General features: G+C 67.6%; 47 protein-coding genes, 1 tRNA gene and 1 pseudogene. 27 read left to right on the top strand and 22 right to left on the bottom strand.

Annotation, left to right across the window (positions count from 1 at the left end):
- Positions 1-1,532: ATP-dependent helicase HrpB (gene hrpB, locus B215_RS19845; protein WP_019369252.1), on the bottom strand; the 1,532-nt coding region annotated here is incomplete at its 3' end.
- Positions 1,533-1,592: 60 nt separating this feature from the next.
- Here hrpB and B215_RS0108655 point away from each other — a divergent pair.
- Positions 1,593-1,814 carry a hypothetical protein gene (locus B215_RS0108655; RefSeq protein WP_019369251.1) on the top strand — a complete coding sequence of 74 codons (222 nt, stop codon included), beginning with the start codon at positions 1,593-1,595 and terminating at the stop codon, positions 1,812-1,814.
- A gap of 22 nt (positions 1,815-1,836) precedes the next feature.
- On the opposite strand, the gene B215_RS0108650 is transcribed toward B215_RS0108655, so the two are convergent.
- Entirely contained in the window at positions 1,837-2,850 is a 1,014-nt protein-coding gene (locus B215_RS0108650) for a polyprenyl synthetase family protein (protein WP_019369250.1), read from the bottom strand.
- Positions 2,851-2,931: 81 nt separating this feature from the next.
- On the opposite strand from B215_RS0108650, the gene B215_RS0108645 reads away from it, so the two are divergent.
- The 4 genes from B215_RS0108645 to B215_RS0108630 all read left to right on the top strand — a co-directional run bounded on the left by B215_RS0108645 (position 2,932) and on the right by B215_RS0108630 (position 7,353).
- Positions 2,932-3,240, top strand: coding sequence for a chorismate mutase (locus tag B215_RS0108645; RefSeq protein WP_026009094.1), 309 nt, complete (start codon positions 2,932-2,934; stop codon positions 3,238-3,240).
- Positions 3,241-3,277: 37 nt separating this feature from the next.
- Entirely contained in the window at positions 3,278-4,393 is a 1,116-nt protein-coding gene (locus tag B215_RS0108640; protein WP_019369248.1) for a glycosidase, read from the top strand.
- Positions 4,394-4,649: 256 nt separating this feature from the next.
- Positions 4,650-6,233 carry an alpha-amylase family glycosyl hydrolase gene (locus B215_RS0108635; protein WP_019369247.1) on the top strand — a complete coding sequence of 528 codons (1,584 nt, stop codon included), beginning with the start codon at positions 4,650-4,652 and terminating at the stop codon, positions 6,231-6,233.
- 112 nt (positions 6,234-6,345) lie between these two features.
- On the top strand, positions 6,346-7,353 hold the full coding sequence (locus B215_RS0108630) for a glycosyltransferase family 4 protein (protein WP_019369246.1): 1,008 nt from the start codon (positions 6,346-6,348) through the stop codon (positions 7,351-7,353).
- Positions 7,354-7,369: 16 nt separating this feature from the next.
- Here B215_RS0108630 and B215_RS0108625 read toward each other — a convergent pair whose 3' ends face one another.
- Positions 7,370-9,079 (bottom strand): histidine kinase famiy protein, encoded by a 1,710-nt coding sequence (locus tag B215_RS0108625; protein ID WP_019369245.1) that lies wholly within the window; start codon positions 9,077-9,079, stop codon positions 7,370-7,372.
- A gap of 90 nt (positions 9,080-9,169) precedes the next feature.
- Positions 9,170-9,844, bottom strand: coding sequence for an HAD family hydrolase (locus B215_RS0108620; protein ID WP_019369244.1), 675 nt, complete (start codon positions 9,842-9,844; stop codon positions 9,170-9,172).
- Between the two features lie 61 nt (positions 9,845-9,905).
- Between B215_RS0108620 and B215_RS0108615 the strand changes: the two genes are divergently transcribed.
- Genes B215_RS0108615 through B215_RS0108600 form a run of 4 tightly spaced genes read left to right on the top strand, consistent with a single transcriptional unit; the run spans position 9,906 to position 13,400 of the window.
- Positions 9,906-11,015 (top strand): MlaE family ABC transporter permease, encoded by a 1,110-nt coding sequence (locus tag B215_RS0108615; protein WP_019369243.1) that lies wholly within the window; start codon positions 9,906-9,908, stop codon positions 11,013-11,015.
- Entirely contained in the window at positions 11,012-11,830 is an 819-nt protein-coding gene (locus B215_RS0108610) for an ABC transporter ATP-binding protein (protein ID WP_019369242.1), read from the top strand. Before B215_RS0108615 ends, B215_RS0108610 begins: the two co-directional genes overlap by 4 nt.
- Positions 11,830-12,795, top strand: coding sequence for an MlaD family protein (locus tag B215_RS0108605; RefSeq protein WP_019369241.1), 966 nt, complete (start codon positions 11,830-11,832; stop codon positions 12,793-12,795). The genes B215_RS0108610 and B215_RS0108605 overlap by 1 nt, the downstream gene beginning before the upstream one ends.
- Positions 12,796-12,803: 8 nt before the next feature.
- On the top strand, positions 12,804-13,400 hold the full coding sequence (locus B215_RS0108600; RefSeq protein ID WP_019369240.1) for an ABC-type transport auxiliary lipoprotein family protein: 597 nt from the start codon (positions 12,804-12,806) through the stop codon (positions 13,398-13,400).
- A gap of 9 nt (positions 13,401-13,409) precedes the next feature.
- Here B215_RS0108600 and B215_RS0108595 read toward each other — a convergent pair whose 3' ends face one another.
- Complete coding sequence (locus tag B215_RS0108595; RefSeq protein ID WP_019369239.1) at positions 13,410-14,297, bottom strand: peptidylprolyl isomerase; 888 nt, start codon at positions 14,295-14,297, stop codon at positions 13,410-13,412.
- A gap of 78 nt (positions 14,298-14,375) precedes the next feature.
- Here B215_RS0108595 and B215_RS0108590 point away from each other — a divergent pair.
- The 3 genes from B215_RS0108590 to B215_RS0108580 all read left to right on the top strand — a co-directional run bounded on the left by B215_RS0108590 (position 14,376) and on the right by B215_RS0108580 (position 16,474).
- Positions 14,376-14,466 (top strand) — tRNA-Ser (locus B215_RS0108590).
- 191 nt (positions 14,467-14,657) lie between these two features.
- Positions 14,658-15,743, top strand: coding sequence for an aromatic ring-hydroxylating oxygenase subunit alpha (locus B215_RS0108585; RefSeq protein ID WP_019369238.1), 1,086 nt, complete (start codon positions 14,658-14,660; stop codon positions 15,741-15,743).
- Positions 15,744-15,784: 41 nt separating this feature from the next.
- Positions 15,785-16,474, top strand: coding sequence for a GntR family transcriptional regulator (locus B215_RS0108580; RefSeq protein WP_019369237.1), 690 nt, complete (start codon positions 15,785-15,787; stop codon positions 16,472-16,474).
- A 39-nt stretch (positions 16,475-16,513) separates the two neighbouring features.
- Here B215_RS0108580 and B215_RS0108575 read toward each other — a convergent pair whose 3' ends face one another.
- Both B215_RS0108575 and pobA read right to left on the bottom strand, forming a co-directional pair.
- Positions 16,514-17,524 (bottom strand): aldo/keto reductase, encoded by a 1,011-nt coding sequence (locus tag B215_RS0108575; RefSeq protein WP_019369236.1) that lies wholly within the window; start codon positions 17,522-17,524, stop codon positions 16,514-16,516.
- 2 nt (positions 17,525-17,526) lie between these two features.
- Positions 17,527-18,696: pseudogene (pobA, locus tag B215_RS19840) on the bottom strand (4-hydroxybenzoate 3-monooxygenase).
- Positions 18,697-18,812: 116 nt separating this feature from the next.
- Here pobA and B215_RS0108565 point away from each other — a divergent pair.
- Positions 18,813-19,712, top strand: coding sequence for a helix-turn-helix domain-containing protein (locus tag B215_RS0108565; RefSeq protein WP_019369233.1), 900 nt, complete (start codon positions 18,813-18,815; stop codon positions 19,710-19,712).
- 4 nt (positions 19,713-19,716) lie between these two features.
- On the opposite strand, the gene B215_RS0108560 is transcribed toward B215_RS0108565, so the two are convergent.
- From B215_RS0108560 to B215_RS0108535, 6 genes are all read right to left on the bottom strand, one after another.
- Complete coding sequence (locus B215_RS0108560) at positions 19,717-20,658, bottom strand: Gfo/Idh/MocA family oxidoreductase (RefSeq protein ID WP_019369232.1); 942 nt, start codon at positions 20,656-20,658, stop codon at positions 19,717-19,719.
- Between the two features lie 23 nt (positions 20,659-20,681).
- Entirely contained in the window at positions 20,682-21,527 is an 846-nt protein-coding gene (locus tag B215_RS0108555) for a class III extradiol dioxygenase subunit beta (RefSeq protein ID WP_019369231.1), read from the bottom strand.
- Complete coding sequence (gene ligA, locus B215_RS0108550; RefSeq protein ID WP_019369230.1) at positions 21,527-21,952, bottom strand: protocatechuate 4,5-dioxygenase subunit alpha; 426 nt, start codon at positions 21,950-21,952, stop codon at positions 21,527-21,529. Before ligA ends, B215_RS0108555 begins: the two co-directional genes overlap by 1 nt.
- Positions 21,949-22,974, bottom strand: a complete 1,026-nt coding sequence (locus B215_RS0108545; protein ID WP_019369229.1) for an amidohydrolase family protein — start codon at positions 22,972-22,974, stop codon at positions 21,949-21,951. Before B215_RS0108545 ends, ligA begins: the two co-directional genes overlap by 4 nt.
- On the bottom strand, positions 22,971-23,843 hold the full coding sequence (locus B215_RS0108540) for a DUF1932 domain-containing protein (RefSeq protein ID WP_019369228.1): 873 nt from the start codon (positions 23,841-23,843) through the stop codon (positions 22,971-22,973). The genes B215_RS0108545 and B215_RS0108540 overlap by 4 nt, the downstream gene beginning before the upstream one ends.
- A gap of 63 nt (positions 23,844-23,906) precedes the next feature.
- The gene (locus B215_RS0108535) at positions 23,907-25,064 is read right to left on the bottom strand and encodes a LysR substrate-binding domain-containing protein (RefSeq protein WP_019369227.1); all 1,158 of its coding nucleotides are present in this window, start codon (positions 25,062-25,064) and stop codon (positions 23,907-23,909) included.
- 102 nt (positions 25,065-25,166) lie between these two features.
- Between B215_RS0108535 and ligK the strand changes: the two genes are divergently transcribed.
- The 8 genes from ligK to B215_RS19835 all read left to right on the top strand — a co-directional run bounded on the left by ligK (position 25,167) and on the right by B215_RS19835 (position 33,529).
- Positions 25,167-25,841, top strand: coding sequence for a 4-carboxy-4-hydroxy-2-oxoadipate aldolase/oxaloacetate decarboxylase (ligK, locus tag B215_RS0108530; RefSeq protein ID WP_019369226.1), 675 nt, complete (start codon positions 25,167-25,169; stop codon positions 25,839-25,841).
- Positions 25,834-26,895 (top strand): 4-oxalomesaconate tautomerase, encoded by a 1,062-nt coding sequence (locus B215_RS0108525; protein WP_026009091.1) that lies wholly within the window; start codon positions 25,834-25,836, stop codon positions 26,893-26,895. The genes ligK and B215_RS0108525 overlap by 8 nt, the downstream gene beginning before the upstream one ends.
- Entirely contained in the window at positions 26,892-27,767 is an 876-nt protein-coding gene (locus tag B215_RS0108520) for an amidohydrolase family protein (protein WP_019369224.1), read from the top strand. The genes B215_RS0108525 and B215_RS0108520 overlap by 4 nt, the downstream gene beginning before the upstream one ends.
- 49 nt (positions 27,768-27,816) lie before the next feature.
- The gene (locus tag B215_RS21525) at positions 27,817-28,215 is read left to right on the top strand and encodes a DUF2946 family protein (RefSeq protein WP_019369223.1); all 399 of its coding nucleotides are present in this window, start codon (positions 27,817-27,819) and stop codon (positions 28,213-28,215) included.
- 109 nt (positions 28,216-28,324) lie between these two features.
- Positions 28,325-30,346 carry a TonB-dependent receptor family protein gene (locus B215_RS0108510; RefSeq protein WP_019369222.1) on the top strand — a complete coding sequence of 674 codons (2,022 nt, stop codon included), beginning with the start codon at positions 28,325-28,327 and terminating at the stop codon, positions 30,344-30,346.
- Positions 30,347-30,365: 19 nt separating this feature from the next.
- Positions 30,366-30,893 carry a YcnI family copper-binding membrane protein gene (locus tag B215_RS0108505; RefSeq protein WP_019369221.1) on the top strand — a complete coding sequence of 176 codons (528 nt, stop codon included), beginning with the start codon at positions 30,366-30,368 and terminating at the stop codon, positions 30,891-30,893.
- A gap of 163 nt (positions 30,894-31,056) precedes the next feature.
- Positions 31,057-32,172, top strand: coding sequence for a polysaccharide pyruvyl transferase family protein (locus B215_RS0108500; protein ID WP_236704452.1), 1,116 nt, complete (start codon positions 31,057-31,059; stop codon positions 32,170-32,172).
- Complete coding sequence (locus B215_RS19835; RefSeq protein WP_037513364.1) at positions 32,165-33,529, top strand: Coenzyme F420 hydrogenase/dehydrogenase, beta subunit C-terminal domain; 1,365 nt, start codon at positions 32,165-32,167, stop codon at positions 33,527-33,529. Before B215_RS0108500 ends, B215_RS19835 begins: the two co-directional genes overlap by 8 nt.
- 3 nt (positions 33,530-33,532) lie before the next feature.
- Here B215_RS19835 and B215_RS0108490 read toward each other — a convergent pair whose 3' ends face one another.
- On the bottom strand, positions 33,533-34,324 hold the full coding sequence (locus B215_RS0108490) for a ZIP family metal transporter (protein ID WP_019369218.1): 792 nt from the start codon (positions 34,322-34,324) through the stop codon (positions 33,533-33,535).
- Between the two features lie 54 nt (positions 34,325-34,378).
- Positions 34,379-35,284: a manganese catalase family protein gene (locus tag B215_RS0108485; RefSeq protein ID WP_019369217.1), complete on the bottom strand. Its 906-nt coding sequence runs from the start codon at positions 35,282-35,284 to the stop codon at positions 34,379-34,381.
- Between the two features lie 256 nt (positions 35,285-35,540).
- On the opposite strand from B215_RS0108485, the gene B215_RS0108480 reads away from it, so the two are divergent.
- The gene (locus tag B215_RS0108480; RefSeq protein ID WP_019369216.1) at positions 35,541-35,786 is read left to right on the top strand and encodes a hypothetical protein; all 246 of its coding nucleotides are present in this window, start codon (positions 35,541-35,543) and stop codon (positions 35,784-35,786) included.
- Between the two features lie 47 nt (positions 35,787-35,833).
- Here the strand turns inward: B215_RS0108480 and B215_RS19830 are convergent, their stop codons facing one another.
- The 6 genes from B215_RS19830 to pdxH form a co-directional block, all read right to left on the bottom strand.
- Positions 35,834-36,328, bottom strand: a complete 495-nt coding sequence (locus B215_RS19830; protein ID WP_019369215.1) for a hypothetical protein — start codon at positions 36,326-36,328, stop codon at positions 35,834-35,836.
- A gap of 185 nt (positions 36,329-36,513) precedes the next feature.
- Positions 36,514-37,134, bottom strand: coding sequence for an isochorismatase family cysteine hydrolase (locus B215_RS0108470; RefSeq protein ID WP_019369214.1), 621 nt, complete (start codon positions 37,132-37,134; stop codon positions 36,514-36,516).
- A gap of 8 nt (positions 37,135-37,142) precedes the next feature.
- The gene (locus B215_RS0108465) at positions 37,143-37,328 is read right to left on the bottom strand and encodes a hypothetical protein (RefSeq protein ID WP_019369213.1); all 186 of its coding nucleotides are present in this window, start codon (positions 37,326-37,328) and stop codon (positions 37,143-37,145) included.
- Between the two features lie 60 nt (positions 37,329-37,388).
- The gene (locus tag B215_RS0108460) at positions 37,389-38,564 is read right to left on the bottom strand and encodes an MFS transporter (RefSeq protein ID WP_019369212.1); all 1,176 of its coding nucleotides are present in this window, start codon (positions 38,562-38,564) and stop codon (positions 37,389-37,391) included.
- Positions 38,565-38,619: 55 nt separating this feature from the next.
- On the bottom strand, positions 38,620-39,552 hold the full coding sequence (locus tag B215_RS0108455; RefSeq protein ID WP_019369211.1) for a cation diffusion facilitator family transporter: 933 nt from the start codon (positions 39,550-39,552) through the stop codon (positions 38,620-38,622).
- Complete coding sequence (gene pdxH / locus B215_RS0108450; protein WP_019369210.1) at positions 39,549-40,127, bottom strand: pyridoxamine 5'-phosphate oxidase; 579 nt, start codon at positions 40,125-40,127, stop codon at positions 39,549-39,551. Before pdxH ends, B215_RS0108455 begins: the two co-directional genes overlap by 4 nt.
- 97 nt (positions 40,128-40,224) lie before the next feature.
- On the opposite strand from pdxH, the gene ku reads away from it, so the two are divergent.
- From ku to B215_RS0108430, 4 genes are all read left to right on the top strand, one after another.
- The gene (gene ku / locus B215_RS0108445; protein ID WP_019369209.1) at positions 40,225-41,094 is read left to right on the top strand and encodes a non-homologous end joining protein Ku; all 870 of its coding nucleotides are present in this window, start codon (positions 40,225-40,227) and stop codon (positions 41,092-41,094) included.
- On the top strand, positions 41,087-43,597 hold the full coding sequence (ligD, locus tag B215_RS0108440; protein ID WP_019369208.1) for a DNA ligase D: 2,511 nt from the start codon (positions 41,087-41,089) through the stop codon (positions 43,595-43,597). Before ku ends, ligD begins: the two co-directional genes overlap by 8 nt.
- A 109-nt stretch (positions 43,598-43,706) precedes the next feature.
- Positions 43,707-46,187 carry a circularly permuted type 2 ATP-grasp protein gene (locus B215_RS0108435; protein WP_019369207.1) on the top strand — a complete coding sequence of 827 codons (2,481 nt, stop codon included), beginning with the start codon at positions 43,707-43,709 and terminating at the stop codon, positions 46,185-46,187.
- Entirely contained in the window at positions 46,187-47,074 is an 888-nt protein-coding gene (locus B215_RS0108430) for a transglutaminase family protein (protein ID WP_026009088.1), read from the top strand. Before B215_RS0108435 ends, B215_RS0108430 begins: the two co-directional genes overlap by 1 nt.
- Positions 47,075-47,083: 9 nt before the next feature.
- On the opposite strand, the gene B215_RS0108425 is transcribed toward B215_RS0108430, so the two are convergent.
- Entirely contained in the window at positions 47,084-48,256 is a 1,173-nt protein-coding gene (locus tag B215_RS0108425) for a phospholipase D-like domain-containing protein (RefSeq protein ID WP_026009087.1), read from the bottom strand.
- 210 nt (positions 48,257-48,466) lie between these two features.
- Here B215_RS0108425 and rpoZ point away from each other — a divergent pair, with 210 nt between their 5' ends.
- Positions 48,467-48,811 (top strand): DNA-directed RNA polymerase subunit omega, encoded by a 345-nt coding sequence (rpoZ, locus tag B215_RS0108420; RefSeq protein WP_019369204.1) that lies wholly within the window; start codon positions 48,467-48,469, stop codon positions 48,809-48,811.
- Positions 48,812-48,944 lie beyond the last annotated feature (133 nt).

The following is a 48,944-nucleotide window of genomic DNA, read 5'->3' as shown; positions in this document are numbered from 1 at the left end:
CCCCCCCCGGCATCCGCACCGGATTCGCACGTGGAGAGCGGGGGCCCACCCCCTAGCCCCCTTCCGCTTGCGGGAGGGGGAACAAGCTTGCTCCATCGCTCGGCCAGCCGCCGCGCATTCTCCGCGCGCTGGCCGCGTTCCCCCTTCCAGCGACGCAGGCGCAGGTCGAGGTCCGCGTCATTGCCCCCCAGCCCGCGCTCACCGAGCAGCACGGCGACCGCCGCCGCGGTTCGCGCCATGCCGCGCTCGCTGGCGCGCACCAGCATATGGCCGAGCCGCGGCGGCAGCGGCAGGCGGGCGATCGCCTTGCCATGCTCGGTCGGGCGGCCATCGGCGTCGATCGCCTCCAGCGCCCCCAGCCGCGCCCGCGCCTCGGCGATCGCTGCCTCGGGCGGCGGATCGAGCCAGGCGAGCTGGCGCGGATCGGTGACGCCCCACAGCGCACAGTCGAGCATCAGCGCCGACAGATCGGCCTCGAGGATTTCGGGGGGATCGAAGCGGGGCAGCCCCGCCGTCGCGGCTTCTTCCCACAGGCGGTAGGCGGTGCCCGGCCCCTGCCGCGCCGCGCGGCCGGCCCGCTGGGTCACCGCCGCCTGGCTGGCCCGCTCGGTCACCAGCCGCGTCATTCCCGCCGCGCGATCGTAGCGCGGGCGCCGCGCCAGTCCGGAATCGACCACCACGCGGATGCCGTCGAGCGTCAGCGAGGTCTCGGCGATCGAGGTGGCCAGCACGATCTTGCGCCGTCCCTCCGGATCGGGCGCGATCGCGGCGCGCTGGGCGGCGGGCTCCAGACTGCCGTGCAGCCGGTGCAGCACCGCGCCGCCGATGTCGCCCAGTCGCTCGGCGGTCCGCTCGATCTCCGCCACGCCGGGCAGGAAGGCTAGGATGCCGCCCTCTTCTTCGCGCAACGCCTGGCGCACCGCGCTGGCAACCGAGTCCTCGATCCGCGCCTCGGCCGCGCGGCCGAGATGGCGCAGCGTCAGCGGATAGCTGCGGCCTTCGCTTTCCACCACCGGCGCGTCGCCCATCAGCCCGGAGAAGCGGCTGCCGTCGAGCGTCGCCGACATCGCGACCAGCCGCAGGTCCGGCCGCAGCGCGCCCTGCGCATCGAGCGCAAGTGCCAGCCCGAAATCGCTGTCGAGGCTGCGTTCATGCACCTCGTCGAACAGCACGGCGGAGACGCCCACCAGCTCCGGATCGGACTGGATGCGATTGACGAAAATGCCCTCGGTGACCACCGTCACCCGCGTCGCCGCCGAGCGCTTCGTATCCATGCGGGTGGCATAGCCGAAGGTCTTGCCGACCCCCTCGCCCGCGAGCGCCGCCATCCGCTCCGCCGCAGCGCGCGCCGCCAGCCTGCGCGGGGAGAGCAGCAGGATTTCCCCGGTGCACCAGCCCTCCCCCAGCAGCGCCGGCGCCACCGCGGTCGTCTTGCCGGCGCCGGGCGGCGCGACCAGCACGGCGTTGCTGCCGCCGCGCAGAACATCGAGCAGCGCCGGCAAAACAGCGTGGATCGGCAGAGTGGACGTCATTCGGCTGCAACCATTCGGGACAAGCGTGGTTAGGCGGACTCACCGCCAAAGGAGCGCGACATGGCACGAATCCTTTCCCAGTTCACCATCACCCCGGACAGCGACGGCGAGTACACGCTGCACCTGGAAGACGAAGAGGGCGAAACCATCGAAATGACGGCGAGCTACGAGCAGCTCGACCTGATCGTCGAGGGCATCGAAGAAGTGCTCGACCTGGACGAGGAAGACGCTCTGGAAGTCGAGGACGAGGACGAGGACGAGGAAAAGCCGGCGGACGATTAAGCCCGCACGGCCGGGGCGCGCGTCAATAGGCGCGCGCCACCGCAAACTCGACGGCCTCGACCATCGCGTCCTTCGCCTCGCAGGCGCGGAAGCTGCCCAGCGCATCAATGGCGCGCTGGCCGTAATGCCGGGCGCGGGCGAGCGTATCGTCCACCGCGCGACAATTGCGGACCAGCCGGATCGCCTCGGCGAAATCCTCGTCCGAGATGCGGCGGCCGGAGATCGCTTCCTTCCAGAAGGCGCGTTCCGCTTCGTTGCCGCGCGCATAAGCGAGGATCACCGGCAGCGTCATCTTGCCTTCGCGGAAATCGTCGCCGGCATCCTTGCCCATGGTCGACGCATCCGACACGTAATCGATCGCATCGTCGACCAGCTGGAAGGCGATGCCGAGGTTGCGGCCATAGGCGTCGAGCGCCAGTTCCTCCGCCTCGGGACGCTCGGCCACCACGCCTGCCACGCGGCAGGCGGCGGCGAACAGCGCGGCGGTCTTCGCGCCGATGATATCGAGATAGCGATCCTCGGACAGATCGATCCGGCGCACCGCGGTGAGCTGGTTCACCTCGCCCTCGGCGATGATCGCGCTGGCGCCCGAAAGGATGCGCAGCGCCTTCAGGCTCTCCGCCTCCACCATCAGTTCGAACGAGCGGCTGAACAGGAAATCGCCGACCAGCACGCTGGCCGGGTTGCCCCAGATGATGTTGGCGGTGCGACGGCCCCGGCGCAGATCCGAACTGTCGACCACATCGTCATGCAGCAGCGTCGCGGTGTGGATGAACTCCACCGCCGCGGCCAGCTTGTGGTGGCGCGTGCCGGCATAGCCGAGGAGCCGCGCGCTTGCGAGCGTCAGCATCGGCCGCATCCGCTTGCCGCCGCCGGCGATCAGATGGCCGGCGAGCTCCGGAATCAGTGGGATTTCCGACTGCATGCGATCGAGGATCACCGCGTTCACCAGGTTCATGTCCTGGGCGACCAGCGCCATGATCGGATCGAGCGAGGGCTGGGTTCGCGACCCCAGGCGGTGGACGGTTGCGCTCATATGCTGGAGCCTCTGGCCTTTGTGCCCTGCAAAGGCAAGAGGCGCTTGCATGGCCGTGCCGCAGCGGCAAAAGAGAATGCCATGACCGACGCGACGCTGATCCGCTTTCGCCAGAGCATCGACAATATCGATGCGGCGCTCGTCTTCATGCTCGCCGAGCGGTTCAAGGTGACCCAGGCAGTGGGGCGCTACAAGGCCGAGGCCGGGCTTCCCCCTGCCGATCCAGGCCGCGAGGAAGCGCAGATCGCCCGGCTGCGCGCGCTGGCGCAGGATGCCGATCTCGACCCCGAATTTTCCGAAAAATTCCTGCGCTTCATCATCGACGAGGTGATCCGCCACCATCGCCAGGCGCAGGAAGCGGGAACCGAAGCCGGAACCGCGGGAGCCTGACTCCGTTGCTGGGCGTGAAACCCAAGGGGGCAAGCGCTTGAGCGACGATTACCTGATCTTCCGGCCCGACGATGTCGATCTGGACCGGTCGCCGCTACGGGCGGGCGTGGACGAGGCGACCTATGTGCTGGGCGCCTTCAACCCCGGCTTCGCGCGGCTGCCGAACGGCAACCTGCTGCTGATGGTGCGCGTGGCGGAGGCGCTGCGCGATCCCGTGGACGGCAGCCACGCCCGCGCGATCCGCTGGACACCTTCGGGCTATGTGCTCGATCGGCACCCGGTGGCGGGGCTGGACATGGGCGATCCGCGCCAGTTCGCGCTGAAGGGCCGCAACCCGAGGCTGCTCGGCCTCACCTCGCTGTCCTGGCTGCTGCCGGTGGAGCTGGATGCCGAGGGCCGCACGGTGGTTGCAGTGCATTACGACAAGGCGATCGCGCCCACGGCCAGCTACCTCGACTATGGCGTCGAGGATGCGCGGATCACGCGGATCGACGGCACCTACTGGATGACGGTGTGCGGCGTATCGGCCGAACGGCATTGCACCGCCATGTACCGCTCGACCGATGGGCTCGACTGGGAATTGCTCGGGGTGGTGCTCGATCACCAGAACAAGGACATGCTGCTGTTCGAAGGCCGGATCGACGGCTTCTTCCACGCGCTCACCCGGCCGCTGGGCGAGGTGTACTTCGCCTATCCGGACGACTCCCCCTGGCTGGGCGGCCCGTCGATCAACCTCGCCCGCTCGCCCGACGGGCTGCACTGGAAGCCGCTCGACCAGCCGGGAATCCGCGCGCGCAAGGGTTCGACCTCGAACCAGCGGATCGGCGGCGGCAGCCAGCCGGTGCTGACCGAGGCGGGCTGGCTGCTGATCTATCACGGCGTGGAGAAGCGCGACGCGGTCGGCATCTATCGCAGCTTCTGGGCGCTGCTCGAGCGCGACAACCCGAGCGTGATCCTGCGGCAGGAAGACACGGTGCCGCTGCTGGAGGCCAATCCCGCGCTGACCGCAGACATCGCGCACCAGCTATACCTGCCGACGCCGGTGGTATTCACCACCGGGCTGGTCGATGCCGGAGATCGCTACATCGTCGCGAGCGGCGAGGCGGACCTGGCGTGCCGGATCACGCATATTCCGAAGGAACGATTCCGGTGATTAGCCCTAAAATTCCTCCCCGGCACGGGGAGGGGGACCGCCGCCGCAGGCGGTGGTGGAGGGGCCGCGCCGCAGGTGCGGTGCGGGTGACGCGCGCCGGACCACCGCCGCGTGCCGCAGCGGCCCCTCCACCATGCTGCGCCCACGGCTCTCTTCGCGGGCCGGTTTCGCTGCCGCGATGTGCCCCCGGCACATCGCTGTCGGCAGCTACACCCCCCTCCCCGTTCCGGGGAGGAAATTTCGCGAGGAGCCCCCGATGACCGAACCGCTCTGGTGGCAGAAGGGCGTGATCTACCAAGTCTATCCGCGCTCGTTCAACGACTCGAACGGCGACGGCATCGGCGATCTTGCCGGCGTGACGGCGCGGCTGGACTATCTGGTCGATCTCGGCGTGGACGCGGTGTGGCTGTCGCCGATCTTCCCCTCGCCGATGGCCGATTTCGGCTATGACGTGGCCGATTATTGCGGGATCGATCCGCGCTTCGGCACGCTCGCCGACTTCGAGCGCTTGCGTGACGCAGCCCATGCCCGCGGCCTGAAGCTGCTGCTCGATTTCGTGCCCAACCACAGCTCGGATCAGCACCCCTGGTTCCGCGAAAGCCGCTCCTCGCGCGACGCCCCCAAGCGCGACTGGTATATCTGGCGCGATCCCGGCCCCGATGGCGGGCCGCCCAACAACTGGCAGAGCTATTTCGGCGGCAGCGCCTGGGAATGGGACGACGCCACCGGCCAATATTATCTCCACCAGTTCCTCAAGGAGCAGCCCGAGCTCAACTGGCGCAACCCGGATCTGCGCGCGGCGATGCTCGACGCGATGCGCTTCTGGTTCAAGCGCGGGGTCGACGGCTTCCGCATCGACGTGCTGTGGCTGGCGATCAAGCACCCCGACTTCCCCGATAACCCAGCCAATCCGGACTGGCGCGACGGGATGCAGGATATCGAGCGGCTGCTGCCGGTCCACTCGGCCGACCAGCCCGAGATGATGGAGATCATCGCCGCGATGCGCGACGTCGCGGAGGACTATCCCGAGCGCGTGCTGATCGGCGAGATCTACCTGCCGATCCCGCGCCTCGTCGCTTATTATGGCGAGGGCGGGAACGGCGTGCATCTGCCCTTCAACTTCCATCTGCTCGATGCGCGCTGGGATGCCGGGGCGCTGGCGCAGCTGATCGCCGACTATGAAGGCGCGCTGCCCGCCGATGGCTGGCCCAACTGGGTGCTCGGCAACCACGACAAGCCGCGGGTCGCCTCGCGGGTGGGGCCCGACCAGGCAGCCGTCGCGATGATGCTCCTCCTCACGCTGCGCGGCACGCCGACCTTGTACCAGGGCGACGAACTCGGCATGCCCAACGTGGCCATCCCGCCCGACCGGGTGCGCGACCCGCAAGCGCTGCGCGAGCCCGACACCGCGTTCAACCGCGACGAGGTCCGCACGCCGATGCCCTGGGATGCGAGCGCGCATGCCGGGTTCAGCTCGGTCGAGCCGTGGCTGCCGCTCAACCCCGACTGGGCGGAGCGCAACGTGATGGCGCAGCGGGACGCGGCGGGTTCAATGCTGGCCTTCACCCGCGCGCTGCTCCGGCTGCGGCGCGCGCATCCGGCGCTGTCGGTGGGAAGCTGGCAGGCGGTGTCGAGCGACGGTGCGGTGCTCGCCTACGAACGGCGGCATGGAAACGCGCGCGTGCTCGTGGCGCTCAACCTGTCGAATGCGCCGCAGACGCTGGCCTTGCCGGAATGGGCCGCCGCGCTGGCGCCTGCGCTCACCACGCCCGGCCACGAACTGCATGTGGAAGGCACCACCCTCCCCCTCGCCCCGAATCAAGGCATCCTGCTCGCATGAACACCCCTCCCGTGCCCCTGCGAAAGCAGCGGCCCAGAGCCCCAAGCGATTCGCTCTCCTACCCTGGGCCCCTGCTTTCGCAGGGGCACGGACGGGCAAGGGGCAGCCGCGCATGAAGATCGCCATGCTCGCGCCGATCGCGTGGCGCACCCCGCCGCGGCACTACGGCCCCTGGGAGCTGGTGACGAGCCTGCTCACCGAGGCGCTGGTCGCCAAGGGTATCGACGTCACGCTGTTCGCCACGCAGGACTCTGTCACCACCGCGCGCCTCGCCGGCGTAGTGCCGCGCGGCTATGAAGAAGATCCCGCGATCGACGCGAAGGTGTGGGAATATGCCCACCAGTCGCACCTCTTCGCCCGCGCATCCGAGTTCGACCTGATCCACAACCAGGCCGATTTCCCCGCCCACGCCTATGCCCCGCTGATCGACACGCCGATGGTGACGACGATCCACGGCTTTTCCTCCGAGCGCATCCTGCCGATGTACAAGCCGTTCGAGGACCGCGTGCACTATGTCGCGATCTCGGATGCCGATCGACACCCGGCGCTGCGCTATGCCGCGACGATCCACCACGGCATCCCGCTCGCCGACTTCGCCTTCGACGCGACCGGCAGCGACGACCTGCTGTTCTTCGGCCGCATGCACCCGGACAAGGGCGCGGCCGAGGCGATCGCCGTCGCACAGGCCACCGGCCGCCGGCTGAACCTGTACGGCATCGTCCAGGACCAGGGCTATTTCGAGCGCGACGTGCAGCCGCATCTGAACGATCGCATCGTCTATCACGGCCCGGTCGGCGGCGAGGCGCGGATCAAGGCGCTGGGCAGCGCTCGCGCGCTCCTCCACCTGATCAATTTCGACGAGCCCTTCGGCCTGTCGGTGATCGAGGCGATGGCGTGCGGCACCCCGGTGATCGCGGTCCGACGCGGCTCGATGCCCGAGTTGATCGCGGACGGCGTCACCGGCCTGCTGCTCGATTCGGCGGAAGAAGCGGCCAGCGCGGTCGACCGCGCCGCCACGCTCGATCGCGCGGCATGCCGCGCCGCAATCGAAGCGGGCTTTTCGGTGGAGGCAATGGCCGACCAGTATATCGCCCTCTATCGTCGCATCCTGGGCGCCTGATGGCCCGGCGGGGGCTTCAGGCCTCCACGGCGCCGAAAGGGTTGCCCGTGCGGCGCGGCTCCGGCGAACGCCGGTCCAGCGCGGCACGGATGCGATCCGCCAGCTGCTCGCGGCGATAGGGCTTGCCGATCACGTCCAGATTGCTGCCACGCGGGATGTCCGCCACCAGATCCTCGTTATAGCCGGTCGTCATCAGCACCGGCGTTTCCGGATGCAGCGCGTGGAACTGCTCGACCAGCTCGAGCCCGCTCATCCCGCCGGGCATCACGATATCGGTGAACAGCAGATCGATCGGCTCCGCCTCGATCCGCTCCAGCGCCTCTTCGCCGCTCGCCGCCAGCAGCACGCGATAGCCGAGCGCCGTCAGTTGCTCCTGCGCCAGCGCCCGCACATCGTCGCTGTCCTCGACGAGCAGGATCGTCTCGCTGCCGCCGGCGACGCCCCGGCCCGGCTCCTGCTTCGCCGCAGGCGGCGGCGCCGCAACCTCGGCGCTGGCCGCCGTGGGGAACAGCATGCGCACCTCGGTGCCCTCGCCCGGGGCGCTGTCGATTTCCAGGCGGCCGAGCGATTGCTGGACGAAACCATGCACCATAGCGAGGCCCAGGCCGGTGCCGCGCTCGGCGCCCTTGGTCGTGAAGAAGGGCTCGGTCGCACGACGGCGGACATCATCGGCCATGCCGCTACCTTCGTCGCGGATCGTCAGCACCACATAATCGCCCTCGGGCAGCTGGTGCATCGGCGCGTCGCCGTTCAGCTTCCACAGCCGCGTCGAGATCGTCACCGTGCCGCCGCGCGGCATCGCATCGCGTGCGTTCAGCAGCACGTTGAGGATCGCCATTTCCAGATGGGTCGGATCGATCTGGACTTCGGGCAGCCGGCGCTCCAGCGCGGTCACCAGCCGGATCTGCGCGCCGACGGTATTGTCGAGCAGATCGCCGAATTCGTGGATCAGCTGGTTCAGCTCGACCCGGCGGGGCTCCAGCCGCGTCTTGCGCGCGAAGGCGAGCAGCTGCCGCGTCAGCTTCGAGCCGCGGTCGGCGGCGCGCGCGGCATTGGTGAGCAGGCGCTGGTGCCGCTCGTCCTCCACCTGGTTGGCAACGATGTCGATGTTGCCGGAGACGACCTGGAGCAGGTTGTTGAAGTCGTGCGCCAGGCCTGCGGTCAACTGGCCGATCGCTTCCATTTTCTGCGCCTGGCGGAACGCCTGTTCGGAAGCGCGGCGGCGCGTCACGTCCAGCTGGCTAGCGAAAAAGTACAGCAGCTCGCCATCGGTATCGAGCACCGGCGCCACGAACACGGCGTTCCAGAAGAACGATCCATCGCGCCGGTAGTTGACCAGTTCCAGCGCGATCGCTTCGCGCCGATGGATCGCCTCACGCAGTTCCGCTACCGCGTCGCGATCGGTCTCGGCCCCTTGCAGAAATCGACAGTTCCGGCCGAGGATCTCGCTTTCCTCATAGCCGGTAAGATCGAGAAACGCCTTGTTGGCGAAGACGATGGGATTATCGTCTTGGCGCGGATCGGTGATGATCATCGGCATGCGCGTCATCTGCAGCGCCGCGAAGAAAATCGTGCCGCGGTCGCCCAGCCCCGGCACCGTCACCGTCGAGCGTTTCCAATGGTGCGTGGGATGATCGCCGGTCGGGCTATAGGAAGTCACGTCCTTCAGACTTGGCCCCGCGGGCACTCCCGTTGCCGGCGGCTGTTCCACCTCGTCACGTTCCACACGCTTCCTCACGACCACATTTATCGGGCAGGATAATGCATGATGGGCTGTTTCGGTTGCGAACCCTTTGGATCCCTTACGGAAAAAAGCTCAGCCGCGCCAATCGAGCATGGCCCAGCCCCGCGCCTCCGCCAGTCGCCGCAAGGGCCCGTGCGCGTTGACCGCAAAGGCTTCGTCGGCCCAGCTGAGCAGCGGCGCGTCGGATACATGGTCCGAATAGGCGCGAATCCGGCAGTTCGCGCGCAGCAGCCCCGCCTCTGCCAACCAATTTTCGACCATGTGGAGCTTTACGGGCCCGTAACAGTTCTCGCCTTCGAGATCGGAGAGAATATGTCCGTGCCCGTCCCGCTTCGCATTGGTGGCGATCACATCGTCAAAGCCCAGCCGCGTGCCGATCGCCTCGGCATAATAGCGATGCGATGCGGTGGCCATCACCAGCCGATAGCCGGCGGCGCGGTCCACCGCGATCTGCGCGCGCGCGCCCTGCAGCACGCCGCGCTGCAGTTCCAGTTCGGCGAACGCTTCCGCCACGACGCGCATGTCGTTGGGCGGCAGCGCGCGGCCCAGCAGCAGCCGGTGCGACAGGCGCTTCAGCCCGGCGCGATCGATCCGGCGCAGCAGATAGGCCAGCCCGCCCAGCCCGACGAGCGGGAACAGGCCCAGCCGCCATGGCGCGCGCGTGCGGGCGACGTGCAGCAGGAACCGCGTCCAGGTCGGTTTCGCGGTGATGGTCTTGTCCATGTCGTAAATGGCGAGGCGTTGCATTGCGCCCTCTAGCCACGGAGGAACTTGCCGTTCCAGCCGGAATCGCGGAAAGGGGGTATTGATGAGGGCACCCGCCGACTTCGAACGCTCCGATTTGAACGGCGAGGCGGTGCTCCGCTTCTCCGGCAACCTCTCTTTGTCCTGTCTCGGCGATCTGCCGCAACGGCTCGACGCGGTCGACGGTACGGTCGCACGCCTCGACCTGCGCGACATCGGCCGGATGGATACGGTGGGCGCCTGGGTCGTGCATCGCTTCGCCCGCGATCGCGGCGCGGCGATCGAAGGGCTGGGCGCCGACGAGCAGCATCTGCTTGATCAGGTGATCGCCGCCGAACATCCGATCCAGCTGCCGCCGCCGCCACAGGGTTCGTTTACCCGCGCGCTCAACGAGATCGGCGGCGCGGTCATCAATTCGGGCAAGACGCTGTACGGCCTGCTCGGCTTCATGGGCGCGACGGTGATCGCGCTGTGGAACGTCATCCTCCATCCGCGCCGCTTCCGCTTCAACGCGACGGTGCAGCGATTCGAGGTGGTGGGCGTCGGCGCGCTCGGCATCATCGGATTGATGAGCTTCCTGATCGGCATCGTCATCGCCCAGCAGGGATCGGTGCAGCTTCGCCAGTTCGGTGCGGAAATCTACACGATCAACCTGCTCGGCCGGCTCACCTTGCGCGAACTCGGCATTCTGATGACGGCGATCATGATCGCCGGTCGCTCCGGCTCCGCCTTTGCCGCGCAGATCGGCACGATGAAGCTCACCGAGGAAATCGATGCAATGCGTACGATCGGCGTCTCGCCGATGGAGGCGCTGGTGCTGCCGCGCGTGCTGGCGGTGGTGTTCATGCTGCCGCTGCTAGGCTTCTATTCCTCGATCGTGTCGATTCTGGGTGGCGGGCTGCTGTGCTGGGTGAGCCTCGAGATCCCGCCCGTCACCTTCATCGCCCGCATCCGCGAAGTGGTGCCGATAACCGATCTGTGGATCGGGATGATCAAGGCGCCGGTGTTCGGCGCAATCATCGCCATCGCCGGCTGTTTCCACGGCATGCAGGTGGAAGGCGATGCCGAACAGGTCGGCCAGCGCACCACCACGGCGGTGGTCCAGGCGATCTTCCTGGTGATCGTGCTCGATGCCTTCTTCGCGGTATTCTTCAGCGAGGTGGGCTGGACATGAGCGACGACCGTACGGACGACCGCGAAGTCCTGATCCGCGTCCGGGGGCTGCGCAACGGCTTTGGCGAGCAGCTTGTCCATGACGGGCTGGACCTCGACGTGCGCCGCGGCGAGATCCTTGGCGTCGTCGGCGGGTCCGGCACCGGCAAATCGGTGCTGATGCGCTCGATCATCGGCCTCCAGCCGCCGCTGGACGGGACGGTCGACGTGTTCGGCGAGAACACGATCGGCCGCGACGAAACCGAGGCGCTGGAGATCCGCAAGCGCTGGGGCATCCTGTTCCAGGGCGGGGCGCTGTTTTCCACGCTGACCGTTTCCGAGAACGTCCAGGTGCCGCTCAAGGAATTCTACCCGGGGCTGGACCAGGCGCTGCTCGAGGAAATCGCCGCCTACAAGGTCGTGATGACCGGACTGCCGCCCGAAGCCGGCCCCAAATATCCCGCTGAGCTTTCCGGCGGCATGAAGAAGCGCGCGGGCCTGGCGCGGGCGCTGGCGCTGGATCCCGAGCTGCTGTTCCTCGATGAACCGACCGCGGGCCTCGACCCGATCGGCGCGGCGGCGTTCGACGAGCTCACCGCGTCGCTCCAGCAGACGCTCGGCCTTACCGTGTTCCTGATCACCCACGATCTCGACACGCTCTACGCCATCTGCGACCGCGTCGCGGTGCTGGCGGACAAGCGCGTGATCGCGGTGGGCACGATTCCCGAGCTGTTGGCGTTGGATCATCCGTGGATCCAGGAATATTTCAACGGACCGCGCGGACGCGCCGCGGTCGCGGGCCCGAACCGGCGGGTGCATGAGGATAAGAGGGACTGATGGAAACGCGTTCCAATCATGTGCTGGTCGGTGCGGTGGTGCTGATCCTGCTCGCCGTGCTCTGCCTGTTCATCGTCTGGCTATCGCGACTGGGCGGCGGCGACGAGCGCCAGTATGACATCTTCTTCCGCCAGTCGGTGGATGGGCTCAGCCCCGGCTCGTCGGTCAGCTTCTCGGGCGTCCCCGCCGGGCAGGTGAAGGAAATCCAGTTCTGGCGTCCGGACCCCAGCCTGGTGCGCGTGCGCATCAGCGTGCGGCCCGACGTGCCGATCCTCGAAGGCACCAACGCGACCATCCAGGGCAGCTTCACTGGCCCCAGCACCGTGCAGCTCGACGGCGCGGTGAAGGGCCAGCCGCCGATCGAATGCCCGCAGGACAATCCCCGCGCCGCCTGTCCGCTGGGCGTGCCGGTAATCCCGACCAAGCAGGGCGGCCTGGGCGCGCTGCTCAGCTCCGCACCGAAGCTGCTCGAGCGGCTGACCACACTTACCGAACGCGTTTCCGATCTGCTCGATTCGAAGAACCAGCAGTCGATCGCGGGCATCCTTGCCAACACCAACCGGCTGACCAAGTCGCTCGCCGATCGCGGGCCGGAGATTGCCGCCACGCTGGCCGAAACCCGCGTCGCCATCCAGCAGGCGGGCGCCGCCGCGCAGCAGATCGGCCAACTGGCGGAAACGACCAACGGCATGATGGCGAACGACATCAAGCCGACGATCGCCAATCTGAACGCCACGATCAGCTCGGCTCGCAAGAGCGTGGAGACACTGGACGCGGCGATTGGCGATGCGCGGCCGGGCCTGCAGACCTTCTCGAACAAAACCATGCCTGAAGTCGGCCAGCTCGTGCAGGACCTACGCGAGATGTCGATCGCGCTCACCAACGTCGCGCATCGGCTGGATCAGGGGGGCGCCTCCAGCCTGATCTCGGCACCCGCGCTGCCCACCTACAAGCCGAAGAAGTGAGGAACCGGATGAAGAAGCCCCTCATCGCCGCAGCGCTGCTTGCTGCCGTGCCGCTTTCGGCGTGCATCTCGTTCGGGGCCAAGCCGCCGCCCTCGCTGCTGACGCTCCAGTCGTCGGCGTCGCTCGCGCCCGGCGCGGTGCAGCAATCGGGCTCCGTGAAGGCTGTGGCGATCGCACCGATTAATGCGCCGCAGGAACTGGCGACCACGCGGGTGCCGGTCCATTCGGGCGACGGCGGCACCACGATCGCCTATGTAGACGAAGCGCAATGGGTGGAAGGGCCGGCGAGCCTGTTCGGCCGGCTGCTGGCGGATACCATCGCCGCACGGACCGGCCGGATCGTGCTCAGCCGCCGCCAGTCGCTCACGACGCCCAGCGCCAGCCTGGGCGGCGATCTGCGCGCCTTCGGCGTCGATGCGCCGAGCATGGAGGCCGTGGTTACCTTCGACGCCGCCATCGGACGTGAAGGGGCGCAAGGCTTCGAACGCCGGCGTTTCGAGGCGCGGGTGCCGGTGCGCGCGATTGACACCGCCAGCGTGGGCCCGGCGCTCAACCAGGCCGCGAACCAGGTCGCCGCGGAAGTGGCGGACTGGCTGGGCAAATAGTCGCGCGGCTCAGGGCCGGCGGCGCACCGCCACCGGCAAGTCGCAGACGTTGATGCCCGTCGCGACCGTGGGTGGCGCGGGGTTTTCGCGCAGCGCGATCATCGCGGCATAGCGCGGGTTGTCGGTGGTGCGGACCTGGAAGTGCGGGCGCTCGTCCGGGGGCAACTGGCTGGCGAGCCGGACCCACAGGATCGGCGCCCGCTCGTCCGCACTGGCGTACACGCCCATTGCCGCTTCGCTGCGCGGCAGGGCGGAGAGAAACGGCATCCCCTCGATGATCCGCCCGACCACGGTGTAGTTGCGGTCCAGCCGCCGTGCCGACTGGCCGATCGGCGTGAACAACTCGGCCCCGGTGCCGGTATCGGGCAGCGCGTCGCGGGCAACGCCCACCATGCCGTAGCAATGGGTCAGCCAGGCCGCTTTGCCGTCGCTGGCGATCGGCCAGCCATCGGCGGTGACGCCGGTGGCGGTGGCGTAGGAATCGGGCTTCGGCAGGCGCTGCGCCGGCGTGAAGGCGCCGATCTCGAACTCGGCGGGCGGCCGGGTGAGGATCTCGGGCGGCAGCGGCTTCTTTTCGGTAGGGTCGCCCCATTGCGCGACCCAGTTTTCCTGCACGCGGTAGACGCTTTCTCCATCCCACCACCGCGCGGCGGCGAGCTTGCGGATATTGCTGACATGCGCCGGCGCAAAGCGCGCGGCCAGGCGGACGGCCACCTGCCGCCCGTTTTTCAGCTGGATCAGCAGGATCTCGTCATCGGGGAGGTCGCGCCAGTCCTCCGGCGCCGGCTCTGCCGCCGAGGGGGCTGGCCGCGGCGGCGCCCCGGTCTGCGGGGCATTCTGGGCAGCGAGCGGCGCGGCGGCGAGGGTCGCGGCGAGGACGAGCAGGGTTTTTGCCATGGGGGAAGCTTGGCATGCCAACGGGCGCTTGCCTAGCCGCCCAAGGAACGGTAGGGCCGCGCCTTCCAGGTATCCTGCGGAGCGGTGGCCGAGTGGTCGAAGGCGCTCGCCTGGAAAGTGAGTATACGGCAAAACCGTATCGAGGGTTCGAATCCCTCCCGCTCCGCCACTTACCCTTGGGGCCCTCAACTTATCCCTCGCCTGACCTGCTCAACACCGCGTTTGACGCACGTTCGGTGTCATCGTCGTTGAAGATCATGACTGCGCGGCCGCGCTCGCCGGTTACGTCATCTGGCCCTTGACGAAATCCACGGTATCGTCATTATTGGATCCAATTATAGAGCTGGTGGTGAGGTGCTTATGTCTGGGGTCCGTTTCGAAACGCCGGTTTCCTCCCCTTGGCCCCTGCATGCCTGGTACGTCGCCGCGGCCGCGGACGAGCTCTCCGATCGCCCGCTCGGCCGCACGATCTGCGGCCGCCCCATGGTGTTCTTCCGCAACGCCGCAGGCCACGTGACTGCGCTGGAGGATTTCTGCCCCCATCGCGGCGCGCCCCTATCGCTGGGCTTCGTGCGCGATGGCGAGCTGGTGTGCGGCTATCACGGTTTGGTGATGGGCTGCGCCGGCCGCGCGACGTCCATGCCCGGGCAGAAGGTCGATAAGTTCGCGGGCGTCCGACGCTTTGCCGTGATCGAGCGATATGGCTTTATTTGGGTCTGGCCCGGTGACGCCGAGACCGCTGACCCGGGCAAGCTCCACCATCTCGAATGGGCGGAGAGCCCCGAATGGGCCTATGGCGGCGGCTATTATCATATCGATTGCGACTATCGGCTGATGGTCGACAACCTGATGGACCTCACGCACGAGACCTATGTCCACAGCACCAGCATCGGCCAGAAGGAAATCGACGAGGCGCCGGTGGAAACGCTGGTCGAGGACGGGCAGGTCGTCACCCGCCGCTTCATGGACGGGATCGAGGCGCCTCCCTTCTGGAAAATGGCGCTGCGTGGCGCGGGCCTGCCCGACGACCAGCCGGTCGATCGCTGGCAGATTTGCCGCTTCACCCTGCCCAGCCATGTGCTGATCGAAGTCGGCGTCGCGCTGGCCGGCAAGGGCGGCTATCATGCCGAGGATCGCTGGAAGGCATCCAGCACCGTCGTCGACTTCATCACGCCCGAAACCGAAACCTCGCACCATTATTTCTGGGGGATGGCGCGCCGCTTCGCCGTCGAGGACCGGGCGCTGACCGACACGATCCGCACCGGCCAGGGCAAGATCTTCGGCGAGGATCTGGAGATGCTGGAGCGACAGCAGCAGAACCTCCTGAGGTATCCGGATCGCCGGCTGATGAAGCTGAACATCGATGCCGGCGGCGTGCGTTCGCGGCTGATGATCGATCGCGCGATCGCCGCCGAACGGCCGCCGGAAGTGGAAGCGGCCGCCTAACCCCTTGGCCCGGCGCCGTGCCGATGCTTTAAGCACGCGCGATGGAAAAGCCTGCCAAGCCGGGCCAGCAGGTGCTGGTCGCACTGCGCCGCATGATCGCCGACGGCACGATCAAGCCTGGCGACCGCATCGCCGAGATTCCCACTGCGGAGGCGCTGGGCGTCTCGCGCATGCCGGTGCGCACCGCGCTGCGGGCGCTGGAGCATGAAGGGCTGGTCGTGAAGCTCGGCGCGCGGGGCTATACGCCGCGCGCGGTCGATGCGGAGGCGATCACCGGCGCGATCGAAGTGCGCGGCGTGCTGGAAGGGCTGGCCGCCAGGCGGCTGGCCGAACGTCGGCTGACGCCGGCAGAACAGGCGCAGCTCGAAGCCATTCTTGCCGAAGGGGACGCGTTGTTCGCCAAGGGGCACCTTGCCGATGGCGATCTCGATGGCTTCTATCGCTACAACCTGGCCTTTCACGATCTGCTGATCGCGGCCAGCGCCAATCCTTCGATCGCACTGGCGCTGGCGCGCAACAACCACCTGCCCTTCGCCTCGGCGGCGGCGCTGGCGCTCGACTGGGACGATCTGGAAGGCGAGTATCGCCACCTGTCTGCCGCCCATCGCGAACACCGGGCGGTGTTCGACGCAATCGTCAGCGGCGATGCCGGGCAGGCCGAACGGCTGATGCGGGCCCATGCCGGCGCGGCGACCGCCAACCGAAAGGCGTTCCGGATGCTGGCGGGGTAGCCCTTTCTTCCACTCCCGGCGCCGGGAAGCGGGAGCGCCTCACGCCAGCGCTTCGCCGTCCCAGACTTCGGTATCCACCTGCGACTGCGCGTCCCGCGCGTAGCGGGGACCGGCGGCGGCGTTGGGCGGGAACAGCGCGTCGACCTGCGCCAGCGCATCGGACGAAACAGGCCGGTGGAACGTGCCGAGCAGGTCGTCGAGGTGATCAATCCGGGTCGTGCCCGGGATAGGTACGATGAAGTCGCGCCGCGACAGCAGCCAAGCCATGCAGAGCTGCGCCATGGTGCAGCCGGCCCCATCGGCGATGGCGCGGAAGCGTGCCGCCATAGCCAGGTTGTGCGCGAGGTTCTCGTCCTGGAAGCGCGGCATGCCGCGGCGCAAATCGCCCTCGGGCACGCCTTCGGCCCCAACGCCCCCGGCGAGCAGCCCGCGCGCGACCGGCGAGAAGGCGACGAAGCCCGTGCCCAGCTCCGCACAGGCATCGAGCACCGCGATCTCGGGATTGCGCGTCCAGGGCGAATATTCGGTCTGCATTGCCGCGATCGGATGCACGGCATGGGCCCGCCGCAGCGTCGCTGCCGACATTTCCGACAGGCCGATCGCGCCAATCTTGCCCGCCTCCGCCGCGCGGGCGAGCGCGCCGACCGAGTCTTCGATCGGAACGGCCGGGTCGAGCCGATGGAGATAATAGAGGTCGATATGGTCGGTGTTGAGCCGCCGCAGCGAGTCTTCCAGCGTGCGGGCGATCGCCGACGGGCTGCCGTCGATCCCACGCTTGCCGTCCGATCCGCCGAGCACGCATTTGCTTGCAAGGGTGAACTCGCCCCGGCGGTGCATCACGGTGCGGCCCAGCAGTTCCTCATTGGCGCCGAAGCCATAGAGCGCGGCGGTGTCGAGGAACGTCACGCCGCACTCCAGCGCATGGTGCAGCAGCCGTTCGGCCTCGCGTGCATCGGGCCGCGGCAGATAGGCGTGGCTGAGATTCATGCAGCCCAGCCCGATCGCCGAGACGGTGAACGGGCCGATGGTGCGGGTGGGAAGCGTCGGCATGGTCAGAGCGGCAATCCTACATAGTTTTCGGCGATCGTCGTTTGGGCCGCGCGCGACGTGGCGATATAGTCCAGGTCGGCCAGCTGCATCCGGCGGTCGAACGCATCGCTCTCGGGAAAACGATGCATCAGCTTGGTCAGTTGCCACGAGAAGCGCTCGGATTTCCAGACCCGCGCCAGCGCCTTTTGCGAGTATCCGCCGATCGCGTCGGGATCGCCGCCCTTGAAGTGGCCGACCAGCGCTTCGGAAAGATAGTGCACGTCCGAGGCGGCGAGGTTCAGCCCCTTGGCGCCGGTGGGCGGCACGATGTGTGCGCTGTCACCGGCAAGCAGCAGCCGACCGTGACGCATCGGCTCGAACACGAAGGAGCGGAGCGGCGCGATCGACTTCTCGATCGCAGGGCCGCGGGTGAGGTTCGCTGCCGCCTCCGGCCCCAGCCGCACCGCCAGCTCGTCCCACAGCCGATCGTCGGGCCAGTCCTCGACGGTTTCGTCGAGCGGCACCTGGATGTGCTAGCGACTGCGCGTCTCCGACCGCATTGAGGCAAGCGCGAAGCCGCGATCGTGATTGGCGTAGATCAGTTCGTGATGACAGGGCGGTACGTCCGCCAGGATGCCGAGCCAGCCAAACGGGTAGACCTTTTCATATACGGCCCCGACGCCGGCTGGAATCGCCTTGCGCGACGGGCCGTGAAAGCCGTCGCAGCCGCAGATAAAGGTGGCGTCGATCCGCTCCTCCCGCCCTTCCCGGATGTAGGTGATATAGGGCGCGTCGCTGTCGATATCGTGCAGCGCCACGTCGGCGGCCTGATAGATCACCTGGAGACCGCGTTCAGGGGCAGCGTCCATCAGGTCGCGGGTGAGCTCGGTCTGGCCATAGACCAGCACATGATGGCCGGTAAGCTCGGTAACGGGGATGCGGATCAGCCGGTCGCCATCGGCCAGCGCGAAGCCGTCATGCGGCAGGCCCTCGCGGTGCATCCGCTCGGCGAGCCCGATGCGCTCCATCAGCATGGTAGCGGTGCGTTCCAGCACCCCGGCGCGGATGCGGCCGAGGACATAATCGGGCGTGGCGCGCTCGACGACGACCACCTCAATGCCTTCCGCGCGTAACAGATGGCCGAGCAACAACCCGGCGGGGCCTGCGCCGATGATCGCAACCTGAGTTCGCATATGCCCTCTCCATACCGTTCTTGTTGCGCAGCATGCTGCCGCAGCGCCGCGCGGAGCGGGAGGGAAAGGTCAACCTTTTACTTGGACGATTCGCCCGATCGTGCCAGCATCGCCATATGCGCGACCGCAGCCCTGTCCCCGCCTTTTACCTGTACGGCGAGCCTCAGCGCAGTGTGGCGGAAGGCTTTGTGCATGTCGAAAGCCTCGACGATAGGTCGCGGCCCAGCGAATGGACGATTCGCCCGCATCTCCACCGCGATCTGCACCATCTGATCCTGATCGCCGAGGGCGGCGGATCGATGACGGCGGAGGCGACGACGGTGACGTTCGATGCGCCCGCGCTGCTGCTGGTGCCGGCGGGGATCGTTCATGGCTTTGCCTGGCATCTGGAATCGCGTGGCTGGGTGTGCACGATCGCCGACGCCTATCTCGCCCAGCTCGCCACCCGCGATGCTGCGCTGGAAGCGCTGTTCCGCGCGCCTCGGGCGCTGGCGCTCGGCGCTACGGAGGGCGATGCGGTGGCGGGGCTGCTCGCCGAGGTGCAGCGAGAACTGAACTGGGCCGCGCCAGGGCAGCGTGCGGCGGTGGAAGCGACGCTCCTCGCCATCCTCGTCCGCAGCCTGCGCCAGGCCCGGCCGGCAAGCGCGCCGGAATCGGGCAGCCGCCGCGCTGCGGAGACCGTCGCGCGGCTGCGTGCGCGGATCGAGGCGCGGTTTCGTCTGCGGGAGCCGGTGAGCATTCACGCGCGTGCGCTGGGGGTGAGCATCACCGCGCTGCGGCTTGCCTGCACACAGGTGGCGGGGACGAGCCCGGCCGCAATGCTCGATGCCCGCGCGTTGCTCGAGGCGCGGCGGCTGCTGCTCTATTCGCAGCTGTCGGTGGCGGAGATCGCCGATGCGGTGGGCTTCGAAGACCCCGCCTATTTCTCGCGCTTCTTCGCGCGGCATGTCGGGGTGTCGCCGCGGCGATTTCGAGCGGAACGGATCCGCAATCCTCCCCCGCCAGGGGGAGGATAAGCAGTTACCCTGCCAGCTGCGTCTCCAGCGCGCCAAGCACGCGGTAGCAATCGAATACCTTGGCCACCGAGCTGTTCGGCTCGCGTCCTTCGCGGATCGCCGCAATGAATTCGCGGTCCTGCAATTCGATGCCGTTCATCGACAGATCGACCTTGCTGACGTCGATCGGCTCTTCCTTGCCGTTCACCAGATCGTCGTAGCGCGCAATGTAGGTGCCGTTGTCGCAGATATAGCGGAAGAAGGTGCCGAGCGGCCCGTCATTGTTGAAGCTGAGCGACAGGGTGCAGATCGCGCCAGTCTCACTCTTCAGCTGTATCGACATGTCCATTGCGATACCCAGCTCGGGATGGATCGGCCCCTGCACCGCATGCGCCTGCACGATCTTGCCCGCCTGATAGGCGAACAGGTCCACCGTGTGGGCGGCATGGTGCCAGAGCAGATGGTCGGTCCAGCTGCGCGGCTGGCCCTTTGCGTTGATGTTCTTGCGGCGGAAGAAATAGGTCTGCACGTCCATTTGCTGAACGGCGAGCTCGCCCGCGGTGATGCGGTTGTGCACCCATTGGTGGCTGGGATTGAAGCGGCGCGTGTGGCCGACCATGCAGACCAGCCCCGTCTCCTGCTGCTTGGCGAGCACCGCCTGCGAGTCCGCCCAGCTGTCCGCCAGCGGGATCTCGACCTGGACATGCTTGCCCGCGTTCATGCAGGCGATCGCCTGTTCGGCATGCATCTGGGTGGGGGTGCAGAGAATCACTGCATCGACATCGTCGCGGGCCAGCGCATCCGCCAGCTCGGTCGAGTGATGCTTGGCGCCGTATTTTTCGGCCACGGCGGCGGCTTGGTCGGCGGTGCGGCTGATGATCGAGGTGATCTCCACCCCGTCGATCAGCTTCAGGCCGTCGAGATGCTTTTCGCCGAACGCGCCGGCGCCGGCCAGGGCAATACGCATGGGTTTCTCCTGTAAGTCTTGGATCAGCGGACGGGTTCGAGCACGAGATGCCCGATCGCGGTGTTGGAAGCAGGCACGTGGTAATGGCGGTGCAGCGCCCGCACGTCGCGCCCCAGCGCGCCGCGCATGATCAGCCACATCACCATTTCGATGCCTTCGGACCCGGTTTCGCGCAGATATTCGATATGCGGGATCGCGCGGAGTTCATCGCCGTGCGGGCCGCTCATCAGATCGAGGAAGCGATTGTCCCATTCGGCGTTGATCAACCCGGCGCGCGGCCCCTGGAGCTGATGGCTCATGCCGCCGGTGCCCCATACCTGCACGTTCAGGTCCTCGGGATAGCTCGCCACCGCCCGCGCGATCGCCTCGCCGAGCAGCCAGCAGCGATTGCCCGAGGGCGGCGGGTAGGTGACGACGTTCACCGCCACCGGCACGACCTTGACCGGCCACGCCTCGGGCTGGCCGAACATCACGCTCAGCGGCACGGTCAGGCCGTGATCGACCTGCATCTCGTTGACGATCGTGATGTCGAATTCGTCGAGGATACAGCTTTGCGCGATATGCCAGGCGAGATCGGGATGGCCGATCACGTCCGGCACAGGGCGCGGCCCCCAGCCCTCGTCGCAAATGCCATAGCGTTCGGCACAACCGATGGCGAAGGTCGGGATCACCCGCATATCGAACGCGGAGGCATGGTCGTTATAGACCAGGATCACGACGTCGGGCTTCTCGCCCGCGATCCACTGCTTCGACCAGTCATAGCCGGCGAACACCGGCTGCCAATAGGGATCGGCGGTCTTGCCGAGATCCATCGCCGCGCCCACGGCAGGGACGTGGCTGGTCGCGACGCCCGCGGTAATCCGTGCCATCAACGTTTCTCCCGGATCGAGCGGACGCCCTGCGGCGAACGGCCGCCGGCGATCATCATCGCCTGATACTCCTGCGTGCTCATGCCCGTCATCGTACCCACTGCCTGCAGGAAGCTGAGGCCATCGGTTGAGAAGAGCTTGGCGAGGAAATAGATGTTGCCGCCCAGATCGAGGCAGCGATTATAGTCGCGGTCGAGCAGCGCCTGTTTCTGCTCCTCGGTCAGCGGCCATTCGTCGAGATAGGCGCGCTCGTCGGCCTTGAACCGTTCGCGATTGTCGCCGGTCATCAGGCTCATCGCGAACTGGTTCATCCAATAGCCGCGCCGTGCCCGCGCCGCGGTGTAGACGCGGGTGCCGGGGATATCCTCCAGCTCGGCGAGATAGGCGTGGATATCGGTATGCCCCGCATTTTCCTTGGCGCTCATAGCCCCCTCGCTTTCAGCTTAGCGTCGAGCCGCGGGAAGACGCGGCGGGCATTGCCCTCGAAGATCGCGTGGCGCTCGGCGTCGCTGATCGCCAGCGCGTCAATATAGCGCTTGGTATCGTCGAAATACTGCCCGGTGGTGGGATCGATGCCCCGCACGGCGCCGACCATCTCCGATCCGAACAGGATGTTCTTGTTGTCGATCACGTCGGCCAGCAGGTTGATGCCGGGCTGGTGATAGACGCAGGTATCGAAGAAGATGTTGTGCATCAGATGCTCGTCGAGCGACGGCTTCTTGAGCATGTCGGCCAGCCCGCGATAGCGCCCCCAATGATAGGGCACCGCACCGCCGCCATGCGGGATGATGAAGCGCAGCGTCGGGAAATCTTTGAAGAGGTCGCCTTCCAGCAGCTGCATGAACGCCACGGTGTCCGCGGCGATGTAATAGCCGCCGGTCGCGTGCATCGCCGGGTTGCAGCTGCCAGAGACGTGGATCATCGCCGGCACGTCCAGCTCGACCATCTTCTCGTAAAAGGGATACCAGTAACGGTCGGTGAGCGGCGGATGGGTGAAATGGCCGCCGCCCGGATCGGGATTGAGGTTGCAGCCGATAAAGCCGAGCTCGGTGACGCAGCGCTCGAGCTCCTCAATCGAGCCCTGCATATCGGCCTTGGGGCTCTGCGGCAGCATGCACACGCCGACGAATGTCTCAGGATAGAGGCCGACGACCCGGGCGATCAGATCGTTGCAGCGCCGCGCCCATTCCTTTGCCACCTTCTCGTCGCCGACATGCGGCGCCATCGCCGAGGCGCGAGGCGAGAAGATCGTCAGGTCGGCGCCGCGTTCCTGGATCAGGCGCAGCTGGTTCGCCTCGATCGTCGCGCGGATCTCGTCGTCGCTGATCTCCGGATAGGGCGGCGGGAAGGTGCCGGCCTTGAACGCCGCCTTCTGCGCCTCGCGCCACGCATCATGCCCCTTGGGAAGCACGGTGTAATGGCCGTGGCAGTCGATGATCATCGTCATGCGGGTTTCGTCCTCTCCTCGATCGCGGCGAGCTTCTCGGCCAGCCCCTCGGGCGGCGCGCCGATCCCGAGCGTGCCGATCGCGCGCTGCCGTTCGACCGTGCCGCGCGTCATCGCGGCGCCGGTGCCCAGCGCCTCCAGCGTCTTGACCACTTCTTCCATCTCGGCGGCCCGGCGCAGGCCGTGGATCATCATACGATCTAGATTGTAATCGGCGCGCCCTTCCCAGGGGCGCGGGCGCTCGCTGGCGTCGAGCGAGGCGAGCACCGCGTCGCGCACCCCCGCCGCTTCCGCCGCGAGCATGCATTCGGCGGTGAGCGCCTCGATGCCCTTCACCATCACCGATCGGATCATCTTGATCGACGAGGCGCGGCCGACGGCATCGCCAACGACGCTGATGTTCTGAAAGCCAAGCGCGGCGAGCGCGGTCGCGGCCGCTTGCGCCTGTGCGCCGCTCAGCAGCAGCGGCACGGCTAGCCGGGCGGGATCGACGGGCGCGAGGATGGCGAGGTCGACATAGTGTCCGCCCGCCGCCTGCACCACGCGCGCGGCGGCCTGCTTGGTCTGCGGGGCGACGCTGTTGCCGTCGCAATAGAGCGCGTTGGGGGCGAGGTGGGGCGCGGCGGCTTCCGCCGCAGCAAGGGCTTGGTCGGCGGTGACGAGCGACAGCACCAGCGGGCGCCCCGCCAGCGCCTGGGCCAACGTCGCTGCGCCTTCTACGCCGGCTTCGGCATAGCGATCATGCATGGCGGCGGCATCGGTGCTGTCAGTCTTGCGATCATATGCCCGCGCACCCGCTTCCCAGCCGCCGGCGCGGGCGAAGGTCGATCCAGCCTCTCCAAAGCCGATCAGGGCGATCGTGTCTTGCATGGACCCGGCATGGCCGAGGCGCCCGCACGCTGCCAATCGAATCCGCCCGCCCGGTATAAGTTTTTACGTATAGAGCTTCGTTGCCGATGCGTGCAGCATCTCCAGGAAGCCGGCCTGTGCGCGGGTCGGGCGCCAATCGGCGCGGTGCGTCACGCCGATCGTGCGCGTCACCGCCCCTGGAGCGGGGCCAAGATCGACCAGCATCCCTGCCGCCAGCTCCACCGCCAGCTGGTCGACCGACAGCAGCGTGAGTTCATCTCCGGCCTGGAGCAGTTCGCGGATCGTCATCACCGATCCGCATTCGATCGGCACCAGCGGCAGCGGCCCGCCGACAGCCGCGAACAGGTTTCGCCACAGCGTGCGCAGCGGCGTGCCCTCCGGCGGGACGATCCAGCCATAGCAGTGCAACGCGGTCAGCCGATCCGGTCGTCCCATCAGCGGATGGCCCGCCCGCCCGATGATCGTCGGCCGGTCGTCGAACAGCCGCGCCTGCACCAGATCGGCGCCCAGCGTGTCGGGATCACGCAACGCGCCGATCATCAGGTCGATCTCGCCATCGCGTAAGGGACCGACGAGTTCGCCATGCGCGCCCTCATGGATCAGAATGTCGACGCCGGGGTGGTCGCGCCGGAACGCGTTGATCGCATGAGGCAGTAGCCGGGCCCGGCACAGCGGCATCGCTCCGATCGAGATTCGTCCGGAAGTCCGTCCGATCAGTTCGCCCAGGTCCTCGACGCCTGCGCGCAATTCGGCAAGCGCCAGCCGCAGCCGCCGCGCCACCTGCGCGCCGTGATGGGTCAGAACCAGCCCGCGCCCGCGCCGGTCGACCAGACGCTGCCCTAGCGCGAGCGCCAGGTCGCCGACGGCGCGATGAAGCGAGGAAACCGTCACCCCGGCGACCTGCGCCGCCGCCGGATAACTGCCCTGCTGCGCCAGCGCGACGAAGGCGCGGAGCTGCGCCGCGGTCACCCGGCTGCTGCCGATCAGCCGCAACGCCGCCTCGACGCGCGGCACCAGCCGCAGCGCCGCCTCTGTTGGTTCCATGCCCGTCGCGCGCCGCTCGAACAGTGCAAGGCCCAGTTGCCCCTCCAGCTTGGCGATGCCCTGCGTCGCCGCCGGCTGGGTCAAATGCACCGCCTCCGCCGCGCGGCTGACGCTGCCCAGCCGTACGGCAGCAGCCATCGCGGCCAGATGGCGGATATTGAGCTGGTCGACCTGCACAGAGCAGGATTAGCAAAAACTAATGGCTGTGCCATCCTTCCGATTGGCTCGCCGGGGGCGGTGCGCGCACCTCAACCGGCAAAAGAAGCAAGAGGAGCTGCCATGTCGGGCATCGTCGTCCAGAACATCGAACGCGCCGATCCTGCGGTGATCGACGGCCTCGCCCATGCCGGCGTGGCGACCGTCCACGAGGCGCAGGGCCGCACCGGCCTGCTCGCCCCACATATGCGGCCGATCTATGCAGGCGCCCGGATCGCCGGCAGCGCCGTGACGATCTCCGCGCCGCCGGGCGACAATTGGATGGTCCATGTCGCGATCGAGCAGCTGCGCGACGGCGACATTCTGGTGCTCGCGCCGACCAGCCCGTGCACCGACGGCTATTTCGGCGACCTGCTCGCCACCTCCGCGCAGGCGCGCGGTTGCCGCGGGTTGATCATCGACGCCGGCGTGCGCGACATCCGCGACCTGACCGCGATGGGCTTCCCGGTCTGGTCGAAGGCGGTGCATGCGCAGGGCACGATCAAGGGCACGCTCGGCTCGGTCAACGTGCCGGTGGTCTGCGCCAATGCGCTGGTCAACGCAGGCGACGTGATCGTGGCCGACGATGACGGCGTCTGCGTCGTTCCCCGCGCGAACGCCGCCGCGGTGCTTGAAAAGGCGCAGGCCCGCGAGGCGCTGGAAGAAGCCAAACGCAAGCGCCTCGCCGCCGGCGAACTCGGGCTCGACATCTACAACATGCGCCCGCGCCTCGAAGAGATGGGCCTGAAATATGTCTGAGCCGATCTCTGCCCGCGTGATGTGGATGCGCGGCGGCACATCGAAGGGCGCCTTCTTCCTCGCCGAGGATCTGCCCGCCGATCCGGCCGCGCGCGACGCCTTTCTGCTGCGCATCATGGGCTCGCCCGATCCGCGCCAGATCGACGGCATGGGCGGCGCCGATCCGCTGACCAGCAAGGTCGCGATCGTCAGCAGGTCCACCCGTGACGGCGCCGATGTCGACTATCTGTTCCTCCAGGTGTTCGTCGACCAGGCGATCGTCTCGGACGCGCAGAATTGCGGCAACATCCTCGCCGGCATCGGCCCGTTCGCCATCGAGCGTGGGCTGGTTGAGCCCCAAGACGGCGAAACCCGTGTCCGCGTCTATCTGGTCAATACCGGCCAGCGCGCCGAGATTCTGGTGCAGACCCCCGGCCGCCGCGTCACCTATGCCGGCGACGCGCGGATCGACGGTGTTCCGGGCACCGCCGCGCCGATCCCGCTGGAGTTTCGCGACACCGCCGGCTCTTCCTGCGGGGCCCTGCTGCCAACTGGCAATGCGGTCGATGTGGTGGAAGGCGTGCCGGTTACGCTGATCGACAACGGCATGCCCTGCGTGGTGCTGAAGGCGGCGGATGTCGGCGTCACCGGCTATGAGGGTCGCGACACGCTAGACGCCGATACGGCGCTCAAGGCCCGCATCGAAGCGATCCGCCTCGCGGTGGGCGAGCGCATGAACCTGGGCGACGTGCGCGAGAAGTCGGTGCCCAAGATGATGCTTGTCGCGCCGCCCAAAGATGGCGGCGCGGTAACGGTGCGCAGCTTCATTCCGCACCGCGCCCATGCCTCGATCGGCGTCCTCGGCGCGGTGAGCGTCGCCACCGCCTGTCTGCTCCCCGGCTCGCCCGCCGCCGAAGTGGCGGCAATCCCGGAAGGCCGCCGCAAGACGCTGTCGGTCGAGCATCCCACGGGCGAGACGACCTGCGTGATGGAGCTGGACGAACAGGGCACGGTGGTCAGCGCTGCGATGCTGCGGACCGCCCGCAAGCTGATGGACGGAGAAGTTTTCGCATGAACCGCATCACCAGCTGGCATGCCGATCCCAGCGTTCCCCGCTTCACCCCGCCCCCCGGCGCGGTGGACGCACACTGCCACGTGTTCGGGCCGATGGCGGAATTCCCGTTCAGCGCCAAAGCAAAATATCTGCCCGAAGATGCCGGGCCGGAGATGCTGTTCGCGCTGCGGGACAAGCTCGGCTTCGCCCGCAACGTCATCGTCCAGGCGAGCTGCCACGGCACCGACAATGCCGCGACCCTGAACGCCATCGCCAAGTCGAACGGCTGCGCGCGCGGCGTAGCGGTAGTCGATCCCGCGATCGGCGATGCCGCGCTGGAGGCACTGCACGACGGTGGCATCCGCGGCGTGCGCTTCAACTTCCTCAAACGGCTGGTCGACGATGCGCCCAAGGACAAGTTCCTGGAGATCGCGCGCCGCATCCAGCCGCTCGGCTGGCATGTGGTCGTCTATTTCGAGGCGGACATCCTCGCCGAGCTGCGCCCCTTCCTCGATGCGATCCCGACCCTGCTGGTGATCGACCATATGGGTCGGCCGGACGTGGCGCAGGGACCGGACGGCCCCGACATGCAGGCCTTCCGCGCGCTGCTCGACAGCCGCGACGACATCTGGACCAAGGTGACCTGCCCCGACCGGCTCGACGCCAAGGGACCGCCCTGGGACGATTTCGCCGCCGCCGTCGCGCCGCTCGTCGCCGACTATCCGGACCGTGTGCTGTGGGGCACCGACTGGCCGCACCCGAACATGCAGGATGCCATCCCCGACGACGGCACGCTGGTGGACATGATCCCGCGCATCGCCCCGACGCCCGAGCTGCAGCACAAGCTGCTCGTCGCCAACCCGATGCGACTCTATTGGCCCGAGCAAGCCTAGGACAACCTGTCTTAATGACAGTGGCACGCGGACGCCGTATCACCACCCCATGCTTCGGCTGCGGCTCCATTTTCGCGCGCATCGCTGGCTCGCCTTCGCACTAATCGCGGCGGCATTGCTGGTCCGCGTCTGCGTGCCCGCAGGCTTCATGCCGGTGGCCGCGCAAGACGGCACGCTGCGGCTCGCCTTTTGCAGCGGCTACGGCCCGATGCCAGCGATCGACGTCGCCATTCCGGGCATGAAGCACCACTCGAGCGACGCGCAGATGCAGTCGTCCTGCGCCTTTGCCGATCTGGCGATGGTGGCAATCGGCGGGGCGGATTCGATCCAGCTCGCCGCGCTGCTGCTGTTCGTGCTGGCCGCCGGACGGGCCGCAGGCCTGCCCCCCTCGCCCCGCGCCCCGGCGCGGCTGCGACCGCCGCTACGAGCGCCGCCCCTTACCGCCTGAAAACCTCCGCGTCGCCCGCAGCGATCCCGCCTTGGGATCGTTGTGCTCGCGCGACGCCGGAACAGGAGAAGCGGAGCGCGCAAGTCGCGCTGCCAAAAGGGGAAATCCATTGTACAAACTGTTCATCGGCGCGGCTCTCGCGTCGAGCGCCGCTACGCTCGTCTTCGCCCAAGCAGGCCGATCGGGCGAACCCGAAATCATCGTCACCGCGGCAAGTGCCCCGGAGGACCCGCAGGTCGTCTCCGACGCGCGCGGCCGACTTGCCCGCACACCCGGATCCGTTTCCGTAGTCGCGGCAGAAACCTATCGGGATCGCAGCGTCGTCGGCCTGCCGGATCTGTTGCGCGACGTGCCGGGCGTGCTCTCCAACAAGCGCTATGGCGAGGAATCGCGCCTCTCTATCCGAGGATCGGGGCTGGACCAGAGCTTTCACCAGCGCGGCGTGCTGCTGGCGCAGGACGGCGTGCCCTTTGCCGAGGCCGACGGCTTTTCGGACCTGCAGAAAATCGATCCACTCGGGGCCCGGTACATCGAGGTGTACAAGGGCGGCAACGCGCTGCGCTTCGGCGGCGCGCAGCTTGGCGGTGCGGTAAACCTCATCACCCCCAATGGCGGCACCACCGCGACGCCGTTTTCCATGCGGCTGGAAGGCGGCGCGTTCGAAACTTGGCGGGTGCAGGCGGCCGGAGGAGCGACGGCAGGCGCCCTCGATTACTATGCCGGCATCAACAGCTTTCACTCCGCAGGCTATCGCGAGCAATCGCAGCAGGATCAGACGCGCGGCACGCTGAACCTGGGCTATCGCTTCGGCGCCGAGAATGAAGTTCGGTTGATCGGCTACGCCGCCGATATCCGCCAGGGCGTGCCCGGCGCGGTGACGCTGGACAGCGCACTCGCCACGCCGCGGCGGGCCGGTACGGGCGTGGTCGCCCGTCGACAGGCGCGCGACCAGACCGTGGGGCGGGTGACCCTGCAGACGCATCTTCGGCTTTCCGAAGGGCTGGTGTTCGAAGGCGGCGTCTATGCGACGCAGACCGATCTGCATCACCCGATCTCGATCGTGATCGATCAGGATAGCGACACCCAGGGCGCCTTTGGGCGGTTCGACCTGCGCGGCACGGTGGCGGGGCACCGGGCGGACCTGTTCTTCGGCGCCTATTATCGGCAGGGCGGCACCAACCAAGGGCTGTTCGTCAACGCGCTGGGCCGAAACGGACCCCGCATCGGCGAAAGCGCGCAGCAGGCGTCCGGGCTGGACCTGTTCGCCGAAGGCCGCTTCTTCGTTGTGCCGCAACTGGCGCTGGTGGCGGGCGCATCCTGGGGCCGAGCGACCCGCGATTATGCCAACCGGCTGTCGGGGCGCAGCCAGTCGGTCGAGTACGATTGGTTCGCACCACGCGTCGGGCTGCTCTACGAAGCAGGCGCGGTGCAGGTCTATGCCAATTACACCCGATCGGTGGAGCCGCCGCATTTCGGCGCGCTGACCCAGACCAACAGCAGCGGCCAGCTGTTCGTACCGCTCGATCCCCAGCGCGCCTGGACGGCTGAACTCGGCACGCGAGGAAAGGCGGGGGCGTTCACCTGGGATCTGACCTGGTACCGGGCGACGATCGAGGGCGAGTTGCTAAGCTATCTGCCCAGCGCCAACCTGCCGGCGACGATCTTCAATGCGGGCGATACGCGGCATAGCGGCGTGGAGGCGAGCCTCGACTGGCGGCTTCGCCCGGGCGTGCGCCTGCGGCAGACCTATGCGTGGAGCGACTTCCGCTTCGTGGACGATCGCAGCTACGGCAACAACCGGCTGCCAGTGGCGCCCGAGCACCAGTATCGCGTGTCGCTGCGCTATGACGGGCCGCACGGGATCTTCGTCGAGCCCTTTCTCGACTGGCGGATCAAGGACGTGTGGGTGGACTATGCCAACGCGATGAAAGCGCCGGGCTATGCGCTGCTCGCCCTCAGCGCCGGATTCGCGATCGGTCCGGCGACACTGTTCGTCGATGCGCGCAACCTCACCGACAAGCGCTACACCGCCGAATTCGCCGCCGTCACCGACGCGCGGACCGCCAGCACCGCCGTGTTCTTCCCCGGCGAAGGGCGTTCGCTGTTCGGCGGCGTCCGCCTTGCCTTCTGACCCTCTGGGAGTAGCCACCATGTTTCGTGCACGACCGATCCTCACCGCTCTCGCGCTGCTGCTGCCGATGGGCGCACACGCTCATATCGTCTTCGCCGACGCGCAGGCGACGGCCGGCAGCTATTATGCCGGCTTCCTGCGCGTGAGCCATGGCTGCGGGCTGGCGGACACCGTCTCGATCCGCGTCGAGATACCCGCCGGCGTGCTTTCCGCCCGGCCCCAGCCCAAGCCGGGCTGGACGCTGGCGGTGGAGCACGCCCCGCTCCCCAAGCCGATCCAGGGGGAAGGCGGCACGACGATCACCCAGCGCGTCGCCGCCATCACCTGGACCGGGCGCCTGCCGGCCGATCAGTTCGACCAATTCGGCATCATGATGAAGCTGCCGGGCGCACCCGGCGCTCTTTACTTCCCCACCACGCAGCGCTGCACGAGTGGCAGCAACGCCTGGGTGAATCTGCCCGCCAGCCCCGAGGCGTGGCACGCGACCAAGAACCCCGCCCCGATGCTGATGCTGACCGCCGCACATGGAGACCACGCGGCGCACTGAGCCGAAGCCGAACCTCCTCTGCGGTTCACGCGGGGGAGGTTCTTCCGCAACGCAGCGATTTTTCGCGTGCGGGAAACTCATACGCCCTCCCCTCGTTCAACGCGCGACGAAAGGGAGGACCATCTATGGCTTCGGCCGACTGCCGCGCCCGGAGAGCGCGCGCATGAGACTTTCCGGCGTGGACGATTTCACCAGCGCCATGCAGGAACGCCACGCGGAGACGCGCTCCGTAGGCATCCTCACCTTCCATCGCTGCATCAACTATGGTTCCTATTGGCAGGCGCGCTGTCTGGCAGAGGGCGTGCATGCGCGCGGCCACCCGGTGATGCTGCTCGACCATGAATCGCCCCGAGTCACGCGCGCCGAGTGGCGCAACGCGCTGCAGCCGACCTTGCCGGTGCGGGCGAGCGCTGCCGACCAACGGCGCTATGCCGCCAAGCTGCGCAAGTTCCTCTGCGCCTTCGATGCGCTGCCGCTTTCTCCAGGCTTCGATCTCGTCGATCCGCTGGCGATGCCGCATGTGGATACCGTGCTGGTCGGCAGTGACGAGGTATGGAACCTGCAACATCCCTGGTATGGCGGCGCATCGATCTTCTTCGGCATCGGTCTGAACGCGGATTGCGTCGCCACCTATGCCGCCAGCTTCGGCAGCTATGATGCCGATTCGGGGCTTGATCCCTACTGGCAGGATCAGCTGCGCCGCTTCGACGCGATTGCCGTGCGCGACGAGAACAGCCGTCGGCTGGTGACCGAGGCGATCGGCCGCGCGCCGGCGCTGGTGCTCGATCCCTGCCTGCAATTTCCGCCGCTGGCCGATGCGGCGACGCCGCCCCCCGATGGTCGATACGTGATCGTCTATGGTCACAGCCTGCCCGATGCGTTTGCCGAAGCTGCGCGCAGTTGGGCGAAGGCGCGGGACATCCGGCTGATCAGCATCGGCTATCGGAACGACTGGGCCGACGAGCAATGGCTGGAGGCAGGCCCGCACGACTTCGCCGCGGCGATGGCGGGCGCCGAAGCGGTGTTGACCAATTTCTTCCATGGCTGCGTGTTTGCGCTGCTGAACGACAAGCCGTTCGCCTGCGCCCCGTCCTCCTATCGTTGGAACAAGGTGCGCGACCTCACGTCGCTGCTCGGCGCCGAGCGGCACCTGCTGATCCCCGAGGCGCCGATCGCGCTCGATGCTCTTCTCGACGCGCCGCTCGATGCCGGCATCAACAAGCGGATCGCTACGCTGCGCGACCAGTCCGACGCCTATCTGGACCGGGTGCTTGGCTGAGGCGCCCAGCCCCGGTGCCATTGATCGCTCCGGATTGTGCATCGGCTGCGGCGCGTGCGCGGTGCAGGGCGGCGGCCGGATGGAATGGGACGAATATCGCCAGCTGAAACCGCACGGCCCCGCAGGCTGGCGCGACACGCCAACGCCGCGCTTTGCGGCCACCTGTCCATTCTCGCCGGCAGCGGCGGACGAGGATGCGATCGCCGACGCCCGCTTTCCCAGCGCACCCGTTGTAGACGCGCGGATCGGCCGGTTCGAGAGCGCCTATGTCGGCCATGCCGCAGAGGGTGATTTCCGGGCGGGCGGCAGTTCCGGCGGCATGGTGAGCTGGGTCGCGGCCGAGCTGCTGCGCCAGGGGATGATCGACGGCGTCGCCCATGTCGTGCCGCTGCCCGGGCCCGGCGCACCGCATTTCGGCTATCGCATCTCGCGCAGCCTGGAGGCGATCGCCGAAGGCGCGCGCTCTCGCTACCATCCGGTACATCTGGCCCAGATTCTGGACGAGATTCGGACCGTACCCGGCCGCTACGCCGTTGTGGGTATCCCCTGTTTCCTGAAAGCGGTGAACCTCGCCCGCGCAGCAGAGCCCGTGTTCGCCGAGCGTATCGTCGCCACGCTGGGGCTGTTCTGTGGGCATATGAAGAGCGGGCGACTGGTCGACAGCTTCGCCTGGCAGCTGGCCGTCGATCCGAACGAGGTGGCGGCGGTGGAGTATCGCCGCAAGGATGCGTCGAGACCGGCCAATTGGTACACCGCGCATCTGACGCTTACCGACGGCAGCGCGCGTTGGCAGGATTGGTGGCATCTGGCGGACGGCGATTGGGGGGCGGGGTTCTTTCAGAACAGCGCCTGCAACGCCTGCGACGACGTGGTGGCGGAGACTGCCGACATTGCGTTCGGCGATGCCTGGGTGGAGCCCTATTCCTCCGACGGGCGCGGCACCAATGTGGTGATCGTCCGGGCGCCGATGCTGCTGGATATGCTGCAGGGCGCGATCGATAAGGGGCGACTGGCGCTCGACCCGGTCGATGCCGATTTCATCGCCGGCACGCAGGATGCCGGGCTGCGGCACCGGCGCGAGGGCCTCGCCTATCGCCTGACCTGGCATCGCCGGGGGATCACGCCGCGCAAACGGGTGGCGCCGCGCGCCGCGGGGATAGGCTGGCGCCGCAAGCTCGTCTACCGCACCCGCGCCGGAATCGCGGCGTGGAGCCACCGCGTTGCCTGGGTGGCAGACCGGCTGGGCATGCCGAGCCTGTACATCCGTTGGGCGAAAGCCTCGCTAAGTCTGTATCAGGCGCTGACCTATTCGCGCGGGCGGCTCGGCGCCTGGCTGGACCGAATGGAGCGCCGCTGACGTTCAGCCAAAGGCGGTATCAAGGAACATCATCGCCGCCAGCCCCGCCATCAACCCGGCCGAGGCGCGTCCTCCGCCGGCGATGCGGCGGTGCGCGTCGGGGATGATGTCCGATGCGACGACATAGATCATCGCGCCCGCCGCCAGCCCCAACCCCCAGGGCAGGAATGCCTGGGCGGAAGCGACGATGCTGACGCCGATCAGCCCGGCAAGCGGCTCGACCAGCCCCGAGGCGAGCGCAACCAGCGCCGACATCGCACGACCATATCCTGCGCTCTGCAGCGCGATGGCCACGGCAAGTCCTTCGGGAATATTCTGGATGCCGATCCCGAGCGCGGTGGCACGACCGGCCTCCAGATCGCCCCCGCCAAAGCTGACGCCCACCGCCATGCCCTCGGGGAAATTGTGCAGCGTGATCGCCAGCACGAACAGCCAGATCCGACGCTGCACCGCACTGTCGGCGATGCCCGGCGGGCCCAGCCCTGCGCGCTCCAGCGGCCCGGCAAGATCGTGCAGCCTGGCAATACCCCAGGCGCCCAGCAGCACCGCGCAGGCGACGATCAGCGATGCCTCGACGCCGCTCGCGCCGCGCGCCTCGGCTTGGCGAATCGCTGGCATGATCAGCGAGAAGAACGATGCCGCGAGCATCACGCCCGCGGCAAAGCCCAGCAGCAGGTTCTGCTGCTCGTCACTGGGCTTGCGCAGGAACAGCGCAGGAATCGCGCCGATGCCGGTCGCCAGCCCGGCGACCAGGCTGCCCAGCGCGCCTGCCATGATGATCGACTGGCCCGCCATGCCGCTCCGAAAAAATGGGTTCCCGGCCGGACAACGCCCGGCCGGGAAAATGGATCAGACGTTCTCGACGTCCGACTTGGTGCGCCCCGCGCCCGGGCCGGCCGCGAGATCGGCACCGGTGGTGGGGTTGGTGCTGGGATCAGATTTGGTTCGCTCCGCAAGCTGAGTCAACGCCGCCTTGTCGGCGGAGCCGAGCGCTACCGTCGGCATCCCGTCGCCATCATCGGCGGGCAGCGTCTGCTGCAGATCGTCGACACGGTCCCATTCCGGCCCGTCGTTCCAAGGCCCGCGCATATCGCCTTCGCCCTGCGAGGTGTTGACGTACATGCTCGAATATTCCGGCACGCCCGGCAGCTTGCCCGGCGGGAAATTGTCCTCGATCGCATACAGCGCCTTCTCGAACGACTTCTGGTGCGAAACCTCGCGCGTCATCAGGAACTTCAGCGCATCCTGAATGCCGGTGTCGTCGGTAAGGTTGATCAACCGCTCATAGACGATCTTGGCGCGGCTCTCCGCGGCGATGTTCGAGCGCAGATCGCAGGTCGGGTCTCCCCGGCTGTCGACATAGGCGGCCGTCCATGGCACGCCCGACGAGTTGGTGAGCGCAGGCCCGCCGCCATAGAGGATCGCCTGGGTATGGCTGTTGCCGCCCTGGGTCAGCGACATGTACAGCTCGGCTTCTTCCATGTCGCCTTCGCTGACATGCGCCTTCACGCCCTTGTTGAGCATAGCGACGATCGAGCCGATCACTTCCAGATGGCTCAACTCCTCGGTGGCGATGTCGAGCAGCATGTCCTTGCGACCGGGATCATCCTCGGCCAGGCCTTGCGTGAAATAGCGCATCGCTGCCGCCAATTCGCCGTCCGGCCCGCCAAATTGTTCGAGCATCAGCGAAGCGAGTACCGGGTTCGGTTCGGCCACCCGCACTGTATATTGCAGGCGCTTGTTATGCATGAACATGCCGTCTCTCCTTGTCAGTTGCGTCCCCGACAAGAGCGGCTGGATTTGCCCGTAGTTTCAACTACCTCGCATTGATCGATCTTTTGCAATTAACCTGAGTGATAATTGTTGCCGAGCGCGGCTCCGCAGGCGGCTTGTTCCGGCTTCTTCAACAAAGCTGCTTTGGCGGCACTGAGCGACGAAACCGATCAGGGGAACGGCGCCGAGTGCCGCTTCGTTGAACGCGCAGAAGAGTTATAGATCAGGAGCTTGGCAGATGAGCGACAAACAGCCGATGCAGGCCGCAGGCGGCGGCACACACAAGGGCGCTCCAGACGGCGTTTCCGACACCGAGACGCACGGGCGCGAACTGGGCGAGAGCGAAGGCGGCGCCTATCCCAACCCCTATCCGGACAAGAAGCGGAAGGAGGGGCCCGGCGACTTCATGGGCCATGGCGGCCAGAGCCACATCAACTACGAAGGCGGCAGCAACCCCAACGCCACAACGAAAGGCGAGGAATAGCCGCACCTTCTCCCCTCCCGCTTGCGGAAAGGGAGAAGGTCGGGCGATCAGCCCACTGCCGGCGCCAGCGCCTGCGGCATGGTGGCCGGCTCGATCGACGTTGCCTTGCCTTCCACGGTCTGCGGCGTGTCGGCAGCGGGCATGCGCTCCTTCTCTTCGGTTTCCTCCTGCCCCGTTGGCAGCGTTTTGCCGGTGGTGCGATCCAGCCCGATTGCGGTTACGATATCGATCGCGGTGGCGGCGGCGACGAAGGCGAGCGCGCCCCAAACCGCCCTGTTCTGCGGCGATCGGCGTGCGGCTAAGCCCAGCGCGGCGATGTCCATTGCATCGCCGGCCACCCGGTTCCACACCCGCGCGCCATGCGCCGGCCCCGCGAGCAGCGCGGCGCCCGCCAGCAGTTCGCGCGCGCCGAACGCACGCACCAACCCATCCTGGTCGCCGGCCGAGAGGCCGCGCGCGATGCGCTTCGACGCAGCGAGTTCGGCAATGCCGAGCCCGATCGAAAACACGCCCAGCCCAAATCCGATTTTGCGATAGTCCATTGGCCCGTTCCTTGCGCTTGGAGGATCGATGCGCCCGGCACGCGAAACGCCGGACGGCTAGGGGTCAACCGCCCGGCGGGCAACGACGTTCCGAAACTTTCACTTGTGTTATCAACTCTCTAACCAGAGCAAGCGCACGTCTTCCGCTGCCGCACGTCGAGCATCCTCTGGCGCCGCCGCGCCGGTTATCCCGGCAGGTCGTGCGCGCTCTCGGCGATCCATTCGGCAGGATCCCGGTCGCTCGTCGCGGCGATGTCGGCGCTCATGCTCTGGGCGATGCTCTCGAGCGCCCATCGGCCGCGATCGGCATCCTGGCTCGCCACCGCATCTTCCGGCACCCACAGCGCATAGTCGCGCATATGCGCGTCCCCTGCGGTGAACAGCACACAGATGTCGGTCGACACACCGGTAAGCACCAGCCGGCGGACGCCCAGCTTGGGCAGCAGCACCGGCAGGTTGGTCGCGTAGAAGCCGGAAAACTGCGGCTTCAGAACGAAGTAATCGCAGTCGCGCGGCGTTAGGCGTGCAATCGCCTCCGGCGCATCGGCCATGGCCTGCTCGATCAGCCGCGACTTTTCGGAATGCCATTCGCCAAAGTTGTCGTTGACATAGACGGTGGGCAATTCGGCCGCGTCGAACGCATCGCGAAGTCGGCGGATCGGACCGGCGATGGTCGCCGCCCGCGCCCGGAGTGCATCGCCGCCTTCGAAGTCGAAGGTGTTGATCATGTCGATGATCAACAGCGCCGCGGCACTGCCGGGCCGATCGCGCGCCGGTGCTGTGGCAGCCGTTTCGACGCTGTCCATCGCCGGGCTCAGCGCGCCGATTGGCCGCGATCGAGCGTGTCGCTCGGATGGCGGGCATCGCCTTCCTGCTGATGCTCGGTGGAAAGGTTCGGCCGCGGCTGGGTGCTGGTGCCGCCGGCATCGCCTTTTTCGCCGGGTTCGGTCGAGACATTGGGGCGAGGCTGGGAGTGGGTATGCGTGTCCGGATCGGGCATGGCGCTTCTCCTGATGGGAGAACCAACGACATGCAGGCCCCGCCGTTCCCGTTTTTCGCTTTAACTTCGGTTACTTCGTCGGTTCGCTAGCTGCAGCCCCGCGGCAACCAGCGACAGCCCGCCGCCCAGCAGCGCCACGCCGCTCCACCCGCCGCCCTGCCAGGCCAGGGTCGCCGTGGCCGACCCACCGGCGCCGCCTAGGAACATCGATCCCATCAGCACGGTATTGAGCCGCGCCCGCGCCTCCGGCCGCAGTGCGAACACGATATGCTGGTTGGCAACCAGCGCGCTCTGCACCGCAAAATCGAGCAGCACGACCCCGATCACCAGCGCGACGATGCTGGCCCACAGACCGAAGATCGCCCAGCTCGCCACCGCCAGCAGCGCACCCACCAACACCACCAGGTGCGGTCCGGTGCGATCGGCGATGCGGCCCGCCAGCGGCGCGCCCAGGATGCCGGCGGCGCCAACCACGCCGAACAGGCCGGCGATATCCGCCCCCAAGCCGAAGCGCGGCGATTGCAGGTACAGCGCGAGGATGGTCCAGAAGGCCGTGAATCCCGCAAATAACAGCGCTTGGGTGATTGCCGCCAGCCGCAGCGGCGGAAACGCCACCCAGAGCTGGGCCAGCGAACGCAGCAACCCGCCATAGCCGAGCCCGCTGTCGGGATGGCTGCGCGGCAACCGCCACGCCATCACCGCGGCGGTGCCGAGCGCCAGCGGCACGCCCAGCCAGAACATCTCGCGCCAGCCCGCATGCGTGCCCACGAAACCGGAAAGCGTGCGGCTGAGCAGGATGCCGCAGAGCAGCCCCGCCATCACCATACCCACTGTCTGCCCGCGCCGGGCCGGATCGGCGAGGTGCGCGGCGAACGGCACAATCTGCTGCGCCACGCTCGCCGCCGCACCGACGAGCAGCGAAGCCGCGATCAGCATCCATGCATTCGGTGCGGTCGCGGCGCCCACCAGCGCTGCGGCGAGCACCAGTAATTGCAGCACGATCAGTTGCTTGCGCTCGTGCAGGTCGGCCAGCGGCACCAGCAGGAACAGCCCCGCCGCATAGCCGAGCTGGGTTGCCGTCGGCACCAGCCCCGCCGGTTGGCCGGGCAGGTCGCGTTCGATAATCCCGAGCAGCGGCTGGTTGTAATAGATGTTCGCCACCGCGATCCCCGCCGCCGCCGCCATGGCGAAGGTAAGGCCGCGGCCAAGCGTGGCGGGGACGGGCGGTGCATGCATCGGGGCGTCTCCTGGCGGGTGGGCCCGCCCAGATAGGGAGCCTCCGGCCCGGCTGTTACCGTCCGCCGCTCGTAACGTCGCCGTCATCCAGCAGATTGGCCTCCACCATCGCATTGCCAGGCTCGTCGACATGGCCGTCCGGATCGACATGGATCAGGATCTCGGTATCCGGAAACGCCTCCGCCAGCGCCGCTTCCAGCCGCTCGACCACGTCATGCGCCGCGGCGATCGTCATCGTCGGGCGCATACTGACATGGAACTGCACGAAGTCGCGATTGCCGCTGGTACGGGTGCGCAGATCGTGCAGGCTGTTGAGTTCGGGATAGGTGGCGGCGATCTCGACGAAGCGGCGGCGCTTCTCCTCCGGCCATTCGCGATCCATCAGTTGATCGATCGCCGCGACGGAAGCGCGCCAGGCGCCCCATAGCAGCCACAGCGCGATGGCGATGCCGAAGATCGGGTCGGCGCCGGCGATGCCGACATAGCTTTCCAGCACCAGAGCGGCGATGACGGCGGCGTTGAGGAACAGATCCGAACTATAGTGAATACTGTCCGTCGTGATCGCGATCGATCCGGTGCGGCGCACGACCGAACGCTGATATTGGGTGAGCGCCAGCGTCACCACCATCGCAATCACCGACACGACGATGCCCGCCTCGGGTGCGGCGCTCGCCTGGTTCTGCAGCAGCCGCTGCACCGCGCGTAGCAGAATGGCGAAGCCGGAAATCGCGATGATCGCCACCTGGAACAGCGCCGCCAGCGCCTCCGCCTTGCCATGGCCGAAACGGTGCTTCTCGTCCGCCGGCTGCGCGGCCCAGTGCACGCCGCCCAGCGTGACCAGCGAAGCGATCAGGTCGAGCCCCGAATCGGCCAGGCTGGCCAGCACCGCCACCGATCCTGTCTTCACCGCCGCATAGGATTTGAGCGCCCCCAGCAACACGGCGCTGGCGACGCTGGCCAGCGCGGCCCGGCGGGCGAGGTTGCTCATGGGAACAACATGCCTTCGCTCCAACCGTCGCCGGCGCGGGTGAAGACGCGGCGCTCGTGCAAACGGTGTTCGCGATCGAGCCAGAACTCGATCCGCTCCGGCGTCACGCGATAGCCGCCCCAATGCGGCGGGCGCGGCACCGCACCGCCTTCGAAGCGGGCGCGTACTTCCTCGAAGCGCGCCTCGAACGTCGCGCGGGCATCAAGCGGGCGCGACTGGTCCGAGGCCCAGGCGCCGAGCTGCGAATCGCGGCTGCGACTGGCGAAATAGGCGTCCGATTCCGCGTCGCTGGCGAGATCGATCGCGCCTTCGATCCGGATCTGGCGGCGCAGCGACTTCCAGTGGAACAGCAGCGCAACATAAGGGTTGGCGGCCAGGTCGCCGGCCTTCCTGCTCTCCCGGTTGGTGTAGAAGACGAAGCCGCGTTCGTCATAGCCTTTCAGCAGCACCATCCGCACCGAGGGGCGGCCCTGCGCATCGGCGGTCGCCAGCGCCATCGCGTTGGAATCGTTCAATTCGGTGGTGCGCGCTTCGGTGTACCAGTCGTGGAAAAGCGCGAAAGGGTCGGTGCTCATACGGTCTGCCTCTACAGCCTAAACGCCGCCGTTGCGATGGGCGGAACACTGTGACCTTTGGGGAATTGAATCGGGCCTGCAACGAGGAGACTTCCGCATGGCCGCACGCGCCTATTGGCAGGGACAGATTCGGCTGGCCCTCGTTTCGATTCCCGTCGAGATCTACACCGCCACCAAATCCGGCGCGCAGATCGCGTTCCATCAAATTCACGAGCCGAGCGGCCAGCGGATCAAGTACGAAAAGGTCGCGCCCGGCGTCGGCACGGTCGAGCCCGACGAGATCGTCAAGGGATACGAGATCGAGAAGGGCGAATATGTCCTGCTCGAACAGGACGAGATCGACGCGGTAAAGCTGGAATCCAAGAAAACGCTGGAGCTGACTCAGTTCGTCGACGCCGACGAAATCGACGTGCTCTATTACGAGCGTCCCTATTTCGTCGTGCCGGCGGATGAACTGGCAGAGGAGGCCTTCATCGTGCTGCGCGAGGCGCTGCGGCGGGCGCGCAAGGTGGGGCTGGGCCAGCTGGCGATGCGCGGCCGCGAGTATATCGTCAGCCTCAAGCCCTGCGGGCGCGGCATGATCCTCGAGACGCTGCGCTATGCCGATGAGGTGCAGAAGGCGCAGGGCTATTTCCGCGAAATCGCGGACAGCGAGCCCGATCCCGAACTGCTCGATCTGGCGCAAACGTTGATCGAGAAGAAGGCGAGCAAGTTCGACCCCAAGGGCTTTCACGATCGCTATGTCGACGCGCTGCGCAACCTGATCGAGAAGAAGAAAAAGGCCAAGGGCGCCAAGGTGATCGAGGAAGATCCCGACAAGGCGGACAGCCGGGGTTCGAACGTGGTGGACCTCATGGCGGCGCTGAAGAAGTCGCTAGGCCCCGGCGACGCCAAGCCTGCCTCAAAGGCCAAGGCTGCGCCCAAAAAGGCCCCGGCCAAGAAACCGGCGGCGAAGAAACGTGCCTGAGCCCGACAGCCTCGCCCGCTACAATGCCAAGCGCGACTTCGCCAAGACGGCGGAGCCCGCCGGCAAGGTCGCCAAGGGAGGCGGCAATCGCTTCATCGTCCAGAAGCATGACGCGACACGGCTGCACTGGGACTTCCGGCTGGAAGTGGACGGCGTGCTCAAAAGCTGGGCGGTGACGCGCGGGCCCAGCCTGGACCCCGACGAGAAACGGCTGGCGGTCCGCACCGAGGACCATCCGCTCTCCTATGCCGATTTCGAGGGGACTATCCCCAAGGGCCAATATGGCGGCGGCACGGTAATGCTGTGGGACAACGGCACCTGGGAGCCGATCCCGGGCAAGAGTGCCAAGGATCTGGAGAAGGGCCATCTCCATTTCGTGCTGCACGGCGAGCGCATGCGGGGCGAATGGCTGCTGATCCGGCTCAAGCCCCGAGGCAAGGAAAAGGCCGAGAACTGGCTGCTCCGCAAGATCAACGACGAGTTCGCCGGGGCGACGGACGAGCTGGTGGAAACCGGCCTCACCAGCGTCACCACTGGTCGCACGATGCAGGAGATTGCCGAGGGGAAGAAGCCTGCGCCCCCCTCCCGCGTGCGAGAGGGGTCGGGGGAGGGGCGGAAACCTAGCAGCCCTTCTTCCACATCACCCCCTCCCGCAAGCGGGAGGGGGGCGAAAGCGAAGCGGGCCTCCGGAAAAGGATCGAAAGCCCCGTCGTTCCAATCTCCCCAGCTCGCCACGCTGGTCGACACCGTCCCCACCGGGAACCAGTGGCTCCACGAGATCAAGTACGACGGCTACCGCGCGCTTATTGCCACCGGCACGGACGGGCCGAAGATCTACACCCGCTCCGGCCTGGACTGGACCGCCAAGTTCCCCGGCATCGCCGAAGCCGCTGCCGGCCTGCCCGCCGGCGCGCTGATCGACGGAGAGATCGTCGCGATGCAGGGCGACAAGCCTGACTTCTCCACCCTGCAGGAGGCGATCTCCGCCGGCGGCGAGGGGCTGCTGTGCTTCGCCTTCGATCTGCTCGCCGACGCGGGCGAGGACCTGACCGCCCTCCCCCAGATCGAGCGCAAGGAACGCCTGCGCGCGCTGATGGACGGCGTCGACGATCGCCTGCGCTTCTCCGAACATGTGATCGGCCATGGCGAGAAGCTGTTCGAAAGCATGTGCCGCGAAGGGTTCGAGGGGATTGTCTCGAAACGCGCCGACGCGCCCTATCGCGGCACGCGCAGCAAGGCGTGGCTGAAGATCAAATGCACGCACCGCCAGGAATTCGTGATCCTCGGCTGGAGCGCTTCGAGCGCCAGGGGACGCGGGTTCAAGTCATTGCTGCTCGGGCTGAACGGGCCGGACGGGCTGGTCTATGCCGGCAAGGTCGGCACCGGCTTCAACGCCGAGACGCTGCTTTCCCTGCGCGAGCGCCTGGACGAACTTGCCGCCGACGCCCCCGCCGCCAAGGTCCCCCGCCCCGAAGCACGCGGCGCGCGTTGGGTGAAACCCGAACTGGTCGCGGAAATCGCCTTTGCCGAGTTCACCGCCGAGAAAGTGGTGCGCCATGCCAGCTTCCTCGGTCTGCGCGAGGACAAGCCGGCTGAGGCGGTAGTGGCGGAGGAACCCGCCGCGCTGCCCGAGGCCGCGCCTAGTACGATCAAGATCAGCAGCCGCGATCGCGTGATCTTTCCCGAATCGAAGCTCACCAAGGGCGACCTTGCCGATTACTACAGCGCCGTCGCGCCGATCGCGCTGCCCTGGCTGGCCGATCGCCCGATCAGCCTGGTCCGCTGTCCGCAGGGCCGCGCCAAACAATGCTTCTTCCAGAAGCACGATGCCGGCAGCTTCGGCGAGCAGGTCCACCATGTCGATATCCGCGAAAAGGACGGCTCCACCGAACCCTATCTCTACGTATCCGATGCCGATGGCATGCTCGCCTGCGTGCAGATGGGCACGATCGAATTTCACGGCTGGGGATCCCGCGTCGCCGATATCGAGAAGCCCGATCGGCTGGTGTTCGATCTCGATCCGGACGAGGGTCTGGACTTTGCCGTGGTCAAGAAAGCGGCGGAGTTTCTGAAGGAGCAGCTCGCCGAGATCGGTCTCACCAGCTGGCCGATGCTCTCCGGGGGCAAAGGCGTGCACGTGGTGGTGCCGCTGGTGCCGCACGCGGAATGGCCCGCGGCGCGCAGCTTCTGCGAGCGCTTCGCCCGCGCCCTTGCCCAGGCCGAGCCCGAGCGCTTCACCGCCAACCTCAAAAAGGCCAGTCGCACGGGACGCATCTTCATCGACTATCTGCGCAACCAGCGCGGCGCGACGGCGGTGCTGCCCTATGTCGCCCGCGCCCGCGAAAACGCGCCGGTCGCCACGCCGGTAACCTGGACCGAACTGCGCGAGACGGACAGCGCTGCCCGGTTCACGATCCGCGACGCCGACATGTTGATCGAACGCGCGCAAGGCCGCAGTCTGCGCGGCTGGGGCATCGCCGACCAGACGCTGCCCGACGTTTGATCGGCGACCAGCGCCGGACCGGTACCGCTTTTGCCCCCACTCGCACATCTCGCGTGTTGCATGGCAGCAACCTTTCGCCCATCACCCTCGCGAGGAAAGGGAAGCAGCTGTGGTCAGCCTTGCCGAGGCGGGATTGTTCGACGCCGGCACGATCGCCGATCGTTGGATTACGGACTATTGCGGGCAGGCGCCGGCAGGCGACGTGCTGCGGGCGCGCACCAGCGATGCGTGGACCGCCCTGTTCGAGGAGCTTGCCGGCCTTTCGGGCGACGGCTTCGCCCTGGCACGGGAGCGCGCGCATCGCCATGCCGAGGATATCGGCACCGGCTACCGGGTCGGTGACGAAGGGGATGAACGGCCCTGGCCGCTCTCCCCGGTGCCGCTGCTGATCGATACCGGCGAATGGCGCGACATCGAAGCCGGCGCGATCCAGCGCGCCGAACTGATGGAAGCGCTACTCAAGGATCTGTACGGCCCCTGCCGACTGGTAGCGGACGGCCATGTACCGGCCGCGTTGGTCACGGGAAGCCCCTTCTTCCTGCGTCCACTCACCCATTTGACGCCGCCGGGCGAGCACCACCTCCATTTCGTCGCCTTCGATCTGTGCCGCAATCCGGATGGAAACTGGCGCGTGCTGGCCGATCACCTGCGCGCGCCAGCGGGTGCCGGCTATGCGCTGGAGAACCGGTTGGCGATGGCGCGGACGCTGGGCGGACTGCAGGGCCGATTGAACATCGAGCGCCATGCGCCCTTCTTCGCCGCATTTCGCGACGGCATCGCGGCCGCCTGTCGCCGCGCCGAGCCGCGCATGGCGCTGCTTACGCCGGGCCGCTTCACCGCCAGCTATGCCGAGCAGGCCCATCTTGCGCGCTATCTCGGCTTTCTGATGGTGGAGGGCGCCGATCTCGCCGTGCTCGACGATCGGCTGTACGTCCGCACCATCGCAGGGCTGAAGCGCATCGATGCACTGTGGCACCGCTTCGATCCGCGCTTCCTGGATCCGCTGGCGCTCGATTCGCACTCCCGAATCGGCGTTGCCGGGCTGATCGACGCGATGGTGGCCGGCAACGTCGTGATCGCCAACGCACCGGGCGCGGGGCTGCTGGAGGCGCCGGCATTCGCCGCGTTCCTGCCGCGCCTGAGCGAAGTGGTGCTCGGCGCGCCGCTGCGCTTGCCCAACATCGCAACCTGGTGGTGCGGCCAGCCGGCAGAAGCGGCCCATGTCGCCGCTACGCTGGATCGGCTGGTGGTGGCGCCCGCCTTCGGCGCTCGGCTGATCGGCCTGCCCGACGGCGCACCGGTGATCGGCGCGCAGCTCGATGACGCCGCGCGCGCCGCCATCCTTGAAGATCTCGAGCGCCGGCCGCAGGATTATGTCGGCCAGGAACTGGTCTGCCTGTCCACGATGCCGACTGTCACCGAAGACCGGCTGATCGCTCGTCCGTTCACGCTGCGCGTCTTCGCCGCACGCGACGCGACGGGGCGCTGGGTGGTGATGCCTGGCGGTTTCGCCCGGATCGGCGAGCATCCGGATACGCGCGCCGCAGTAATGGGCGAAGGCAGCTGGTCCGCCGACGTCTGTGTGCATGGGCCCGATCCTGTTCTGCCCGTCTCGCTCCTGCCGGCGGGCGATTCGACGCAGCTGCGCCGCAATCCTGGGACGCTGCCCAGCCGCGTGGCAGACAATATGTTCTGGCTCGGCCGCTATCTGGAGCGGGGCGAAGCGCTGCTTTCGGTGCTGCGCGTGCTGCTCGGCCATTCGATCAGCGCGGATACCGGCGCGGCGCTGTCGCCCGAAACGGTCGGCCGGCTGGCCCAGCTCGTCATCATGGCGGGTGCGGCGCCGCCCCCCCGCGGACTGAAGCGGCAGGAACTGACGCAGCTCGCGCGCACCGCGCTCGAATCGGAGAGCGGCGAGCAGAGCGTGCGGCAGATCAACCGGCAGGCGCGGATGATCGGCGCCGTCTCGCGCGATCGCCTCTCGGCCGACATGATCCGCCTGCTCGACGCGCCGTTCCCCGATCGCGGCGTGCTGCTCGATCGCGCCGGATCGCTGCAGCGACGCTATTCGGCGCTGGCGGGCCAGGCGGCCGAGCATATGGGCCGCACCGATGCATGGCGCTTCCACGATCTCGGCCGCCGCATCGAACGCGCGCTTGCGACGATCGGCTTTCTGCGCGCGCTCGGCCAGCCGGATGCCACCGCCGACGATCTTTCGACGCTGCTCGACCTGAGCGACAGCCAGATCAGCTATCGGCAGCGCTATCTGACCGGCATGGCGCGCGTGCCGGTGCTCGATCTGCTGGCGCTCGATCCGGGCAATCCGCGAGGGATCGCCTTCCAGGCGGCGGCGATCTCGGCGCATCTGAACGCGCTTCCCGTGCTGTCCGACGACGGGCTTGCCGAACCGCAACAGGAGCAGGCCCGCGCCATCGCCGCCGCACTGGTCACGGCGCGGGCAACGCGGATCGACGATGCCTGGCTGGCCGATCTCCAGGCGCGGCTGGGCACATTGTCCGATGCGATCGGCCGGCGATACTTCCTGCACGGTGCCGAGCCGCTGCGCGCGGCGGGGCTCGTGCTCGCATGATGCTCTACCAGATCCGGCATGTCACGCGGTTCGATTATGCGCAGCCGGTGGCGTTCGCCCGGTGCAATCTGCGGCTGAAGCCTATCCTGTGGTCGGGCCAGATGATCGAGGATTATCGGCTGACGGTGCAGCCCGGCGGCCGCACCTATCCGGCGCGCGCCGAAGCCGGCCTCGCCAATGTCGTACGGCTCGTGGTGGAGCACGACGCAAGCAGCCTGACGATCGAGAGCCGCGCACGCATCCGGGTCGACCGGCCCATTCCCGTTCCCTCGCCGCGCGATCCTTCGCTGCGCCAGGTCGCGGCATGGGCGCGGGAAAGCCGCGATCCCACCGCCGCCGGGCCTGCCGCTTATCTGTTCCCTTCGCCGCTGATCCCGCTCGATCGCGAGATCGGCGCCTGGTGCGCCGAGGAGCTGGACACCGATCGCGGCATCCTGGAAGCCGGGATCGCACTCGCCCGGCGTATCCAGCGCGACTTCACTTTCGATCCCACCGCGACGCTGGTCGATACCCCGCCGCACGAAGCGTTCGCCAAGCGGGGCGGCGTATGCCAGGATTTCGCGCAGATCATGCTCTCCGGCCTGCGCGCGGCGGGGCTGCCGGCCGCCTATGTCTCGGGCTATCTGCGCACGCTGCCGCCGCCGGGCCAGCCGCGATTGGTAGGGGCGGACGCGACTCATGCCTGGGTGCTGCTGTGGTGCGGGCCGGAACTGGGCTGGGCTGGCGTCGATCCCACCAACGGCATTTGGATGGCCGAGGATCACATCGTCATGGCGATCGGCCGCGACTATGCCGATATCGCGCCGATCGACGGCATCGTGCTGGGATCGGGCGCGCAGAACATGCACGTATCGGTCGATGTCGAGCCGCTGGAAGTGCCGGCCTGACCATCGGCGTCAGGGCTCGATCGGCCCGTTGTCGCCAAAGTTCAGCCGGCGCGTGACGTTATAGTCGAGCACCGCCATCACGAAATACGCGGCGAACTGCTTGGCCCGGGTCCACCAGCCGCTGCGCGCCTTGTAGAGCGCGGGCGTGATCCGTTCGGACTGCGCCACCTCGCCATCGACGTAATGGCGTACATGCGCGGCAAAGGCGGCATCGTCGATCCGCAGCATCAGTTCGAGGTTGAGAAACATGCTGCGGATATCGAAATTGGCGGAGCCGATATGGACGACATTGTCGATCACATACAGCTTGGTGTGCAGCTTGGTCGGCTGATACTCGTAGATCTCCACGCCCTTGCGCAGCAGCCCGGCATAGGTGAAGCGCGCAGCCCAGATCGCGGCGGTATGATCCAGCTTCGAAGGCAGGACCAGCCGCACGCGGCCGCGACGGCCCGCCTTGTCCAGCCGCCGCAGCATCGCCGGGTTGGGTGCGAAATAGGCGGCGATGATGTCCAGCGTTCGCGCCCGCTCCATATCGTGCTTGACCACCCTGGCCCAGGGCGACAGCCGGCGCATCGGCCCGCCGAGCAGCCAGCGTGCACTGCCGTCGGGTTCGCTCCAGGCTTTCAACGTTCGCCCCAGCGCGCGCAGCGACGCACGCGGCCGCTTCGCCCAGGCGGCGAGCGCATCGAAATAGCCTGTCAGCCGCTCTGCCGCCGGTCCTTCCACCAGCAGGCCCAGGTCGCGCCACGCCTGCTCGGCGATCGTGCCGAAATAGCTCGTCTCGATGTTGAACCCGCCCACGATCACGCGTGATTCGTCCGCAAGCGCCAGCTTCTGGTGGTTGCGCAGCAGATAGCGCCGGCCCCAGCGCGGCACGAAGCGGCACACCTCCACGCCGGCCTCGCGCAGCGGCGTGAAGAAATCCTGCGATTGCGCATGTTCGCTGCCCAGCCCGTCGACGATCAGCGCCACGCGCACGCCACGTGCTGCCGCCTCGATCAGCGCCTGGCGCACCGCCGCTCCCGCTTCGTCGTCGACATAAATGTAATAGAGCACGCGCAGCGTCCGCTCCGCCCCCGCGATGAGCGCGAGCAGCGCCGCCATCCGCTCCGGCCCATCGGGCAACAGCGTCAGCCGGTTGCCCTCGACGAGGAAGCTGGGCTGGGCGAGCGCTGTCGGCATGGCGCCGACATGCCCTGTCGGCAGTGGGGCAGCAAGCGGGACGGGATCGGCATAAGGCGCCATGGGCGATGGATGCTCCGGATCGTGAACCTGCGTAACGATCGAAAGCGTCGGCGGGTTCGTGGCCGCGCTGCGGCTTTTCTTGACATTTGCGGCCGCCGCACCTAACTGGCCGGTCTTTCCCGCACCCTGAAATCAAGGAAGACCAGGATGGCGCGCGTCACTGTCGAAGATTGCGTCGACAAGATTCCCAACCGGTTCGACCTGGTGCTGTTCGCTGCGCAGCGCGCACGGCAGATCTCCGGCGGTGCCGATCTTACGCTGGATCGCGATCGGGATAAAAACCCCGTCGTCGCCCTGCGCGAAATCGCCGAAGAGACGATCCGTCCCGATCATCTGGAAGAGTCGGTCGTCGCCAGCCTGCAGCGCGTCCGCATCGACGATGAGGAAGCGCCGGACGAAGTCGGCTCGATCGCAGCCCAGGCAGAGGCCCTTCGCCTCACCGCCGCAGCGCCGCCGCGCAACCAGAATCTGGGCGGCGACTACGAAGGCTGATCCTTCTTCGTCGAACGGCATACGAACGGGCTGGCGGAAACGCCGGCCCTTTTGTTTGTCGCGGGTCTACGACAGCTGCTCAAGGCGATCGCCTCTGCCCAGCGCAGGCGCCGCCCGTAAAGCCCGCTCGCCG

The organism is Sphingomonas sp. ATCC 31555 (assembly GCF_000282895.1).
GTDB lineage: Bacteria > Pseudomonadota > Alphaproteobacteria > Sphingomonadales > Sphingomonadaceae > Sphingomonas.
This window is presented reverse-complemented; position numbering and strand designations above follow the sequence as displayed.

Bases quoted from the DNA above. Each gene is read 5' to 3' on its own strand.
- B215_RS0108630 (WP_019369246.1), top strand. From the start codon at position 6,346: ATGAAGATCGCCATGCTCGCGCCGATCGCGTGGCGCACCCCGCCGCGG.
- B215_RS0108580 (WP_019369237.1), top strand. From the start codon at position 15,785: ATGGAAAAGCCTGCCAAGCCGGGCCAGCAGGTGCTGGTCGCACTGCGC.
- B215_RS0108460 (WP_019369212.1), bottom strand. From the start codon at position 38,564: ATGCATGCACCGCCCGTCCCCGCCACGCTTGGCCGCGGCCTTACCTTC.
- B215_RS0108645 (WP_026009094.1), top strand. From the start codon at position 2,932: ATGACCGACGCGACGCTGATCCGCTTTCGCCAGAGCATCGACAATATC.
- B215_RS0108560 (WP_019369232.1), bottom strand. From the start codon at position 20,658: ATGCGTATTGCCCTGGCCGGCGCCGGCGCGTTCGGCGAAAAGCATCTC.
- ligA (WP_019369230.1), bottom strand. From the start codon at position 21,952: ATGAGCGCCAAGGAAAATGCGGGGCATACCGATATCCACGCCTATCTC.
- B215_RS0108655 (WP_019369251.1), top strand. From the start codon at position 1,593: ATGGCACGAATCCTTTCCCAGTTCACCATCACCCCGGACAGCGACGGC.
- B215_RS0108520 (WP_019369224.1), top strand. From the start codon at position 26,892: ATGAACCGCATCACCAGCTGGCATGCCGATCCCAGCGTTCCCCGCTTC.
- B215_RS0108545 (WP_019369229.1), bottom strand. From the start codon at position 22,974: ATGACGATGATCATCGACTGCCACGGCCATTACACCGTGCTTCCCAAG.
- B215_RS0108465 (WP_019369213.1), bottom strand. From the start codon at position 37,328: ATGCCCGATCCGGACACGCATACCCACTCCCAGCCTCGCCCCAATGTC.
- B215_RS0108455 (WP_019369211.1), bottom strand. From the start codon at position 39,552: ATGAGCAACCTCGCCCGCCGGGCCGCGCTGGCCAGCGTCGCCAGCGCC.
- B215_RS0108585 (WP_019369238.1), top strand. From the start codon at position 14,658: ATGTCTGGGGTCCGTTTCGAAACGCCGGTTTCCTCCCCTTGGCCCCTG.
- B215_RS0108525 (WP_026009091.1), top strand. From the start codon at position 25,834: ATGTCTGAGCCGATCTCTGCCCGCGTGATGTGGATGCGCGGCGGCACA.
- ku (WP_019369209.1), top strand. From the start codon at position 40,225: ATGGCCGCACGCGCCTATTGGCAGGGACAGATTCGGCTGGCCCTCGTT.
- B215_RS0108500 (WP_236704452.1), top strand. From the start codon at position 31,057: ATGAGACTTTCCGGCGTGGACGATTTCACCAGCGCCATGCAGGAACGC.
- B215_RS0108575 (WP_019369236.1), bottom strand. From the start codon at position 17,524: ATGCCGACGCTTCCCACCCGCACCATCGGCCCGTTCACCGTCTCGGCG.
- B215_RS0108615 (WP_019369243.1), top strand. From the start codon at position 9,906: ATGAGGGCACCCGCCGACTTCGAACGCTCCGATTTGAACGGCGAGGCG.
- rpoZ (WP_019369204.1), top strand. From the start codon at position 48,467: ATGGCGCGCGTCACTGTCGAAGATTGCGTCGACAAGATTCCCAACCGG.
- B215_RS0108620 (WP_019369244.1), bottom strand. From the start codon at position 9,844: ATGCAACGCCTCGCCATTTACGACATGGACAAGACCATCACCGCGAAA.
- B215_RS0108605 (WP_019369241.1), top strand. From the start codon at position 11,830: ATGGAAACGCGTTCCAATCATGTGCTGGTCGGTGCGGTGGTGCTGATC.
- B215_RS0108425 (WP_026009087.1), bottom strand. From the start codon at position 48,256: ATGCCGACAGCGCTCGCCCAGCCCAGCTTCCTCGTCGAGGGCAACCGG.
- B215_RS0108600 (WP_019369240.1), top strand. From the start codon at position 12,804: ATGAAGAAGCCCCTCATCGCCGCAGCGCTGCTTGCTGCCGTGCCGCTT.
- B215_RS0108650 (WP_019369250.1), bottom strand. From the start codon at position 2,850: ATGAGCGCAACCGTCCACCGCCTGGGGTCGCGAACCCAGCCCTCGCTC.
- B215_RS0108555 (WP_019369231.1), bottom strand. From the start codon at position 21,527: ATGGCACGGATTACCGCGGGCGTCGCGACCAGCCACGTCCCTGCCGTG.
- B215_RS0108505 (WP_019369221.1), top strand. From the start codon at position 30,366: ATGTTTCGTGCACGACCGATCCTCACCGCTCTCGCGCTGCTGCTGCCG.
- B215_RS0108610 (WP_019369242.1), top strand. From the start codon at position 11,012: ATGAGCGACGACCGTACGGACGACCGCGAAGTCCTGATCCGCGTCCGG.
- B215_RS0108635 (WP_019369247.1), top strand. From the start codon at position 4,650: ATGACCGAACCGCTCTGGTGGCAGAAGGGCGTGATCTACCAAGTCTAT.
- B215_RS0108430 (WP_026009088.1), top strand. From the start codon at position 46,187: ATGCTCTACCAGATCCGGCATGTCACGCGGTTCGATTATGCGCAGCCG.
- B215_RS21525 (WP_019369223.1), top strand. From the start codon at position 27,817: ATGCTTCGGCTGCGGCTCCATTTTCGCGCGCATCGCTGGCTCGCCTTC.
- B215_RS0108565 (WP_019369233.1), top strand. From the start codon at position 18,813: ATGCGCGACCGCAGCCCTGTCCCCGCCTTTTACCTGTACGGCGAGCCT.
- B215_RS0108490 (WP_019369218.1), bottom strand. From the start codon at position 34,324: ATGGCGGGCCAGTCGATCATCATGGCAGGCGCGCTGGGCAGCCTGGTC.
- B215_RS0108485 (WP_019369217.1), bottom strand. From the start codon at position 35,284: ATGTTCATGCATAACAAGCGCCTGCAATATACAGTGCGGGTGGCCGAA.
- ligK (WP_019369226.1), top strand. From the start codon at position 25,167: ATGTCGGGCATCGTCGTCCAGAACATCGAACGCGCCGATCCTGCGGTG.
- pdxH (WP_019369210.1), bottom strand. From the start codon at position 40,127: ATGAGCACCGACCCTTTCGCGCTTTTCCACGACTGGTACACCGAAGCG.
- B215_RS19830 (WP_019369215.1), bottom strand. From the start codon at position 36,328: ATGGACTATCGCAAAATCGGATTTGGGCTGGGCGTGTTTTCGATCGGG.
- B215_RS0108480 (WP_019369216.1), top strand. From the start codon at position 35,541: ATGAGCGACAAACAGCCGATGCAGGCCGCAGGCGGCGGCACACACAAG.
- B215_RS0108540 (WP_019369228.1), bottom strand. From the start codon at position 23,843: ATGCAAGACACGATCGCCCTGATCGGCTTTGGAGAGGCTGGATCGACC.
- B215_RS0108595 (WP_019369239.1), bottom strand. From the start codon at position 14,297: ATGGCAAAAACCCTGCTCGTCCTCGCCGCGACCCTCGCCGCCGCGCCG.
- B215_RS0108470 (WP_019369214.1), bottom strand. From the start codon at position 37,134: ATGGACAGCGTCGAAACGGCTGCCACAGCACCGGCGCGCGATCGGCCC.